The organism is Thalassotalea sp. G20_0, assembly GCF_017744175.1.
In the GTDB taxonomy this organism is placed as follows: domain Bacteria; phylum Pseudomonadota; class Gammaproteobacteria; order Pseudomonadales; family Endozoicomonadaceae; genus Endozoicomonas.
The window spans coordinates 57,672-105,174 of record NZ_JAGHQV010000021.1; the positions used below are offsets into that span (position 1 = coordinate 57,672).

Annotated in this window: 30 protein-coding genes, 1 tRNA gene and 2 pseudogenes; 20 read left to right on the forward strand and 13 right to left on the reverse strand. The window is 48.9% G+C overall.

All coding sequences use genetic code 11. The features are described from left to right. Positions 1 to 168: 168 nt before the first annotated feature. From gspF to gspC, 4 genes are all read right to left on the reverse strand, one after another. Positions 169 to 1,422, reverse strand: coding sequence for a type II secretion system inner membrane protein GspF (gspF, locus tag J7438_RS13840; protein ID WP_209277015.1), 1,254 nt, complete (start codon positions 1,420 to 1,422; stop codon positions 169 to 171). A gap of 6 nt (positions 1,423 to 1,428) precedes the next feature. Continuing rightward, complete coding sequence (gene gspE / locus J7438_RS13845) at positions 1,429 to 2,934, reverse strand: type II secretion system ATPase GspE (protein ID WP_209277041.1); 1,506 nt, start codon at positions 2,932 to 2,934, stop codon at positions 1,429 to 1,431. 122 nt (positions 2,935 to 3,056) lie between these two features. Then, the gene (gene gspD / locus J7438_RS13850) at positions 3,057 to 5,282 is read right to left on the reverse strand and encodes a type II secretion system secretin GspD (protein WP_209277016.1); all 2,226 of its coding nucleotides are present in this window, start codon (positions 5,280 to 5,282) and stop codon (positions 3,057 to 3,059) included. Between the two features lie 26 nt (positions 5,283 to 5,308). Further along, positions 5,309 to 6,202: a type II secretion system protein GspC gene (gene gspC / locus J7438_RS13855; protein ID WP_209277017.1), complete on the reverse strand. Its 894-nt coding sequence runs from the start codon at positions 6,200 to 6,202 to the stop codon at positions 5,309 to 5,311. Positions 6,203 to 6,511: 309 nt separating this feature from the next. On the opposite strand from gspC, the gene J7438_RS13860 reads away from it, so the two are divergent. Next, positions 6,512 to 7,885: a hypothetical protein gene (locus tag J7438_RS13860; protein ID WP_209277018.1), complete on the forward strand. Its 1,374-nt coding sequence runs from the start codon at positions 6,512 to 6,514 to the stop codon at positions 7,883 to 7,885. Between the two features lie 129 nt (positions 7,886 to 8,014). Here J7438_RS13860 and J7438_RS13865 read toward each other — a convergent pair whose 3' ends face one another. Continuing rightward, positions 8,015 to 11,872 (reverse strand): ankyrin repeat domain-containing protein, encoded by a 3,858-nt coding sequence (locus tag J7438_RS13865; RefSeq protein WP_209277019.1) that lies wholly within the window; start codon positions 11,870 to 11,872, stop codon positions 8,015 to 8,017. 953 nt (positions 11,873 to 12,825) lie between these two features. Here J7438_RS13865 and J7438_RS28655 point away from each other — a divergent pair. Both J7438_RS28655 and J7438_RS13875 read left to right on the forward strand, forming a co-directional pair. Beyond that, entirely contained in the window at positions 12,826 to 13,524 is a 699-nt protein-coding gene (locus tag J7438_RS28655) for an RING finger domain-containing protein (RefSeq protein ID WP_209277020.1), read from the forward strand. A gap of 64 nt (positions 13,525 to 13,588) precedes the next feature. Then, positions 13,589 to 14,047, forward strand: a complete 459-nt coding sequence (locus J7438_RS13875) for a hypothetical protein (protein ID WP_209277021.1) — start codon at positions 13,589 to 13,591, stop codon at positions 14,045 to 14,047. Positions 14,048 to 14,324: 277 nt separating this feature from the next. Here the strand turns inward: J7438_RS13875 and J7438_RS27740 are convergent. The 5 genes and pseudogenes from J7438_RS27740 to J7438_RS13895 form a co-directional block, all read right to left on the reverse strand. Then, positions 14,325 to 14,769 (reverse strand): annotated as a pseudogene (locus J7438_RS27740) (ISNCY family transposase); the annotation flags it as partial. Positions 14,770 to 14,897: 128 nt separating this feature from the next. After that, a pseudogene (locus J7438_RS27745) lies at positions 14,898 to 15,176 on the reverse strand (ISNCY family transposase); the annotation flags it as partial. Between the two features lie 404 nt (positions 15,177 to 15,580). Continuing rightward, on the reverse strand, positions 15,581 to 16,165 hold the full coding sequence (locus J7438_RS13885; protein WP_209202882.1) for a hypothetical protein: 585 nt from the start codon (positions 16,163 to 16,165) through the stop codon (positions 15,581 to 15,583). 711 nt (positions 16,166 to 16,876) lie between these two features. Continuing rightward, positions 16,877 to 17,857, reverse strand: a complete 981-nt coding sequence (locus J7438_RS13890; RefSeq protein ID WP_209277022.1) for a transposase — start codon at positions 17,855 to 17,857, stop codon at positions 16,877 to 16,879. A 367-nt stretch (positions 17,858 to 18,224) separates the two neighbouring features. After that, a tRNA-Ile gene (locus J7438_RS13895) sits at positions 18,225 to 18,301 on the reverse strand. A gap of 135 nt (positions 18,302 to 18,436) precedes the next feature. Between J7438_RS13895 and J7438_RS13900 the strand changes: the two genes are divergently transcribed. The 5 genes from J7438_RS13900 (at position 18,437) to J7438_RS13920 (ending at position 30,287) form a co-directional block, all read left to right on the forward strand. Then, entirely contained in the window at positions 18,437 to 19,108 is a 672-nt protein-coding gene (locus J7438_RS13900) for a transglutaminase-like cysteine peptidase (RefSeq protein ID WP_209202884.1), read from the forward strand. 48 nt (positions 19,109 to 19,156) lie between these two features. Next, positions 19,157 to 21,103 carry a bifunctional diguanylate cyclase/phosphodiesterase gene (locus J7438_RS13905; protein WP_209277023.1) on the forward strand — a complete coding sequence of 649 codons (1,947 nt, stop codon included), beginning with the start codon at positions 19,157 to 19,159 and terminating at the stop codon, positions 21,101 to 21,103. 70 nt (positions 21,104 to 21,173) lie between these two features. Continuing rightward, positions 21,174 to 25,193 (forward strand): hypothetical protein, encoded by a 4,020-nt coding sequence (locus tag J7438_RS13910; protein WP_209277024.1) that lies wholly within the window; start codon positions 21,174 to 21,176, stop codon positions 25,191 to 25,193. A gap of 382 nt (positions 25,194 to 25,575) precedes the next feature. After that, positions 25,576 to 29,061 (forward strand): hypothetical protein, encoded by a 3,486-nt coding sequence (locus tag J7438_RS13915; RefSeq protein ID WP_209277025.1) that lies wholly within the window; start codon positions 25,576 to 25,578, stop codon positions 29,059 to 29,061. Positions 29,062 to 29,303: 242 nt separating this feature from the next. Continuing rightward, positions 29,304 to 30,287, forward strand: coding sequence for a DUF2333 family protein (locus tag J7438_RS13920; RefSeq protein ID WP_209277042.1), 984 nt, complete (start codon positions 29,304 to 29,306; stop codon positions 30,285 to 30,287). A 33-nt stretch (positions 30,288 to 30,320) separates the two neighbouring features. Here the strand turns inward: J7438_RS13920 and J7438_RS13925 are convergent, their stop codons facing one another. Continuing rightward, entirely contained in the window at positions 30,321 to 31,019 is a 699-nt protein-coding gene (locus J7438_RS13925; protein ID WP_209277026.1) for a hypothetical protein, read from the reverse strand. Between the two features lie 172 nt (positions 31,020 to 31,191). Between J7438_RS13925 and J7438_RS13930 the strand changes: the two genes are divergently transcribed. The 8 genes from J7438_RS13930 (at position 31,192) to J7438_RS13965 (ending at position 38,973) form a co-directional block, all read left to right on the forward strand. Further along, positions 31,192 to 31,797, forward strand: coding sequence for an HD domain-containing protein (locus J7438_RS13930; protein ID WP_209277027.1), 606 nt, complete (start codon positions 31,192 to 31,194; stop codon positions 31,795 to 31,797). Positions 31,798 to 31,876: 79 nt separating this feature from the next. Then, positions 31,877 to 32,500: a 1-acyl-sn-glycerol-3-phosphate acyltransferase gene (locus tag J7438_RS13935; RefSeq protein ID WP_209277028.1), complete on the forward strand. Its 624-nt coding sequence runs from the start codon at positions 31,877 to 31,879 to the stop codon at positions 32,498 to 32,500. 110 nt (positions 32,501 to 32,610) lie between these two features. Beyond that, positions 32,611 to 32,931 (forward strand): 2Fe-2S iron-sulfur cluster-binding protein, encoded by a 321-nt coding sequence (locus J7438_RS13940; RefSeq protein WP_209277029.1) that lies wholly within the window; start codon positions 32,611 to 32,613, stop codon positions 32,929 to 32,931. A gap of 203 nt (positions 32,932 to 33,134) precedes the next feature. Then, positions 33,135 to 35,096: a hypothetical protein gene (locus tag J7438_RS13945; RefSeq protein WP_209277030.1), complete on the forward strand. Its 1,962-nt coding sequence runs from the start codon at positions 33,135 to 33,137 to the stop codon at positions 35,094 to 35,096. Between the two features lie 318 nt (positions 35,097 to 35,414). After that, on the forward strand, positions 35,415 to 35,930 hold the full coding sequence (gene ftnA / locus J7438_RS13950) for a non-heme ferritin (protein ID WP_209277031.1): 516 nt from the start codon (positions 35,415 to 35,417) through the stop codon (positions 35,928 to 35,930). Positions 35,931 to 36,118: 188 nt separating this feature from the next. Further along, entirely contained in the window at positions 36,119 to 37,270 is a 1,152-nt protein-coding gene (gene mltA / locus J7438_RS13955; protein WP_209277032.1) for a murein transglycosylase A, read from the forward strand. 316 nt (positions 37,271 to 37,586) lie between these two features. After that, positions 37,587 to 38,204: a hypothetical protein gene (locus tag J7438_RS13960; protein ID WP_209277033.1), complete on the forward strand. Its 618-nt coding sequence runs from the start codon at positions 37,587 to 37,589 to the stop codon at positions 38,202 to 38,204. Between the two features lie 70 nt (positions 38,205 to 38,274). Further along, complete coding sequence (locus tag J7438_RS13965; protein ID WP_209277034.1) at positions 38,275 to 38,973, forward strand: hypothetical protein; 699 nt, start codon at positions 38,275 to 38,277, stop codon at positions 38,971 to 38,973. Positions 38,974 to 39,040: 67 nt separating this feature from the next. Here the strand turns inward: J7438_RS13965 and elbB are convergent, their stop codons facing one another. Together elbB and J7438_RS13975 are read right to left on the reverse strand one after the other, a co-directional pair. After that, entirely contained in the window at positions 39,041 to 39,709 is a 669-nt protein-coding gene (elbB, locus tag J7438_RS13970; RefSeq protein ID WP_209277035.1) for an isoprenoid biosynthesis glyoxalase ElbB, read from the reverse strand. Between the two features lie 643 nt (positions 39,710 to 40,352). After that, positions 40,353 to 42,665 (reverse strand): hypothetical protein, encoded by a 2,313-nt coding sequence (locus tag J7438_RS13975; protein WP_209277036.1) that lies wholly within the window; start codon positions 42,663 to 42,665, stop codon positions 40,353 to 40,355. A gap of 486 nt (positions 42,666 to 43,151) precedes the next feature. Here J7438_RS13975 and pcnB point away from each other — a divergent pair, with 486 nt between their 5' ends. The 4 genes from pcnB (at position 43,152) to panC (ending at position 46,895) form a co-directional block, all read left to right on the forward strand. Continuing rightward, a complete protein-coding gene (gene pcnB / locus J7438_RS13980; RefSeq protein WP_286196580.1) occupies positions 43,152 to 44,606 on the forward strand; it encodes a polynucleotide adenylyltransferase PcnB in 1,455 nt (484 codons plus the stop codon). Beyond that, positions 44,606 to 45,106: a 2-amino-4-hydroxy-6-hydroxymethyldihydropteridine diphosphokinase gene (folK, locus tag J7438_RS13985; protein ID WP_209202901.1), complete on the forward strand. Its 501-nt coding sequence runs from the start codon at positions 44,606 to 44,608 to the stop codon at positions 45,104 to 45,106. The genes pcnB and folK overlap by 1 nt, the downstream gene beginning before the upstream one ends. A 126-nt stretch (positions 45,107 to 45,232) precedes the next feature. Then, entirely contained in the window at positions 45,233 to 46,027 is a 795-nt protein-coding gene (panB, locus tag J7438_RS13990) for a 3-methyl-2-oxobutanoate hydroxymethyltransferase (RefSeq protein WP_209202902.1), read from the forward strand. Between the two features lie 16 nt (positions 46,028 to 46,043). Next, the gene (panC, locus tag J7438_RS13995) at positions 46,044 to 46,895 is read left to right on the forward strand and encodes a pantoate--beta-alanine ligase (RefSeq protein WP_209277037.1); all 852 of its coding nucleotides are present in this window, start codon (positions 46,044 to 46,046) and stop codon (positions 46,893 to 46,895) included. Positions 46,896 to 47,503 lie beyond the last annotated feature (608 nt).

A 47,503-nucleotide genomic window follows, 5' to 3' on the forward strand; every position in this document is an offset into this window, starting at 1 on the left:
TATGAAAGATTTGCCACGGAGGCACGGAGACACAGAGGTAAAACTTTATCTTGTCTCCGTGCCTCTGTGTCTCCGTGGCAATTTTTCTTTCACGGCAAAGTTTACTCTGAAGTCTGGCAACAGAATGTAAGTACGATATGCATTCCCACGGGACCATGGACACAGACATCAACCGCCCACCAGTGAGTTCAGGTCCAGCATTGGCGTCAAAATGGCCATAACAATAAAAAGTACGACACCGGCCATGGTAACAATCAGCAATGGGCCAAAAATGCCCAGTGCGATATTTACCTGGGATTCAAATTGCTGATCCTGATTATCTGCCGCCCTGGCCAGCATGCCGGTCAGTTCACCGGACTTTTCACCGCTGGCAATGATGTAAAGCATCATGGGGGAGAACAGTTCGGTCTGCTCCAGCGACTGCCAGAGGGAAGAACCCTCCCTGACCCGTTCAGCGGCGTTAAGCAATGACGCCTGCATGTGTTGATTCACCAGCACCTTTGCCGCAATTCCCATACCTTCCAGTAATGGCACGGTACTGCTGGTCAGTATGCTCAGGGTTCTGGCAAAACGGGCACCATCGACCCCGCTGAGAACACTGCCAATCAGCGGCAATTTTAGTAGCCAGCGGTCATGCACCAGTCGGCAGGTTCGGCTTCGCTGCAGGATCTGTTGGCGTATTACCAGGGTGACAAGCAGCGCCATCGCAATGCCCGGTCCATAGGCACGAACAAAGTCACTGATGCTAATCAGAGTGAGCGTCATGGCGGGCAGCTGTTGCCCCATATGGGCAAACTGTTCAACCACCGTGGGGACCACGGTCACCAACAACGCCGCCACAACACCAATGGCAACCAGTGTCAGGATGGCCGGGTAGATCATGGCCTGAATCAGTTGCCCTTTGATTTTCTGGCGGTGCTCGGTAAAGTCGGCCAGCCTTTCCAGCACGCCATCCAGGTGGCCTGATTTTTCCCCTGCCGCCACCATGGAACGGTAAAGCCGGTCAAAGGTTTTCGGGTAGCAGGCCAGGCTGTCTGCCAGCGATTGCCCTTCAAGAATTTTTGAACGAACCGTGGTGACGATGGATTTCAGGTGTGGTTTGCGCAGCTGTCTTACCAGTGCCTGTAGACACTCTTCCAGGGGAATGCCTGCTGCAACCAGCGTCGCCAGTTGCCGTGTCAGTAGTGCGACTTCCGCATCGGTTGCCTGTCTTTGTAAAAGGGAGCGAAACAGACTCCCCGATGATGAACGTTTATTTAGGGTCGTATCCGACGTTACCTGGCCAGTGGCTGCACTGACGGCGATGGCATTGAGTCCGGAAACCCGCAGCTTTTGCCGCACCTGACGAGGTGAGTCGGCTTCTATGACGCCTTTACTCTTTTTCCCCTTGGCATCCAGGGCTTCGTAAGCAAATACGCTCATAGGCTGTTATTCCCTGGTGACACGCATCACCTCTTCCAGAGTGGTGATGCCGCTGAGAATTTTTCTGAAACCATCCGTTTGAATACTATTCGACGAATGACGTATTTCCTGTTCAATGACTTGTTCACCGGCACCATCATGAATCAGCTGGCGCACCCGGTCATTGACCAGAAACAGTTCATGGATGCCGGTTCGGCCACGGTAACCCGTGTTATGACACACCTCACAACCGGTGGATTGCCACAGCAAATGGTTTGCCGAAAGCCCCATCAGGCTGATTTCAAGGTCGGTAGCAGGGCGCTGTTGTCGGCAGTCCGGGCAGAGTGTTCTGACCAGGCGCTGGGCCAGTACTCCCAGCAGGCTTGAGGCCAGCAGGAAGGGCTCTACCCCCATATCCCTGAGGCGGGTGACGGCACCGACGGCGGTATTGGTGTGCAGTGTGCTGAGTACCAGGTGTCCGGTTAACGACGCCTGTACGGCAATTTCGGCGGTTTCCAGGTCACGGATCTCACCGATCATGACCACATCCGGGTCCTGTCGTAGAATTGCCCGCAGCCCCCGGGCAAAGGTCATATCCACCTTCGGATTAACCTGGGTCTGGCCAATCCCCTCCAGTTCGTACTCCACCGGGTCTTCAACCGTGAGAATGTTGCGCTCACTGTTGTTAATAACACTCAGCCCCGCATAGAGCGTGGTACTCTTGCCGGAACCGGTAGGGCCGGTAACCAGAAGGATGCCATGGGGTTTATGCAACTGCTCCCGAAACTGTTGGCAAAGTATGCCTTCCATACCAAGACTGGCCAGATCCAGCCGGACACTGTTGCGATCCAGCAGACGCATAACGATACGTTCACCGTGGCGAGAAGGCAGGGTTGAGACACGAACATCGACGGCACGGCCACCAAGACGAAGGGATATACGACCATCCTGGGGGATACGCTTTTCCGCGATGTCCAGTCTGGCCATGACTTTTACCCGGGACACCAGCACGGCTGCCAGCTTGCGCTGGGGTCGGAGGATCTCCCGTAAAACACCATCAACACGGAAACGAACGGTCAGGTTTCGCTCAAAGGTTTCAATATGGATATCAGAGGCACCTTCCTTGATGGCCTCGCTGAGCATGGCATTGATCAGGCGGATAATCGGTGCACCGTCGTCGGCTTCCAGCAGGTCTTCATCTTCTGGCAGTTCTTCTGCCAGGGCCTGAAGACCTTCATCATTACCGATATCGTTCATGAGTTGTCGTGCAACGGAGGAGTCCTGTTGATAATGGTTGGCCAGTTTCTGCTCAAACTCATCGTCGTCCAGGGCTATCAGGGTCAGTGATACGCCAGCGAAACGTCTGACCTCCTGCAGTGCAGCAGTAGACGGCAGCCCTTTGTACCAGACCTGAGCCTTGCCCTGGTCATTGTATGCGAGCAGCAAGTTAAAGCGACGGGCGAAAGAGAACGGTAAGTTGCGTTTTCTTTCCGGGCTGACAGACTCTGGCCCGGCGATCACCGAATCCCTCATCCGTTTCTCAATGGTCAGGGCCAGCGCTTCACTCAGGGCTTGCTCTTCCCGTTGGGATGTTCCATGGCTCACAGCTGTATCAGGGCTCAGGGCTGTATCAGGGCTCAGGGCTGCTTCGGTCATTACCTTTCCCCGCCGGTACGACGAACTGGTTTTATGGATGCCTGGGTTGAGGCTTTTTCCAGTTCCACAGCCTTTTCGGCTTCTGCAGACTCTTCATCCATCTGTCGTCTGAGTTCATCAAGGAAATCCCGGGCCGTTGGCTGTTCCGGGAGCACCGGGGTGTCGAAACCAGGCATCAGCGAAATACCCCGGGCCTGCCTGTCCAGCTGGTAAGCACGGATAAGGTGGTACTTCTGGCCGCTGATGGCGTTCATGGTCAGATCATCCCGAATGATGGTCGGACGAAGGAAGACCATCAGGTTCTTCTTCACCTTTTTACTGGAGGTCGAACGGAACAGATGACCAAGGACGGGTATATCACCCAGCAGCGGTACTTTGGAAACACTTTCCTGGACGTTTTCATCCAGCAGTCCGCCTATAACAACGGTATCTCCGGTTTTCACCATCACCGATGTTTTTACCTTGCGGGTAGCAAAGGTTACATCAACGGGAGTGCGGCCATTAACGCTGGAGACTTCCTGCTCAATGGTCAGTTTAACGGCATCTCCGGCATTGATCTGTGGCGTGACCGTCAGTTTGACACCCACTTCTTTACGTTCAATGGTCTGATAAGGGTTATCGTTACCGGAGCTGGGCGTGGAGCCAGTGAGTGTGGGCACTTCATCACCGACAATAAAGGAGGCTTCTTCATTATCCAGGGTCAGCAGGCTTGGCGTCGCCAGCACATTGGACTGGCTGGATGTGGTGACGGCCTGAAGCAGTGCAGTCCAGTCACCGGAGGTGATACTGAAGGCTGCGCCGGAGACTTTTGCCAGTGCTGCGGCAAGGGCGGTGTAATCTCCATCTTTATCCGGGTTTGTGGTAGTGATTAATTGGCCTGTATTGGGATCAGTCGTGACCACGGTTGATCCTTTCTCACCTTCAGCCTCTTTCATCCCCATCAGAATTTCCCCGATAGGAACGCTTGAACCATCCTGGAACTGCATCAGGCTGGTGCCATCTGCATTGGCCAGCTGGAATGACAGGTTAATGCCATCCCCATCCGCCACTTCAACAATAATGGCTTCCACCATCACCTGGGCGCGGCGGATATCCAGCTGCTCAATCACAGATTCCATGGCCTGCATCACATCAGGGCGTGCGGTGACCACCAGTGCGTTGGTCTGCTCATGGACTTCAATGCTGTAATCACCGGATGCACTTTTACTGCGATTACCAGAGGCAATCAGCATTTTACCAACGCCGTCCAGTACCTTTTTCAGGTCTTCTGCTTTGGCATAGTGGAGATAGAAGACACGGATATTGCCAGTAGACTTACGCTCGGCATCCATCTGCAGCAACAGGCTTTTCATGCGTTGCAGGGTCTGGGTATCGGCAGAGAGAATGATCTGGTTGCTGGCCTCGTTGCTGACAATGACGGGGGGCATACCGTTGGCTTTCTGACCCTGTCCGGCGTAGATCGACATAAGAATCCGCTCCATCTCACTGGCGGAGGCATGGAACAGCTGGACAATCTGAATATTGCGCATCCCTGCCTGATCAACACGACGAACCACCTCGGCAACACGCTCAAGGTTATTGGCCCGGCCACTGAGAATCAGAATATTCGACGGGTCGTAATGTACGACACTGCCGGAATTATCAACCAGTTGTCGGAGAATAGGTGACAACTCACGGACAGGTACGTGGTTTACCGGCAGTACCCAGGTGACCATCTCATCACCACCATGGGCGACCTGTTCGCCCAGCTTTTTACCGGCCACCACCGGGATGGAAGAGGTGCGGGCATTTTTGTCCGGTATGATTTTGACCAGACCATTTTCATCTTCAACCGCCGCGAACCCATGAACGGACAGTACTGACAGAAACATCTGATAGTACTGCTGCCGGTTCAGTTGCTCATAAGCCCGGATAGTCACCTCACCCCGAACGGCGGGATCAATGATGATGGTACGGTTGAGGTTGGCACTGACCGTGCGGATAAACTCTTTGATATCCGCCTTATCGAAACTGGCGGAATACAGGGAATGGGCGGATGCATAACTGCCCGTCATAGAGTTATAGTTCGGTGCAGAAGAACTGCTGGCCAGTACAGCGGGTGATAAAGGCAACGCCAGCGCAAACGGTATGGCTGTTAATAGCGCCTGCGGCCAGCGCAGGGATAAAAAACGTGTCCTGGATATCAGTGCACGGATTTCCCCTGCGCACACCGACGATGAAAACATAGCGGTACCTTTGGTTATCTTAATAATCAGGAAGACAGGTCAATCTCAAAACGCTGGCCATCCCTCTCAATGGTTAATGAGAGCTGAGTCATTGAAGACAGTTGTCCAATGACTTTCATGGCTTCGCTGGTGTCTGTCAGGTCATAACCGTTGATGGCCACAGCCATATCGTTGGCTTTAAGGCCAAGCTGAGAAAAATAGTCCGGATATTTGGCCGGATTGACCCGGTATCCCTGCAATTTCCCGTCTCTGCGCACGGGTGAAATAGTCACGATCTCTGCCCAGGACTCCGGTTTGTCCTGAAGCTTTCGGCGAATATCGGCAACAGCACGGCTTTTGGGGCGGGTTTCTGAGGTTGTTTGAATAGCAGGGCTTTTTCTGGCTTCATCCGGGTACATCAGCAGTGATTCATACCGCTCGCCATTACGAATGATGACCCGGTCAGCGTAAATCGTGTCCACTTTTGCCTGTGTCCCTTTCAGCGTGTCGCCGGGCCGATAGGTGGTATCAGAAGACCCGGAACGAATAATGACCAGGGATTCATCCGGGTTACTGCTGGCAACCAGGCCAGTGATGCGCACCGCCAGGCGTGAAACGGGGACATCCTCCGGAACAGGAGTTTGCTGTGGGGCGGGTGGTTTACCAAACAGCAGCAGGTTCTCCAGCGAAGAAAGCGGATTGTTGCTGGCCGTAGTTTGGGCTGCCGGGATCTGTGCCTTGATACTTTGGACTGTTGAGTGCCCGGTCGGGTTATCTGGCAGAAGCTGCCATGTGATCATGGCGAGCTGTCTGGCAAGCAGGATAATCAGAATAGCCTGGCAGAGTGTTCTGAGGTGGTGAAGCCTGAAAAATCCGGAGGACGTCAGTTGGCGGGCAATAACGCTTCCATGGCTAATTATTGTGTTATTCAGTGACGTCACAGCTTGCTCTCGTTTACATCAACTCAGTCAGAGTCGTTTACCAGGTTGTGCTGGTCTTTGGCTTGTTTAATGGTTTGACAATATAACAAAAAAGATTGTCAGCGTCTTTTAGGTATAAAACCTAAGTTTTCTGTTTATCTCTCAGCCGTTGATTTTTTTAGTCTGCAACTGGATTTGGATATTTTATAACCTGAACGATTAGCTTTGTCAGCAGTGAAAAAAATTGAACTTATGCACGAACATCCAGTCAAAAAAGTTGTAACTCTGTATGCCAATCAAATAACGTGAATGACAGGAGCGCCGACAACGATGAATCCTTTAGCACCTGATACTCTTGTGTTGGCTCAGCCAACACCCTGGAAACATGCACAAACGCCAGGACAGGCGAAAAACAATGGGAAACTGGAGTTTTACTATGATGCATCCTGGCTTGGCTTTGAAGAAGAAATGTGCCTGGAGGAGTTGCAGGCAAAAGTTGTTACTACTCAATTACATGCCGCAATTATCAACTATGAATTATTTCAGAATGTTCTTTTGAACAAATACGACCTGTCAGATTGTGCTGTTGATGACAGGTCAAAAAAATTCATCATTAACCTGATGATCGCCGATTTGATCAATGTCCGTATGGCAAATGGGCGAACAGGCATAAAAGCGTCCTACGACCGCATTCAAAGTGTGGGAGATTGTATCAAAAGCCTGGAAAAGCTGGTTACAGAGGGTTGGGACGACGAGTCAGCAAAAAACCTGGCCAGTAATCTCGCATTTGAGCGTCGGGATCTGGCGATTACCATGCCAGAAGGATATGATCACCACCGGGGGATAACGATCAAGGTGGGCACTAAACAACTCTCGTCGTTCAGATGCAGGGCGCGCGACACCTACATTCGGGAAAACTCAGCATTATTTGCCCACGATGGAGCAGCAGAGAAAATAATCAATGCCCTGACGAAGTTTGGCCAGCAAATAGCTAATGCATACGCTCCGGGATTGTTTCCCCTGCAACCACAAAAATTCAACCTCGCTAATCAGAAGACCATTATTGAGATTGAGGCTAACAGAATGCTGCCCGGTGATGAGTACGCACTGTGTGCAGAGCGAGACAGACTGCAACAAAGTATGTCCTGGGCCCTGAAGCAGATGACCTCCCCAAACTCCGGGCTGGTTAACATGATATTGACGTCCCCATGGGCTGCCGGTTTTCTGGCTGAGCCTCAAAAAGAGATTCTCAGAAAAAGCTTGACCAGAGAGGATAAAAACCTGCCAATCCCCTGTTATCAGGCCTGTCTTTTGTACTACCTGATCAAAAGAGACTCCCATTTCCGGCGGGGGATGATGCAAGCAGGGATTGACCCCAAGGCATTAGATTCAACAGCAAAGGGATGCATGAATATCCATAATCTGGCAAAAGCCCGGCAGGGTATTGATGGTGCCACAGGACAGTTGCCCACAGAAATAGAGATCAGCAGTGATGCGTTATATGAGGCTCACATGCAAAGCCTGAGTGATGTGAACTGGCTGGCCGCTTTTGTATACTCCTCGGAAGCTGAAGATATACGACACTTTCTCCAGAATAAGTTTATTTTTTTACCCTGGAGCGATTTCCTCTGCATACTCAACCTGCCGGATTACCTTGAAGCGCTTGGTATCAAACCGGAATATGTTAATCCGCACAAGCGCTGAAGTATAAAAGTACTCAATGGATATATCGGGGGGATATGCAGTAGGGCAGTCTATTCTCGGTCAGCCTCCTGGGAGGCCTATTGTTCATAGCGTAAAAAAAGTTTCCGGAAAATCCTGGATATATAAATTCTAGACTACCAGTCGCTTATAATTTGCCCATTGCTTTTTATTTAAAGTCAGTTTGGCAGCTTTCAGATTAATGTTGACCTTAGGGTGTGCAAGTAAAAGCTTGAAACAAATCTCATGCTTTCCAATTGCCGCCAGCATCAAAGCCGTATAGCCTGCATGCTGTTTTGCATTGATCGGCGGATCATTCTGGGCAAGCAACTCCTGAACGCAGTCGTCATGACCGTTTCTTGCTGACGCCATTAATGGCGTCCAGCCACGTTTGTTAGTCAGGTTTGCATTGCCTTGTCGTTTCAGAAGCGCCTTCAGACACGCCGTTTTCCCATTATTTGCTGCGTACATTAATGCGGTAAAACCTGCATTGTTCTGCGCATTCAGTTCGATATCTTTCCTTTGCAGAAGCTTTTCCAGGCACTTCGTTTTCCCATTTTTTGCAGCCAGCATGAGTGCGGTATTGCCAGCAGTATCCCGTTTATTCACATTGATTTCATTGTGTGCGAGAAGTTCTTTCAGGACCTCCGTTTGCTCATTTTTTGCAGCCAGCATGAGTGCGGTATTGCCATTAGTGTCCCGTTTGTTCACATTAATTTCATTGTGTGCCAGAAGTTCTTTCACGACCTCCGTTTGCCCATTTTCTGCAGCCAGCATGAGTGGCGTAGTTCCGTTATTGTTACTCTCGTTCACGTTAATAACTTTTTCCGCCAGAATTGCTTTCAGGCAATCAATATGGCCACTTTTTGCGGCCAACATTGCCAGCGTTAACCCTTGTTTATCGCGAACATGGATCAATGCTTTGGCAGAATTTAGCAGTTCAGTCAGTAATGCCGCATTACCACTGTCTGCTGCATCCCAGATTTGTTGTAATTGTTTCAATGAGTACTGCTCTGATGCACTACCGGACGTCGCATAGAGCCACGCAGTTTTACCGGATTTATCGGCTTTATTAATGTCAATATTGGGTTGTTGGAGTAATAACGTGGCACAACATTCATTCCCTCCAATTGCCGCCAGCATTAAAGCCGTACGGCCCATCTTGTCTTGTGCATTGATCACTTCATGGTCATGCTCAAGTAACGCCTGAACACAGTTTTCATGACCGTGTTTTGCTGCCAGCATTAATGGTGTACAGCCACTGTAGTCAGGCCGGTTTGCTTTAATTCCTTGCCGTTTCAGAAGCGCTTGCAGACACTCCGTTTTCCCATATCTTGCTGCGTACATTAATGCGGTCCAACCGAGACCGTCCCGCTCATTCAGTCCGATTTCTTCCTGTCCCAGAAGCTCTTCCAGGCACTCTGTTTGCCCATTTTTTGCAGCCTGCATCAGTGCAGTAACGCCATATATGCCACACTTATTCGCATTAATTTCTTTGTGTGCCAGAAGTTCTTTCAGACACTCCGTTTGCCCATATGCTGCAGCCAGCATGAGTACAGTATTGCCAAAAATGTCCAGCCTTTTCTTCAGATTGATTTCTTTTTGTTTCAGAAGCACCTTCAGACATTCCGTTTGCCCATTCATTGCAGCCAGCATGAGTGCAGTTTTACCGTTATTATTTGTTTTATGGATGTCAATATCATTTTGTTGGAGTAATAACGATAGACAACCTGCATCCCCTCCAATGGCCGCCAGCATCAACGCCGTATTGCCGTATTTACTTCTTGCACTGATCAGCGGCACGTCATGCTCAAGCAACACCTTAACGCAGTCCTCATGACCGTTTCTTGCTGCCCCCATTAATGGTGTCCAGCCATACTTGTTACGTAGATTTACTTTAATTTCTTTTTGTTTCAGAAGCGCGTTCAGAGACTCCGTTTGTCCGTTTATTGCAGCCAGCATGAGTGCGGTATTGTCAATTTTGTTCTGGTTATTTATACGAATTTTTTTGTGTTTCAGAAGTTCTTTAAGATGCTCGGTTCGCCCAATTTTTGCAGCCAGCATGAGAGCAGTATTGCCATTATTGTCCCGCTTATTTACATCAATTTCCTGGTGTGCCAGAAGTTCTTTCAGGAACTCCGTTTGCCCATATTTTACTGCTGCAATTAACAGCGTTTCACCTTGTTTATTCTTTGAGTTGATGTCAATAAGAGAGTATTTGTAGAGTGTTTTAAATTTTTCTAAGTCAGAACGTAACGCTGAAAACAAAGCTCTTTGATATTCAACTTTGCTCACTTTAGTTAAATCTTTGCGCAGGCCATATTTAAATAAACAGTCAATTACACCAGTCTGTTTCAGTTTAAATGCCTGACATATTAAGTCGTTGAAGAACTGACTGGCATACTCTTTAAGATGTCTCACCGATAGACTGTTTAAGCGTTTGGTTAACTCCCGGACAACGGTTTCACCATCGTTACCATCGTTCATAGCATGAAAAAGTTTTTCTAACATGGTTTCCTTTAATCGAGGGTCGGATTCAACCATTTTAAACCATTCTTTGGATATGGTTTTATTAAAGAAAAAGTCGAAAAAGTCACCTGGTTTGGAGTTGTTCAAGGCATGATAAAGAAGATTGAAACGTATTTCTTTTGGTAAGCTATAAAAATCGACTGTTATTAAATGACGCAGAGTCAGTGCTTGATGGTTAACCCAGTCCAGTTTGCAGTTTGCACCTTGCATAAGAGGAATCTCTGATTCAAAGACCCAAAAATAAAGATTATCCTTCGAGCCAATGTGGAAAAATGGTGCTTTATCTTCATGTTTATCTGTCTTCGAAAGATCTCGCAAAGAGGATGTGTTATTTTCCTTGCCAATAATGGTGAGTACGTTCGCGGTAGGGGCATTATTCAAAAAATTATCGATTAACCATACCTGGAGCCGCTCCCGACTCTCTGAAAATTCATAGCCTCCATGATCGCACTGTTTGATGATTGTCTGTAGATCAAGCTGGCTTGCATTATCGGTTTTGAACCGAAGATTTATTGGAGTTATAAACTCATCTTTAATTCCATCAATGATTTCACTCTTTAATTCTTCGATGGAAACCGGATGGGTTAGCCAGCCTTCTTTATTTCGCTTTTTTAAAGCGAATACTAAATCTTGATAAAACAACTCGGTCAGTTTATTGAGTATTTCGAATTCTGGCATCAGGGATGGCAGGATGTGTTCAAGTCGGCCAATAATTTTTGTATTGTTACCCAGTGTTGCTCCCGGATCAATAAGGGGCTCCAAACCAAACCGATCACAGGCGATATTGTAAAGCGCATTGTACCAGTGCACTTCATCTCCAAAACCATATGTAGCCCTGCCACTGGCACGCTCTTTTGCCAGAAATGATTTAACGCCATATTCCAGTAACCCGTGTCTGATTTTTAACAGCTCCCTTTGTGGGTTACGGGAGTTCTCGAGACTGATAAATGCACCTTGAATACGGCTGTTACTGCCATTAAGGCAATTTTCTATCCCTGAAAGAAAGTCAACAAAATAAGCACAAAAACCGTCTCTATTGAAAGCAAATTTATCAGTCTGATCAGGGTTTTGCGCTTCCAGCTCAAGAAACCTCTCGGTTCGATTAACGATGTTATGGAGATAATAACGAGTATTCTGGAATGCTATCAGGCTGGAAATTTGTTTATCATAGCCTTTCAGATCATTTATTACCTTTTTTCGAAAAAGATCAATGTCTTTATCACATTCAGCACTAACGATTAAACGTTGCGACAATAATTTCAGCCTGTCAATATCAACCATAAATTGATCTTTCATGCGGATGTACTCGACAGGCACACACGATTTAACAGCTTCAAGCGTTTTAAAATTCCCCTTAGGAAAAGGAACATAATCCTTGTTATAATCCTCTGATTTTTCAGCAAGCTCTGCCTCTGCGGAAGATGGCTTCTGGAATAAAATAGGGTGATTTATTGGTATCATTTATTAATTTCTCTTGATTATTTAATGTGGTTATTCAGTACCAGAAAGAGTATTTTTTTTATAACGCTTTACAATAAGAAATCCTGTAAATGAAGTTCTATATTTGTCATAAAGCTGAGCCAAGTGTTCCTGCTGCTGTGTTATAAAGGCAGATATGTCTTCGATAGAAAGGCTATCTGACAATTTATTTATGCGTCTGAAAGTTTGACATTAGAGAAGGGTATTTACCTTAAAATATTCGTTTTTAAGTGAATATTTTCCCAGATTTGCTATCAGCTAATTGTAATTAACAGTTTTGACTACTTTTTTAGTCAAATAGTTCCCTATTATTCTTTAAATTAGTTTCAGTGAATTCTGTAAAAGTTGATATAACCCCCACCACGGGAAAAACATGATCAAAAATTGATCAGACCAGGAACCTTCATCATAAGTATTCAGCAAATACGATTTCATTTGGTTAACTACTTATAGTCTTCGTCCCATCCACAGTTTTTCCGCTTGTTCTTGATGCCTGCCTTCGGGACTATCCGGGAAATCCTTAACCACCCATCAGGTGTGAACTGCTGGCCATTCAATGGCAGGCCCCTCAGACAACACAGATCCTCCCTTATCCATTTTGCCGTGCGTGAGATTCGGGGCAGTTTATGAAATACCCGGGCCAGGAGGGTGACTGAGAATAGCGCCCGTCCAGGCGACCCCGTAGCGAGGATGGCAGCAAACTGGTCTAAGCAGAGGTAGTACAGAATTTACCATTAACAACCGTTGATGCGGCTTCATCCAACGGCTTCAGGCTGGATAATGGTAAGTGAAGCAGCATTGCAGAAAGCCGGTTACTGCTATGAACTCCTTAATGTCTGCTGTAAGAAGTATCCACAGGGAACCAAAGCCAAATAAAAATGTCTTCTTACTAGCTTGGAGCTGAACAAAAAATAATTAGGCAGGTCGGTTTTGATATGGTCGGTTTTGATAAAGGAAGCGCTAACGGCGCTAATGGTTTTCAATGTGTAATATGTCGTGGCTCAATATGTTATGACTCAGCAGAAGATAAAACCATTAATTTGAAATGCGGACATGCTTTTGGTAGATCATGCATGCGGAAATGGGTGGAAAGTTCTAAACAAAAAAAATGCCTTCTCTGTACACATCAATTAACTGTTAATGAGCTAAAAAAGATCAAAGATATTCCATTGCAAGAGCGTTTGGTAATTACTTTGGAAAAAACTTATACACTTTTTGGCCGAACTATTTTGAACTGTGCTACCGGGACTGCCACCACGCAAGCTGTCTTGGCTGCCGGCGTTGTTGCCGCGGTTGTTGCTGCCGCGGCTACCGGTTTTTTCGGAAACGTCGGGCCTGCTACCGGGGCTGCTCGCGGGGTTACCGGGGCTGCTGTAGGCGCTGCTGTCATGTTTTCCTCTATTGTTGCCGCGGTTGCTGCCGGGGCTGCCGGGGCTGCCAGCGAGGTTGACAGGAGTGCTGCCAGAACTATCGGGGCTGCTGTCGGGGCTGCTGTCGGGTCTATTGCAGAGGATTCTGCCGGGGATTTCGGGTTGACTGTCACGGCTATCGGGTTTGCTGCCGGTGCGCTTGCCGGAGCCATCGTAGCGGATGCCGCATATGACGAACAGGAAATGAATCCAGTAGTTCTGTGAAAAAAACTGCTGCTTACGGTTAAAAAAGGCCGTTACCGGCTTCACCCCACACAGACCAGCCTGATTGAAGATAAAAAGCTTGACCAAAGAGGATAAAAACCTGCCAATCCCCTGTTATCAGGCATGTCTTTTGTACTACTTGATCAAAAGAGACTCCCATTTCCGGCGGGGGATGATTGAAGCAGGGATTGACCCCAAGGCATTAGAGTCAACAGCAAAGGGATGCATGGATATCCATAATCTGGCAAAAGCCCGGCAGGGCATTGATGGTGCCACAGGACAGTTGCCCACAGAAATAGAGATCAGCAGTGATGCGTTATATGAGGCTCATATGCAAAGCCTGAGTGATGTGAACAGGCTGGCAGCTTTTCTATACTCCACGGAAGCTCGCGATATACGACACCTTCTCCAGAATAAGTTTACTTTTTTACCCTGGACCGATTTCCTCTGCATACTCAACCTGCCAGATTACCTTGAAACACTTGGCATCAAACCGGAATATGCTAAACCACTCAAGCGCTGATGGGCGTTGGCAGTGCTCTTAAGAGTCTGGCAAGGGGTATAGCATAGCCGTGTATAAATAGTGCCTGTCAGAAAACCCATCTAATTTAACTATCAGCTTCGCCACATTACTTCCGGTGGCTAAATTTCATACAGCTGGTCAAGCATGTTGACTGTGTTTTTGATTATATGTTCATAAAATAGTCAAATTTCTCATCTGATATATATGCAAAAGCCTCATGGCCTGCATGATCGTAAAAACCAATACAGCGTTCTATCCAGGCTTGGGCTATTGCCTGTCACGTTAGCAATATCTTTCCAAGGCGCTTCAGGTTACTGGCAACAACAGCCAAAGCAACATAGCGCTTGAAGGCATCCAACCCTCTATCCGGACACTTGTCCAGTCCATTTGACTCCAGAACCCTTTGTCATAACTGACCTGACTCAGGGCAGGAAAGCGTTTCTTCGCCCCTTCCGCTAGAGGAACTGTAACCTGGTCGTCTGTTTGCTTTTGCATGACAAGGTGATGGAGGGTAAACCGAACTGACCCTGTAGTACACAAACCCGTAACCCCAGCTCCACCGGAACTCCGGCTTTTCCTTTGCTGATCCATTCTGTGTGGGGGTCAAGGATCGAAAACACTTTTTCAACGTGGGGAATAACTTCCTGTTTGATAACCCTGCGATATATCAGTTGGATCTGGAGATTACCGTGAGCAATGTGATATTTGAGATTCTCAAGCCTGGGCTCAGCCGGTTGAAGCCTGATCAATTCAAGCAGAGTGTCTTCAGCTTTATGGATAATCCTGAGATGTACAACAAGATGTGCCATCTCAATATCATGTTGACGCTGGCTCTTCCGGATCTCACAGTCAGTTCCTGAAGGCGGTCATAATCACAGTTCGTCACCAGTCGAAGCGTGCCAAAGACCAGCATGTTCCATAGGCTCATGCCGGGACGACCATCGTTCCGGGATGCAGTAATCATTGTCTCAAGGACGTCAAAGACCTGCTGCCGGAGTTCCGGATGAGTATAGATGTGCTGGAAAGCCCGTAAAAGACGAGGGATGTCGTCTCTGGATTTTAGGTTGAAAGTGACAGCCGAGATATCAACCTCACCCAACTGCATTTGCGGATTGATGCATTGGCGCATAAATTTGAAAACTGCCTGTTTTTGAGAAATCTTTAGAGACTATGTTGGGCCGCAGGCATTGATTTTCAGGGGCTTAGGGTTTTCGGACAGGCACTATCTATCCATAGACTTAAGCTGACCTTATGCTATCTACTGCCCATAAATCCAAGGTTGAGAGTGGAGTCTTGCAAAACTGGAAGATGATTTTGGGGATGCCGGATAGAAACGTTACTCAGAAAAGGAATCGAGTCTTTTGTATGTGGCAGTAGCCAGAGCTATGGCAAATTTGGTTATATCAGGTTGTGAAGCACAGTAAATATTTGAATTTTTTTGCCAAAATCAAATAGAAATTGCCGGTGGAGATCGAACTACCGGCAATCATTAACTTTATATATTCTTGTTGAGGCAACAAAAAAATTTCTTTATCATATCGTAGAAACAGTCGCTATCAAAACATCTGAGTAAGAACCATTTGCTGCTCTTTGCAGTGCCTCCCCTGTTATAGAAACCTTAATATAAGCCGTTTCTTGGCCGCTGCAATCATATGATGTAGTGTTCGCTCCTCTACTAGGTATATCTCGGTTTGGTGGCACATTTACCAGCTCAACCGTAGATTCTCCAGGTATGATTTGATTGTAATTTAAACTATATGGGATCGAGTCTCCGCCCGCACTGGACGACATTGCAAAAGCCCCGTCAATAAGATTGTTTGAAGAAAAAGTAATAGAGTATTGTCCGGTGTTTTGAGCATCGCTGCTGTTACTATACACGCAGAATCTTTCTTCCTTTTCTAAACCACCCAGGCTACCTGCAACATCGCTCTCTGTAAAATTAACTGCATCCAGCGCACTTATCTTAACTAGCTGTGGCATCTGGAGGATTACGGGTATCTCTCCAACCGATGATGAGCCTAACTTTCCATCAGACGCAAGATTATTGGCTGAACTATTAAACGTAAAGCTTATTCCCAAGACCAAAAAAAGAATCGTCAGGGGGGGATTTATTGTCATTATTCAATACTCAAAAAAACTAAATAAGAGCAAACACACCTTCGTTCTTATCTATCATGAAGGCGCTCCAACAATGCTTTTAGCTTACTGAGGGAAGCAGAAGAGCGGTAGGTATTTTTACTTAAATCAATCAAATATTGATATATGTCAATGACGGCTATTTTCACAGTTTTGCTAAAGCTTGAATCCGCGAATTCCCAACTAAGAAATCAGCCTGAAAATCGCACACCCCAAGGCTTTTCATGTAAAATCCTCTGATCCTGAGTAACTCTTCGCTAAAACCATAATTCAAGCATCAAAAGTCATGTATTCAACTATCCTTGGTAGATGCTTGATATCTCCCCTGGACCTGAATGCACTTCGGGTCAACCCGGTACTCCCTTCAGTCTTGTTCAAGTCAGCTTGACCAAGCAGGAATGAAAGGAATGAAAAAGGAGGAATGAAAAAGGAAAAAATGAAAAAGGACACCCATTTTTAAATGAAAAAGGACACCCATTTTTTAGTGAAAAAGGACACCCATTTTTTAGTGAAAAAGGACACCCATTTTTTAAAATGATAGTATTGATCATTTTAAAGAAATTCTCATTCATACCAAGCAGGAAGAGTATAAAAAGTACTCAGCAACAGCTAGATAGAAGATAATATCGAGACAATATAAGAAAGAGCACTCAGAAAATTCTGGTCACATTAAAGTAAATGAAAATGCGTTGATCAGGTAGGATAGAGAACACCGCTCACAGACATCCCATGAACCCAGCATTTTCCGGTGCTTTCTGCATAAGCCTTCAGTGAAGCCAGCTTGCCGACTGCGCGGCGAAAACGATTCTTCCAGCGCATAGTCTCCAGCCATTCATTTGGGTCAATACCCAAATGCTCCAGGATAGTTGGTACACCGTCAGTTATACGACCACGTTTGCCTTTGCGGACAATTCGACCAGACCAGTCAACCAGTTCAAAGTAGCTACAGAGTGGGTATGGAATTGCCTGTTCAGGGTTTTGACCCTGAGCTTTTAACGGTTTCAAGTGCGCCTTTTGTTTTTTTCCGCTTGCGCTGTCGTATGACTCAATGCGCTCTTTAATAGAGGTATGCTCTGAGGTTTCCAGCGTTGCGGTAATTTTTGCCCGGATGGGGTTTAAGTCGACATAGGCCATGCAAGTCAGCAATGCAGCCTCATCTAACAGGGCCTGACTTTTGTAACGACCTTCCCAAAAGCGCCCTTTGCACTCATCCTCTTTATTGGCCAGCCGGGCTAAGTATTCGTTAAGGCAGCGCATGAACCAGCTGATATCCATTAAACGACCTCGATACTCTTGGGCATATTCTTCGACACGCAGCAGCTCTGCTTTGTCTGGCTGGTCCCCGGCAAGATAACGCTGAACCAGGTGCGGGCCAGAAAACAGCTGCGTCCAGCGTTGCAAGACTTCTTTGGTGTCCCATTTTTTTGCTTGCTGACTATTAATATGGAGCACCACATGATAATGATTCGACATCACCGCATAAGCACAGACTTCCAGAGCAAAAATACCAGAAAGCGCTTTCAACTGATTAACCACCCACTGCCTGCGATGCTCATAGTTTTTGCCTGAGAAATTGTCTTTGCCGCACAGGAAAGCCCTGCGAACGCAGCGCGCCATGCAGTGGTAGTAGGGCGTACTGGCTGGATCTATGAGGTTTTTTCGGGCGGTCGTCATGTCATTTTTTTTGGTTACTGGGTATATATCCTTAATGCCCTTAAGAGGCTCCAGAGGAAAAATAGACGGTGTGGCCGATTAGTCAAATTCTTGGGTGTCCTTTATTTTTGCTAAGAGCCTGATGCTATTTTCTCGGGTATTTTCGGGTATGCATTTTTAAGTATTTTTAATTTTCAATTTCGCTGGAATTGAGAATCGCAGAAAGAATGGAGTGAATAAGCAAAGGGATTTCTGTCTTGTTAGAAGAAAAGGTTTGTCCCTTACAGTTCTAATACATTCCGACAGAAAGCAGGCGCAATAGCAGGCGCAGATAAGAATTTATGGAGAGGTTGTGAGCAAGTACTTATCTTGAAAGTATCGGTGTATATGGTGGGCCCACCAGGACTTGAACCTGGGACCAACGGATTATGAGTCCGCTGCTCTAACCAACTGAGCTATAGGCCCTGAAGCGGTTGGATTATACGCATAGATTTACCCCGCCGCCAACCCTGTTATCGCCTTTTGACGGTTTTTCCTTACAGGCTCGGCTGATCACTGCCGACTCTATATAAGATCAGGAATCGGCTGGAAATATTCTGGATGCTATCCCACCTTCTTCCATTCAAATGGGGACATTGGTTCGTTGCCGTGGTGCTGGCTGGCGACCTGGTGGTGGGTAAAGCCCTGGTGGATAGTGCCCGGGAGCTCTACGGCATCGCTGCCGCTGAACGGCTTACCCATTGGCAGAATCTGATGACCTACAGCAGGAAGCTGCCAGAACCCCGGAAGCTGGTTGAAGTGAATGACTTCTTTAACCGAATGCGCTTTGTGCATGATATTGACCACTGGGGGGAAGAGGATTTCTGGGCAACCCCGGTGGAACTGCTGGCCAGCGGCGCGGGTGATTGTGAGGACTTCTCCATTGCCAAGTATTTTACCCTTCGTGAGCTTGGCGTGGCCGATGAGAAGCTGAGGATTACCTACGTAAAGGCGGTTGAGCTTGATCAGGCCCATATGGTGCTCAGTTACTTCGCCGGTCCGGGGGAAGAGCCGTTGATTCTGGACAACCTGGTCAGTGAGATTCGTCCCGCCAGTCATCGCACAGATCTGGTTCCCGTTTATAACTTTAACGGTGACGGACTCTGGCTTTCCCGTCAGCGTGGTGAAGGGGTTCGCATCGGCGAGTCCAGCAAGATAAAGACCTGGACTGAGCTGCGCCGGCGGCTGCAGAAGTCGAACAGTCAGGGACGACTGAATGACGGGAGCAGCTGATGGCTTATCCTGCTTTCCCCGGAACTGAAAACGGACAGGGATGCCACCATGACACTACTTCGTGAACTGGCACTATCTTTAACTTTGCTGTTGATTCTGTTGTTTGCTGGCAGCTTCGTGCTGTCAGTCAATGATGCCCGTCATTACCTTCAGGAACAGTTGAACTCTCACTCCCAGGATACGGCCACCTCCCTTGGTGTTGCTATTGCTTCCGCCGGGGCTGGCAATATTGCCGCTATGGATTCGATAATTGATGCGGTTTTTGATCGTGGTTACTACCGGCAGATTCGTTTTACCGATATGTCGGGCAACGTTCTGGTCAACAGTGAGCACCCAGGAACGCTGGAGGGTGTACCGGACTGGTTTGTGAAACTGATTGACCTGAAAACTCCGGCAGTCACCAGCGAGATTAACAGTGGCTGGGTGCCCATGGGGCAGCTTCTGGTGGCCAGTCATCCGGGTTATGCCTACCGCAGTCTCTGGTCCAAGGTGAGCAAAGATGCGCTGCTATTTGGTGTCAGTTTGATCGTTGCCATGGTCGGATTGAATATGCTGCTGGGAGTGGTTCTCCGGCCTTTAACAAGGATGGAGCAGCAGGCGAACCGAATCTGTGACCGTCATTTTGAGATACAACCCGAGTTACCAAAAACCAGAGACTTGCGCAGAGTGGTTCAGGCCATGAACCGGATGGCAGAGAAGCTGGAAAAGGCGTTCTCTGAGCAGGTGGCTCTGACAGAAGAGCTGCGTCGCAAGTCGGTCAAGGATCCATTGACCGGATTACTCAATCGACGGGCCTTTAACCGTCGGATGAAGACCGTGTTAAGTGAAGACATCGGTGAGGCGGGTGCCAGTCTGATCATGATTCAGGTGCGAGGGCTGGAGGCATTGAACCGGTGTCATGGACAAAAGTTTGTTGATGACCTGCTGGTGACAGTTAGCTATTGGCTGGGCAAAACCCTGTTGGCCTGGCCTGAAGCTTTTTCTGGCCGCTGGAATGGATCCGGTTTTAGCGTGTGTGTGCCCGCCTGCAATGTCGATGAAATCCGTAAGATTACGGAACGGTTATTCAAGGTTCTGGTGGCCATGGAGTTTTTCTCGTCACCGGAAGGTAGCAATAGCCTGCATATTGCCGCAGTGACTCACCAGGGGCGCTGTTCCCCGGAGCTGCTGCTGGAGCATGGTGATCAGCAGCTGCTTGAACAGGAGGCCCGGGTTAAAAATTGCTGGGATGTGATGGATATCAGTGGTGAGTCTGGTTATCCATACATGGGATGGAGTGACACTCAATGGGTCGAAGCGCTGGAAGAGGTGATGGCAAAAGGCCTTATCGAACTGTATGGCCAGCCCATTAAGGGAGTGGATGGTGAAGTAGCGTTTACGGAGGTACTGGCACGGATAAAGCTGAACGGTGAAGTGGTGTCTGCCGATGCCTTTATGCCTGTGGTTGAGCGCTATGATCTGTATGGTGCCTTTGATCGTGCGGTATTTTTTGCCCTGGCGGATTATATGGATGACCGGGATGACTATCGAACCTACAGCCTGAATATCTCACCTTACTCGCTGATGGATGATGATTTTTATCACTGGTTGCTGGATGCCCTCAGACTGCGTCAGGATCTGGCCAGGCGTCTGATTCTGGAAACGGCTGAGCGCTCCCTTATGCTGGTGGGAGAAAGGGTTGCAGAACGGGTGGATACACTGGTGGCAACCGGTTGTCAGTTTTCTATTGATCATTTTGGTGTGTCCAGCCAGGCGCTGACATTCCTGCAGATGATTAATGCCCATTACCTGAAAGTGGACGGCAGTTTTGCAAGACAGTTGACGTCCAGTTATGAGAATCAATTGTACATAAGAACCCTGTCCATGATGGCTGAGTCCCGGGATATGAGTGTTCTCGCCCAGGGCGTTGAACAGGAAGAGGCGTGGGAGGCATTAAAACAGCTGGGTGTTGCTGGTGGTCAGGGATATTATCTGGGACATCCCGAGTTACTCTGAATGGTTCAGCGGCAATGGAGGGAACCTGATCATCATTTTGAGGTCAAACGGCGGAATTTATAGTTAACGTGTGCAGGGGGGGATTCTGAAAGCAACCACATCAACCTGCTCCCACCCAAAGCCTGCCGGGGGGCAACAAGCCGGTTCAAGCAGAATTCCTGGCGGCTCCAGAAGTAAATTTAACGGCAAAAAGGTTTCAAACCACCAGTCCCGCACAGGCACAGCCATCACGCTGGATGATGGCAGGCGCATTGAGGATGCCTTTTGGAAGAAAAAACCATTACAAGGGCGTCAAATCAACACGGCTGATGTGCTTACCGCCTATGGAAAGGATAAAACATCTTTTAGAAGCGGCTTTTTCTTGCAGCAACTTTGCTTGCAGAACATTCGACATGGCAATAGCAAAGTGACCCCGGATCAGGTCATTCGGGAACTCAACCGAAAGCCAGGGCGAAATGACAAGTGCCAAATAGCGATAGCACGCTTCAAAGAGGAATGTTGCCTGACGGGGCTGAGGTTGAATGGCCGACTGGTCACACCGGAGACGGTGATTAAGGATTTCCCGGAGAGTCGGGAAGGCAAGTTAGGGATGGCGCGCTTTAAGGAACACTGTTGCCTTAAGGGCCTGCCCTTGAGGGGCCAGAAGATTTCACCGGATACGGTGGCTAAGGATTTTCAGGCAATCAACGCCACGATGGAGCTGGCGCGTTTCAAAGCGGAATGTTGTCTGAGGGGGTTGCGGCTGAATGGTCAGCCGGTCACACCGGATGAGGTGATCAGGGATTTCCCGGACAACCTGATGGGCAAACTGGGATTAGCGCGCTTTAAGGAACAATGTTGCCAGAAGGGCCTGGCATTGAATGGCCAGCAGATCACACCGGATGAAGTGGTTAAGGATTTCCCGGACAGTCTGAAGGGCCAACTGGGGCTGGCACGCTTTAAAGCGGATTGTTGCCTGAAAGGCAAGATGATGAATGGCCAGCCGGTGACACCGGATGAGGTGGTTAAGGCTTTCCCGGCCAGTCAGGAAGGCAAGCTGGGGCTGGCGATCTTCAAAGAGAAATGTTGCCTGACAGAGCTGCCGCTGAATGGCCATCAGGTCAGACCGGAGGCAGTGGCTCAGGGGTATCAGGCAGTCAACGCAAAGCTGAAACTTTCATACTTCAAAAAGGAATGTTGCCTGAGAGGTCTGACGCTGAATGGCCAGCAGGTTACGCCGGATGAGGTGGTCAGGGAGTATCAGGCAGCCAAAGCAACGATGTTGCTGGCGCACTTCAAAATGGAATGTTGCCTGAGAGGCCTGGTGTTGCACGGTCAGCAGGTCTTACCGGAGGTGGTGGTTAAGGATTATCGGGCAGCCAACGCACTACTGGGGCTGGCACGCTTTAAGGAAAAATGTTGTCTGAGAGGCCTGGCGTTAAATGGCCAGCAGATCACGCCGGATGAAGTGGTTAAGGATTATCAGGTCGCCAAAGCAGACGCGGAGCAGGCGCGCTGCAACACAGAGGCTCGCCAGGGGGGGGCGATGAATGATCAGCAGGTCGAATATCAGGCAACCAAAGCCCCACTGGAGCTGGTGCGTTTCAAAGCGGAATGTTGCCTGAGAGGGTGGTCTTTGAATGGCCAGCAGGTCATACCGGCTGCAGTGGTTAAGGGTTTTCAGGCCATCAAGGCACCTCTGGAGCTGGCGCGCTTCAAAGAGAATTGTTGCCTGAAAGCTCTGGCAGTGAATGGTCGGCCGGTCACAACAGAGGAGGTGGTTAAGGGTTATAAGGAAGCTAAAGCACCACTGGAGCTGGCACGCTTTAAAGCGGAATGTTGCCTGAAAGGTCTGGCATTGAATGGTCAGCAGGTCACAACGGATGAGGTGGTTAAGGAGTTTAAGACCGCTAAAGCACCACTGGAGCTGGCGCGCTTCAAAGCAGACTGTTGTCTGCTGGGCCTGCTGTTGCATGGCGAGCCGGTCACACCGGATGAGGTGGTCAGGGATTTCCCGGATAGTCGGGAAGGCAGGCTGGGGCTGGGGCGCTTCAAAGCAGACTGTTGCCTGAAAGGCCTGGTTTTGCGTGGCAGGAAGGTCACACCGGATGAGGTGGTTAAGAGCTTCCCGGATAGCCCGGAGGGCAGCCTGGCGATAGCACGCTTCAAGGAAATGTGTTGCCTGATGGAGCTGCCATTGAATGGCCAGCAGATCACGCCAGATGCGGTGGTTAAGAGTTTCCCCAGTAGTTCAGATGGCAGAATGGGGTTAGCACGCTTTAAGGAACAGTGTTGCTTGAGAGGCCTGATGTTGCAGGGGCAGCAGGTCGTACCGGATGAGGTGGCCAATGATTTTCCGGATAGTCGGGAGGGAAAACTGGCGATGGTGCGCTTTCAAGGGGAGTGTTGCCTGAAAGGCCTGGCGTTGAATCGTCGGCAGGTCACACCGGGTGCCGTAGTTAAGGATTTTGAAAGCGGTGGCTGGTTGCTCGAAAGCGCTATTTTTCAGACCCGGCTGGCATTGAATGCAAGAGAATTGAATGGCTCCTGTCTGGATAACCCGCAAGTATTAGCCGCGTTTAATGAAGCCCCCGGAGATCATTCTTCAAGGCAGGCTGAATACCTGATGCAAAGGTTGAAACAACGTCAGTGGTTCGATGAAACCAACGAGGCTCAGGCTATTATTCAACAGGCCTGGCAAATATTAAACAGCGCACCGGTAAAAAAAGATGAGCAACATCGGCTGCAATGTATCCTGAAATTCACGGCGATGCAGTATGAGTTGCTGATTGATCAGCAGCGGGTGTCAGCAGAAGAGGTACTGCAATCCATCACAACACTCAGGAACTCATTTAAGAATAAACGTACTCATTTCTTCTTCCTGGCATATTGCTATATAAATAGACAGTCTATTGATGGACAAACAATCCATAGGAGCCATGTTCTGGAGTGCCTTCAGGATTTTCCTGAAAGAAGCAAGTTGCGCCATGCTTTAGGCTACTGGTTTGAACGATTCAGCCCTGAAGCCAATATAATGAATGAATTCCTGTTCAAACAGGAACGGGCCGCTGCCCCAAGGCGCAATAGTCCCCACAGATACGCAGTCTCAGCCGTTCAAACTTGTCAGGCCGGTGAATATCGGAATGAAACAGAAAATACGTCTGCCACTCAGGCAGTTGCCAACAGTGCGGCTCAAGCGCCGAAGCAATGGTCCATTGAACCGGGTTTCCTGAACAGGCATCCGCAGTTAAATGCGCTAACACTACAAACACTGGAGCTTATTCAGGAAATCAATGGTTCTTATAGCCATCCCCCCATTTTGATTACCGGTTCCTACGCGCGCTTTTTACAGAACCGCTGCTCATCATTCAATGATATTGACATTATCTGTACGGCGGCAGAGCCTGCCAGAACACTGTTTGACCAGCTGCAGGCACTTAACACCAACAGGGCCGCGGAAATTCCCAAAAATATCGTTATCTGGTCCATCCCGGGATGTCAGGAGATTAAACTGCCAAAGGCCTACAACCTTCACCTGAAAGACGGTGATTTGGGTATGAAAGCAATGGGGATTCAGGTCAGTATTGACGTGAGAGTAACCGATGGCAATACCTCACGATGCGCCGTTCAGGTTCCTGGCGTTGAGCGGCTGGTATGGTGTCTGTCGTTTGCCGAAGAAACCCGATTACTGAACAACACCCTGGAATATCTCGCAAAAAATATTGATCCACTGACCAGGCAATTACAAAAAGGAGAGTTTTTTTACCTGCCACGAACCATTCTTTTTAACACTCCCCAAAACATCGGGGAACGTATTTATGGTTTGCTTATGCGATCGCTGCTTACTCTGCATAAAGCCAGGCAGTTTATCGATCTGCACTCTGAAGACAAACCCGGAACACCGATCCAGATTAACCTGCTGCAAGAACAACGACAACGGCTGTATATACTGACGGCGAATCTGCAAACAAAATTGTCTGGCCATGTTTGTCGTAGTGATTTTGAGCAAAGAGTGAACAACTGGCTATCAACCGCCCATCATGTTAATGAATACGAGTTCAAAAGAAGGGACTTTATTAAGGCACTGCTGGCGATGATGCAGCCAGAATAAGAATGGTGTGAACCTGATCATCATTTTGAGGTCAAACGGCGGTATTTATAGTCAAAGTGTGCAGGGCTCCATTCTGAAAGCAACCTCATCAACCTGCTCCTACCCAAAGCCTGCCGGGCGGGCTGGCCAACAAGCCCGTTCAAGCGGAATCCGTGACCGCGCAGGAAGTTCATTTACTGGTAAAAAAGTCATAAACCATCCGTCTCATAGAGATAGAGCTACCACCCTGGATAAAGGCAAATGTACTGAGGATGCCTTTTGGCAAAAAAAAACATTTCAAGGACGCCAAATCACCTCGGCTGCGGTGCTCTGCACCTATGGGAATGAAACAACATCTCTGAGAAGCGGCTTCTTCCTGCAAAAGCTCTGCCTGCAGAACATCTTGCATGGCACCAGAAAAGTGACCACAGACCAGGTTATTCAGGAATTCAACCGGCTGCCGGATCGGAATAATAAGTACAAATTAGCGATAGCGCGTTTCAAAGCAGAATGTTGCCTGAGAGGTCTGGTGCTCAAAGGCCAGAGGGTGGCACCGGATGCGGTGGTCAGGGATTTTGAGGCTATCAAAGTAACGCTGGAGCTGGCGCGCTTCAAAGCGGAATGTTGCCTGAGAAGTTTGCCGTTGAAAGGTCGGAAGGTCATACCGGATGGGGTGGTTGAGGAGTACCCGGATACTCCGGAAGGCAAACTGGGAATAGCGCGTTTCAAAGCGGAATGTTGCCTGAGGCGTCTGCCATTGAAGGGCCAACAGATCACACCGGATGAGGTGGTTAAGGAGTACCCGGATACTCCGGAAGGCAAACTGGGAATAGCGCGCTTCAAAGCGGCATGTTGCCTGAGGGGGCTGTTATTGAATGGCCGACCAATCAATGCAGATTTTCTGGTTAGGGATTATCAGGCAATCAAGGCAACACTGGAACTGGCACGTTTCAGAGCGGAATGTTGCCTGAAGGGGGTGCCGTTGAATGGCCAGCCGGTTATACCGGATGCGGTGGTCAAGGGCTATCAGGCAGTCGGGGCAACACTGGAACTGGCACACTTCAAAGTGGAATGTTGCCTGAGAAGCATGCCATTGAATGGCCGGCAGGTGACACCGGAGGAGGTGGTCAGGGATTTGCAGTCCACCAAAACAACCCTTGAGCTGGCGCGCTTTAAAGAACAATGTTGCCTGAGGGGGATGTTGCTGCATGGTCGACAGGTGACACCGGATTCTGTGTTCAGGGAGTTTCCGGATACTCCGGAAGGCAGGCTGGGGATAGCGCGCTTTAAACAGGAATGCTGCCTGAAAGGGCTGGTGTTGCACGGCCAGCCGGTCACACCGGAGGCGGTGTTGAATAGCTTCCCGGACAGTTCAGAAGGCAAGCTGGGGATAGCGCGCTTTAAACAGGAATGTTGCTTCAGGGGGATGCGGTTACATGGCCAGCCGGTCACACCCGAAGAGGTGGTTAAAATTTTCCCGGGTAATCCAGAAGGCATACTGGCGATAGTGCGCTTCAAAGTGAAATGCTGCCTGAGGGGCCTGTCATTGTACGGCCAGCAGATCACACCGGATGCAGTGCTAATGAATTTTCCGGATAGTCCGGAAGGCAAACTGGGGATAGCGCGCTTTAAGGAGCAATGTTGCCTGAAGGGGCTGCTGTCCAATGGCAAGCAGTTCACCCCGGATGCGGTGGTCAGGGATTTTCGGGCCGCCAAAGCACCACTGGAGCTGGCACACTTTAAAGAACAATGTTGCCTGAGGGGGCTGGCGTTAAATGGTCGGATGGTCACACCGGATGAAGTGTTAAGGGATTTCCCGGATAGTCCGGAAGGCAGACTGGGAGCTGTGCGCTTCAAGCAACAATGTTGTCTGAGGAGTTTGCTGTTGAATGGCCAGCAGGTCACACCGGATGAAGTCGTTAAGGGCTTCCCGAATAGCCCGGAAGGCAAAGTGGCGATAGCGCGCTTCAAGGCGGAGTGTTGCCTGATGGGCCTGATGTTGAATGGTCGGCAGGTCACACCGGATGAGCTGGTTAACGATTTTCAGGCAGCCAGGGCAACACTGGCGCTGGCTCGCTTTAAAGCCGAATGTTGCCTGAGGGGGCTGCTGTTGAATGGTCAGCAGGTCACACCGGAAGAGGTGATTAAGGATTATGAACGCTGTGGCGGGTTACTCGAAGTCGCTATTTTTTATTCTCAGCTGGCATTGAATGCCAGGAAATTGAATGGCAACTATCTGGACAACAAGGATGTATTGGCAGCATTTAATCAAGTTCCCGGGGATCATTCCTCAAGGCAAACCAGGTATCTGATGCAAAGGCTGCAGCAAACTCAGCAGTGCGATGATATCAACGAAGCTCAGGGTACACTGCAAGAGGCCTTGCAAATATTAAACAACGTACCGGTTAAAGATGAGCAACACCGACTGCAATGTCTCTTGAAATTTATGGCTATGCAGCAAGAATTGACCATTGATCATCAGGGCGTTTCGGCAGAACAGGTACTGCAATCCATCAATGCACTGAGGAGTTCATTTCAGAACTCACGCCTGCATTTTTTCTTTCTGGCACACTGCTACATCACCAGGCAGCCTATTGATGGACAGGAAATCCATCAATACCAGGTACTGGAATGCCTTCAGAGTTTTCCTGAAGGAAGTAAGCTGCACCATGCTTTAGGCCGCTGGTTTGAAGAGTGCAGCTCCGAGGCTTGGGTAATGGATGGTTTACTGTTACGGGAAAATGCCGTGGACTCATGGTGGAACAGTGACAGCTTTAATGGATACGAACCCTCAGCCAGTCAACATAAGGCTTCTGTTGTCGTCAGTTGCGAGTACCCCGTATCGAAACAACAGGGTACATACAAACCCCGGTCTGGCAGTTTACCCCGGGATGCAGCAGAAAATACGTTCACTACCGGGGCAATGACCGCCAGCGTGGCGCAAACTCTCAGGCAATGGTCAGGCAGACCGGTTTTCCCGCAAAAGCCGGTTATGCGGTTAAATGCGCTAACGCTGAAAACACTGGAGATTATTCAGGAAATCAATGTTTCCTGTACGCATCCCCCCATTCTGATTACCGGTTCTTACGCCCGTTTTTTACAGAACATCTGCCAGGTATTTAATGACATTGACATTATCTGTACGACAGAAAAAACGGCCAGACTGCTTTTTGATAAGCTGCAGACGCTGAACACCGACAGGGGCTCTGAAATTCTCAAAAGTATCATCATCTCGCCAATCCGGGGATGTCAGGAGATTAAACTGCCAAGCGCCTACAATATTCATCTTAAAGACGGGGATTTTGGGATAAAAGTGATGGGACTTCAGGTCAGTATTGATGACAGGGTAGTCTATGGAAATGCCGCACAATTAGCCGTTCACGTCCCCGGCGTTGAGAGGCCGGTATGGTGTTTGTCGTTTGCTGAGGAAACCAGGTTACTGAACGATACGCTGGAATACCTCGCTGAGAACCTGGACCCGCTGACTGAGCAATTGCAAAACGGGCCGGTATTTGACGTACCTCGAACCCTTCTGTTTAACAGCCCCCAAAATACCGGGGAGCGTATTTATGGCTTGCTGTTTCGCTGCCTGCTTACCCTGAATAAAGCCAACAAGTTTATCGCTCTGTATTCTGAAGACAATCCCGGCAAACCTGACCGATGGAGTCATCCGCTGCAAAAAGAGCAACAACGCCTTTATGCACTGACTGAAAACCTGCACATGAAATTGGGCAGACATATTTGTTTTCATGATTTTGAACACTGGGTTAACGACTGGCTGGCAACCACTCATTATGTGAGTGATCACCAGATCAAGAAGAAGGAGTTTGTTAAAACACTGTTTGCCATGATGCGCCCTGAAGAAGATCGGGTGAACTCAACTCAGTGAATTCTTAAGTAGTTGGCCAAATATGATTTCATTTGGTTAACTGCTTATCACTGCGCTCGCAACAAAACCTCAACAGGCTCTAACAGAAACTCGCACAACCACAATTATTAGAGGATAATGGCCGCCTGGAAGCGCATCCATATTGGAACGCCATATTCAGGATAAATGTCTGAGCGGTGACGAACGGGGAAACTATGGCGCTGGAAAAGATTAAATCGGCTTTTCAGTCGGGTATGCAGAAAATGTCGGGTCTTATCTATGGTAAAGCCCTGGCCGTCGGCACTGGCGTACTGATTCTGCTTCTATCACTTGTTGGCTGGTACTGGAGTCAGGAGCCAGACCTGTTCTCAGTAAAGGCCAATGCCGAAAAGCTGGCCACTAACAATGCTCAGAATGTCGTCGCTGGTTACACCACAACAGCAACACTCTATACCCTGGCGAGTACGCTGCTGAATAAGCCGGGTGGTTTCCTGCGCAATGACATCATGCCACCGGGCGTACTGATGGATAATATGCCCAATTGGGAAGTGGGTGTTCTGATTCAGGTGCGTGATATGGCCCGGGCTCTGCGCAAGGACTTCAGTCGTTCCCAGTCGCAGTCAAGGGAAGACCAGGACCTTGCGGTGGCCGAGCCGCAGTTTAATTTTGATGCCAGAAGCTGGATTCTGCCTTCCAGTGAGCGGGAATACCAGAGGGGCATTGATAAGCTGAACAGCTACATGGCCCGTTTGTCCGATCCCAATGACTCGGCGCAATTTTATGCCCGGGCCGATAATCTGACGCGCTGGCTGGGGGATGTAGAGACGCGCCTCGGCAGCCTTTCCCAACGTCTGAGTGCCAGTGTTGGTAAACCGCGTTTGAATACCGACCTTTCCGGCGTGGCGGCTCAATCCACGGACAATGCTGTATTGATTGATGTAAAAACACCCTGGTCACAGATTGATGATGTTTTCTATGAGGCCCGAGGCACTTCCTGGGCTCTGATACATCTTCTCAGGGCGGTGGAAGTGGACTTTGCTGACGTTCTGGACAAGAAAAATGCCACGGTCAGTGTCCGACAGATTATCCGCGAGCTGGAGGCCACCCAGGATGCGGTTTGGAGCCCGATGATACTGAATGGTTCCGGTTTTGGCTTGCTGGCTAACCACTCCCTGGTTATGGCTAATTATGTCTCCCGTGCGAATGCGGCGATTATTGATCTGCGGCGTTTACTGGAACAAGGTTAATGATGGGGGAATTAAATCCCCCCTGCTTTTGTTTCAATTCTGAATCCATCGTTTAGTGGTATCAAACAGCTTTACGGTCATATCAGTGACAGGCTTATAGGGTTTGGTCGCCTGGTAAGTTGCCTGGCAAATGTTTTCATAAACATGAATGGAGAGCTGTTTTCCCGGAATAGTCACCGTTTCCACAATAAAAAGCGCGACACTGGCTATCGCCGGAAATATTGAACCCTTAAACGTTTCTGGCAATGTCTCATAGGGCAGAGCCAGCCATTTAAAGACTTTTTGTGCATGACTGACGGTGTATTCTTTAAATGATTTTTCTGCCGGGCAGGGTCTGATACTTGCTTTTATTGCTGCTGCTACCCCCGTCATCGCCCCGGTTAGCGCTCCAATTCCGGTAATGGTCATTACTGTGACGTAATAACCGGCAAAAATGCCCGCATGTAATAAAGTAGTGCAGACTTTCAGTGGGGTGCACAGAGCCCCGGGCACTTTTGACAGCAAGCATTTACCATGACGTTTTACCCTGGAAATAAATGTTTCTGTTTCTTCGATAACCTCACACGTTCTAACGGCTAGCCCATCACTTTTTCCTGAAGGTGCGTTACTTTGAGAGCAAGCTTCAGTGGTGGTATTCGGGTACTCTTCAGATGGTTCATCGTTGTGATAGACATGCTCAGGAGGGAGGCTGTGAGCAAAGAGAGTGCTGTTTACCGCAATAGATGGGCTCATCGGGCATACCAGGTGGTTAATTCGACTATGTTTTGAGTGTTCTGCCGGTTCTGCTCAATGACCAGCTTCTTTTATAACTGATTGATTTTACAATCGATGGTTAGTTGCTGGCTTAGTGTTCTGTTAGGATTTATGTTCTTAGATGCAATATTGGCAATATGGTTCAAAATTTATGTCTGTTATTTCCTCAAGGCTTGGGCAGCAACTGGCTTTTATTAAGGAGCTGGATAAACTCAAGGCGGTTTATCGAAAAACCATGGTAAAGCCTGATAACAGCCGACAGGAGAACAGTGCCGAACATAGCTGGCATATTGCAGTGCAGGCGATGACCCTACAAGAGTATGCTGAAGAGCCGGTTGATATTGGCCGGGTGATTAAGATGCTACTGCTTCACGATATTGTGGAAATTGATGCCGGAGATACCTTTGCGTTTGCCGGGACTACCGAGCTGGCTGGTCAGGCAACTAAAGAAATGGCGGCGGCAGAGCGCCTGTTCGGGCTGCTGCCACAGGAGCAGGCCGATGAGTTCAGGGCGCTCTGGCTTGAATTTGAGCAGGTACACAGCCCGGATGCCCGCTTCGCCAAAGCCATGGACTGCCTGTTACCCGTGATCCAGAATATGGACAGTGAGGGTGGTACCTGGGCAAAGTATCAGGTTACCCGCAGTCAGGTGTTGAGACGGAACCAGTATCTGGAGCACCTGGCTCCCAAACTGTGGCGTTACGTTCTTGAACAGATTGATCACTCTGTCCGTAATGGCTGGCTTCAGGATTGTTGATCTAGCAAGGTATTTACCGACTGACGCAGTGCAACAAAAGTGACATACTGCCGCGCTTTCCTGCTTTAGCAAGTTAACTATGCAATCGTCTTTCACCAGCAACTACCTTCCCAAAAACCGGTTCAAGACAGGCCTGGGACACTTTGTCCTGTGGTTACTTGGCGGATGGAAAATTGAGGGAAACCTGCCGGAACACCTCAATAAATACGTGATCATCGTCGCTCATCACACATCAAACTGGGATTTTGTTATCGGCGTTGCGGTTAAGCTGGTAACCCGTATACGTGTCCGGTTTTTTGCCAAGCACTCACTGTTTTTCTGGCCCCTGAGTGTGTTGATGCGTCGGCTTGGCGGTATACCCATTGAGCGTGATAAATCCATCAACCGGGTTGATCAGGCCATCGCAGAGGTCAACAGCAGCGACCACTTCGTGCTGGCTATTGCACCTGAGGGCACCCGGTCAAAGGTGCAAAAGTGGAAAACCGGTTTTTATCATATAGCGAATGGTGCCAACGTTCCGGTTGTACCCATTGCCTTCGACTTTCAGCAGCGAAAGGTCATTATGGGCGCACCTATGTCTATGTCTGGAGATATTCCCTCTGACTTTGCCAGAATGCATGAGTTCTTTCTCTCTCATCCGGGTAAGCATCCTGAGCTTGGCTGTGATGGACCCTTTGAAACGCCCGATATATACAACAAATAATGACCGGGCTGTCTGTCCAACAGACAGTGTCTTACTTTTCTTTCCAAGGTGAGTCCGATAGAGTGAAACAGCAATAAAAAGACAATAAAGAAAGACAATAAAGGACTCCCATGCCTCTGATTCAGTTTGTTACTCATGACGGCAACCAGTATGAAGCCGACATCGACTCAGGTAGTACTTTGATGCAGGGTGCCGTTGATAACATGATCGATGGCATCCTCGCAGAGTGTGGTGGTGCCTGCTCCTGTGCCACCTGCCACTGTTATATTGATGAAGGCTGGGCTGAAATTGTCGGATCTGCTGAAGGCATGGAGCAGGAAATGCTGGATGTTGTCCGTGAGCCGAGAGAAACCAGCAGGCTGAGCTGCCAGATTGTCGTCACTGATGAGATGGACGGCATGGTGGTTCATTTGCCTGAATCTCAATATTAAATGCCTGTATTCTTAGGGCCTGTTGACATAAGGATGCTGACTCAGCGCAAAACCAGGTCTGGTCGAAAAAGTATTCTTGCCAGCCCTCCTTCAGGAAAGACGACAGTAAATTATTACTATTTTGTCGTATTGGATTTTATCAACTATGTTATTGCAGCAGAGCGTTGTTCCAGAAAGGTTTTAATTCCCCGGTGTCTTTCCCTATGTTTAAGAATCTGATCATCAGTTTTGTCCTGATCACCGTTGTGATTATACAAGAACCTCTGGTGGCCGACGATGTTGGCACCCATGCAGGCAACACTGCGCAGGAAAATCCCTATCTCAATTTTTTAAACATCTGGGGCGGGAATTCACTGAAAATTCTCTTTAATTTAAGCACCATGAAGATTGAGGCCACTGCAGAGTCCGGTAACTTTAGCAACGTTAACGATAATTTCTCCTTCAAGGTCATAGACCAGCATACCGGTAACGCCTTTTTACAGGCAAATGCAGACAGTCTTTACGTAAACCGATTTGTGCGAAAAATTAATGGCTCGGGCTTCAGCTATGGCGATGTAGTGGCCCTGAACATTGACCCCGGGTCTGGCTTGAAAAATCCAACTCTGTACGGCAATAGCAGTAGCGGGCCAGTAGACTGCATTGGTAAGTACCAGTACTTTGCCATCACCCCTGATGGTCTGACGCCTTATACTCCGGGTTTCCGGGTGCAGCCCATACAGATTCTTGGTGCCGGCACGGTAAACGACGCTGTAATATCAGGTACTGCGCCGGCAAACAGTAAAATTTCCGCCGTTGTTAACGGCAGGATGTTTTCTGGTAGCGTGGACAGTAGCGGGAATTTTTCCTTTCCGGTTACCGACCATGACGGATTTACCGCAGCAACGCCTATTGTCATTAACTGGGGGGCATTTTCAGAGACGATAAGCCCAACACTGTTGCCGAAAAATAACCTGCCCCAGGAAACGGTGACCGGGTATAACTACATGCTCAATGCCGGACTGGATTATCTGACGGCTCCTTTTCCTCATGAGATTGTATACTCCACCAAACTGTTTACCCCTGATGCAGTAAAAGCTTGGGATCTCGTCTACCGGCTATTGCTGGCTTACGACAACACAGGCAACAGATATCCGAGAGATGCTCAGGGCAATGTTGAACTCTATGTTGACTATGCTTCCCGCGGAATCACCATCACTGGCGAGGAAGCGGAAATGATTCAGAAATACCTGGTTCGTAACTGTCCCAGGCTGTTCCATTTGAAAGATTGGCCTGCATCGCCCAAATACAGTGGTTCAACCGTTGTCGGCCAGACGTTTTATATTGGCAATTCGGCACAGGATGGTAATGATTATGCTCAGCAGTTGCTGCAAACGGAACCGTCCGTGTCATACCTGCTGAGCCTGATTCAGCCGGATATGAGTATTTACCAGATCATTCAGGTGATTCAGGTCAACTACGAGCGCATGGTAACCTATAGGGCTGACGCTGATGGCAGCGACATCCGAGGGGCGTTTTTAACTCGTACCGCCATTTGTGGTGGTTATGCCAAAGGCTATGAGTATCTGATGCAACGCCTTGGCATCGAAACAATCTGGGTTGAAGGTCACGCCGGTGGTGGGCTGCATGCCTGGAATTTTGTCAATGTGTTCAGTCACTGGTATTTGAGCGATACCACCTGGGGGGGGAAAAACTGGTTTCTTGATGGTGCCGACAGCATCTTTACCGAGGGGCACGTGGTTGAGCAGGTGTATCGTCAAATGCCTGTGCTGGCCAACGACAGTGTACCTTGGGGGATTGGCGAGCCCGGACAGACCGTCGCCAATTTAACCGGCGTGGTTAATTACACTGATAATGACAATGGTTCGGTAACCATAACCTATGAGGATGTGGCAAACATCAACACTTCTGTGCAGATTAATCTCAGTTCCAACGGCTACGACCCGGTATCCATGATAAACAGTGGTGGGCTATGGAGTATTACCGTCCCCTGGAGTTCTGGTGAGCATGACCCCGCAGCTACCGATGTGTCTGCAACCACGTTGGATTTTTACTTCACGGTCAATAACCAGTTCTTTACCTCAGGGAATGTGAAACGTAACAATCTGCAAAGTGACGTTTTGCCAGATGGCATGAACAATGTGGTTTTGACAATGCCCGATAGTTAGCCAATCCCGCCTTTTTACCGCAGGGATACCAGGCAGCAACGGGTTGAGGTCTGTACCAAAAACCATGATCAGACATAAATCCAGAAAGACACCTCAGAGGCTGTATGATCCCTGATCAAAGTGCAGCAGGGTGGAGCCTGCAATGTTTTGAATGATGTAGTTAGAAAACCCAATTGGTATTATACTCCCCTTTCAAAACCCGACCTTTTATAAGGTTATTGATAACTATTCGTAATCGGCCCAGGCAGCGGGTTGCGTTCACAGGCAAATCCTCAACAGCCCAAATAATTCAAATACTAAAAAATGTCAGGAGACCTTATGCTCAGCCAGATCATGATCGACAAGTTGAATGAACAGATTAATCTGGAGTTTTACTCCTCAAATCTGTATCTGCAAATGGCCTCCTGGTGCGAAAGCCAGGGGCTGGACGGGTGCAACCACTTTCTTCGCCGCCATGCCCGGGAAGAAATGGAGCACATGCAGAAGCTCTTTGACTACGTCAACGAAACGGGTGCCATGGCCATTATTGGCGGTATTGATGCGCCGCCCCATACGTTCGCGTCTGTCCGGGATGTATTCCTTGCGACCTATGAGCATGAGTGTACTGTTACTCAGAAGATCAACGCCCTGGCTCATACTGCGTTCACCGAGCAGGACTACTCCACGTTCCATTTCCTGCAGTGGTACGTTGCGGAGCAGCACGAAGAAGAGAAGCTGTTCAAAACGATTCTCGATAAAATTGATATGATCGGTATGGAAAATAAAGGCCTCTATTACATTGATCAGGAAGTGGGCAAATTGATGAGTGGTATGCCAGAGCCTGTTGTTTCTTAACAGCCCGAAGTAGTATAAATAGTGTTTCGGGGGCGTTCTGGTCACATGGGAAATTGAGAACGCCCCGGCTATCCGGGCAGTCACTGTGCAAGCAGTTGCCTGCACAACAGGCCAAAAAATATGGTTTAATAGGCAAGCTGATTCAGCACCTTCCTCTATTTCACAGTTCTCAACCAGAAGCACTCAACGTGACCTTTGCATTCCAGCACTTCAAACACGCTATCTCCGGTTTTTCCAAGTCAGTCACCGGCAACGTTTTCAGGTTTATTCCCCTTCTGTGCTCTCTGTTATTCAGTGGTTGCGGGTTATTGACCAAAGCGTCGGAACGACAGCCGGTAACATTCAGTGAGCTGGAGGGCTGGAGCCAGCAACAGGCCATTGCCGTAAGACCGGCTTTGCTGAACAGTTGCCAGCACCTGAACCGTTCGGTACTGACCGACAACAGCCCCTGGGGTAACTACCAGCAATGGCAATTGCTGTGTAAGGAGCTGATGCAAACCCCCGACCGTCAACTGAAAACCTTTTTTGAGCAAAACTTTACGCCTGTCCAGCTCTCTCCCCAGAAACAAGGCCTGTTTACCGCTTATTACTCCCCGGTTATTCCCGGCAGCCTGAAGCCGTCGGAAGATTACCCAATCCCACTATTGAAACTGCCCCATGACCTGGTCAAGGTTCGCCTTGCTGATTTTGGACTCAGTGGCCCGGGATTGGTTGGCCGGGTTGAGAAAGGCTTCCTGAAACCCTATGGCAGTCGGGCAGAAATCAATCAACAGACAGCGAAAGCCAGGGATGTGCTCCTGTGGCTGAGCAGCCCTGTTGATAAGTTCTTCCTGCAGATTCAAGGGTCAGGGAGTGTGGAGCTGCCTGACGGTAACATTATTCATGTTGGCTACGCCGGTAATAATGGCCACAACTACGTGGCCATTGGGAGGATACTGAAACAGCAGGGGGAACTTGAAGAAGTATCCATGCAAACCATCCAGTCATGGCTGGAAAACAATCCGGACCAGCGGGAATGGCTACTGAACCAGAATCCTCGCTATATCTTCTTCAGTTTTTCTGAGGAAGGTGCCATCACCGCTCAGGGTGTGCCTGCTTCACCGAAAAGAACACTGGCTGTGGATCCATCTTATATCCCCCTTGGCCTGCCGGTATGGCTCGATACCCGTCTCACCGCCACCGGTGAGAAATTCCAGCAGCTGATGGTTGCCCAGGATACCGGCAGTGCCATAAAGGGTCCCGTCCGGGGAGATATCTATATGGGGATTGGCAAGGATGCAGCCTTTATTGCCGGGCCACAACAGGAGCCAGGCAAGCTATATGTGCTGATTCCTCGATAGCGTGCTTTTCCTTTAATTGGAGCTGGTTCTGCAGCCTGGCTCTGAAATGAACTTCATTGTTAACGAGTTATATGAAATCTGGCAGTGGGCGTGTGCCCGGCAGAAAATTTGAACCATATTACTAAAAAATTGTACAAACACCTGCGACAATAATTTCAATATGGAACATTTTTGCCGGTTAGTTGTCCAACAGAATAAATTCCTCTGAATGAGATATTAATGGTGATCTAACATGGAAAGCTCAGCTCCGGTGGGTGAATTCCCCCATTTTCCGCCCTCTCCTTATTGCGTAGGGGACACAAAGGATTCTGATAGCATGCAAGCTGTTGGTTTAGCTAAAAGTATGATCCGATATTGCTCAAACTCTAATGGCGAGCTCAGAAAAGACAAGTTAACCGATCTTCTGAGCATGACAGTCAAGTATATTGCTGAGAATGCCGGGGTGGAGTTGCCATCAATTGTCAGTGGTGGTGCTGCACAAAACTCAGCCAGCAATAACCTGAAAATTCCTGACCCTTCGGAATGGGATAATTGGGAGAGTAAGTTTTTCAGTACGGAAGGATTTGGCATAAATGTACTGATACATTACCGTAATCGCAACCTCGTTTTTGATATACTTAGTCGCTATATAGGGGCTGATGAAGGTAAAATTTTTACTCTTTTCCAGCACCCACTATTTGAAGAATCATTGCGGGCCGGGAATTTCAAAACAGATATAAACTCTTTCGACGTCGGGGACATTCTTCAAAAAAACCAAGGTGCTCCAACTTCAAAAATATTAATTAAACTATTTACTATCTGTGAAAGTGGGGCCGAAACATTTCGTCAGCTTAAGCCCACAGGGTTGATCAAATCAGCCATTGCATTGGGCTATCTGCCGGAAGAAGGCATTGAAGAGATTCTTAACTTGACAGCCGAAGACATAAATATATGAAAAGCGGTCCGCTGAGAATATTCACAGCCTGAGCATATTCGTCTGAATCAAATACCCAGGGACTTCTGATATGAATTCTTCAGCTGGAAAAGCACCCCTTTTGCCATCCTCAGTTGATCGTGCAGAAAGTACACATAATCCTGATAGCCGTGCAGTCGTTGTTGCAAAGGGTACAAATCCTGACAGTCGTGCAGCTGTTGTATTCGGACAAAGTATTATCCGGTATTGCAGTGACGGCAAGCTCAATCTCAATGGCGAGTTCAATCTTAATAAAGAACAATTATCCAGCCTTCTGGACAGGGTGATCAATTATATTCAGGATCAAACCGGAGTGTTGCCATCGGTTGTCAGTGGCACTGCGGCAAATAAACCAGCCAGCAATAACCCGACAGATCCTGACCGTTGGGAGTTGGATCGGTGGGAGAGTGGTCTTGGCATTAAAGATATGCCTCACAGACATCGCGGAGTTATTTGTTCAATACTGGGTGCCAATATAGGCCGTGATGAAGGTAAAATTCTTGCTCTTTTCCGGCACCCAATATTTGAGAATTCATTGCGGAAAGCAAAGGTCCCCACAAATACATTAGAATCTCTTCATGTCAGGAGCTTTATTCGATTAAAGGAATGCTCCTCAATATTTGCTAAACTGCTCGATTTTTACGGGGAGCAAGGCGATATTAAGCCCGCAGGGATCATCAAATCAGCCATTGCATTGGGTTATCTGTCGGAAACGGACATTAAACGGCTTGTTCAAGTTAGTCGCAAATAAAAATATGAAGAGCGAACGCCAGAGAATATTCACATCTTGAGCATATTCCCGGGCTTGAAGCTCATCATCAACTGGTCATTGAAATCACTTTAGTGACCAGCTTGCCAATACCAGCGGCGGCCTCACTGATATTTTGTGCCAACATATAAGCTGGAGTGGTCACCAGTTTATGGGTCTCATCAATGACAATTTCATCAACTGCACAGGGCTGGTGAGCAACTCCGGTCTGTTCCATTGCTTCAGCAGTTGCTGCATCATTACCAATGGTTGCCCTAACGCCTTCTGCAAAAATACGACCAGCCATTGCCGGAGCAATGCAGATCAAACCTATGGGCTTACCGGCTTCCGAAAACGCCTTGACGGCAACCATCATATCAACCTGCACACGCAGGTCAGCGCCTTTAAACGCAAAATCCGACAGGTTTTTTGCTGCCCCAAAGCCACCCGGAACAATCAGTGCATCAAAGTCAGCGACTTTCAACGCCGCCAGGGGTTCGATATCCCCCCGCGCTATTCTGGCGGCCTCCACCAGAACATTACGCTGTTCCTGGCTTTCTTCCCCGGTCAAATGGTTAATGACGTGGTGTTGATTAATATCAGGAGCAAAGCATTTATAGGCTGCTCCCTGCTGTTCGATACTCAGTAGCGTTAATACTGATTCATGAATTTCAGCACCATCGTAGACACCACACCCGGAGAGAATGACGGCGACTTTCTTCTGATGATTTGAACTCATTAGCGTATTCTCCTATCAATACATTCATTTGGTTAACTATTTACACATTGCAAAGAAGATTTCCTGAGAAAAAGGGGATCTCTTTATCAGAGCCTCCTTACAAGTCTCGACTGTTCTATAAAGTAGCTCTTATCTCAGCTCAACAATAAATCATTTTGGAGTCAATAGATGGGGGTGTCCCAGGAGCAATGGCACTGACTTAAGCTTAAAAGCCCCGCAAACATGGGGATTGATACAGGTTTAGAGATTTGAACTGGAACCACAAAGCACACAAAGAGCACTAAGAAGAGCTTTTCTTTTCCTTTGTGCTCTTTGTGTGCTTTGTGGTTCCAATCGCCGGGTGCCTTAAAGCCCACGCATGACAAGGCTTTCACCCTTAAGTCAGTGCCATTGGTCCCAGGAGGCTGATCGAGAATAGACTGCCCTGTGCGGTAACTGCTCCTGCATTCACATGGTCGTGCAGAGAATTAAACAAAAAAATCCGTTTTGTGCGACAAATAGAACCTATATTCACCTCACAAAACGAAATCTTTACCCTCAATTTTTTGCCACCCCTTCCTCAGGTGACACCCGGATGGATTATTTTACCGGGCAACCTTTTGGAAGAGGGTCTTCAGGATGGGCACTATTTTTTCAGTCGCTCTCATCCATCGACTTCCATTGCCTCTTCACCCGTCCGGTTGGCAGGACTCAGTGCCTTTTCCATCAACATGATTGACCAGCCCTGGCCAGTGGCTCCTCCACCATAAACGATTGTCTTCTTCTCCTCCTCGGATTCCCCGGATTCATACGTGTTATACCATTCACTTAATCCCTGGCGTCTTTCACCTGCCTCGTGCAACTCCGACAACAGTTCTTTAATCTCTGGAGTACTCTCCATGTGATTGGTCAGAGCATAAATTATCCGGTATTCGATCTGCGGCCATACCAGGAAACCTTTGCTTTTAATCAGCATGGCTTTTTCGTCATTGTTAGCCATATTGATGGGAGAGAACACCTTCAGGCCAGCTTTCGTCAGTTGTGATCTGATCAGTTTTACCACCGCCGGGTGATCTTCCGGTTGAATCAGCCCGTTTTCAATGGCCAGTGCCAGCCCCTGCAGGTTGACTTCCTTACCCTCCAGAAAATCCTTGTTGGCATTAACCAGTGGGGAGATATATTCCATGGGTTTGTTCATGGACTCGCGGCCTGTGGGATTATCCGAATGGACAAAGTCCCTCGGGTCAAATTTGCCGTCCTGGTTATAGAGGAAGGTTTCTTTAATCAACTGTTTAAACTTCGCCAGTTCATCGCTGACGGCCTGCGGATTATCATCAAGTAAGGCGGAAATAAAGCCGGAAACGGGCGTTGTCCCGGGTGGGAAATGTTTACTCAGTTCGATCTTGAGCTGGGGGCCGATCTCTTCCAGATGATGGGCCAGTCCGGTGAAGCCCTGATAGAGAAAACAGGCATTACTGCACAGCAGTTTCTGATACATCCAGGTGTCGAGCATATCACGGTTATCGCCACCCTGAGGCAAGCCATTGGCCGGGTCCAGTACTTTTTTGTCAAGGTAAGCCATGGCATGGGCAAGGTTGGGAACCAGTTTCCGGACGTCGTCCTGTTGCTCCTGAGTGCCGGCAAGTTCCAGCAGTTTGGTCATGGAGCGAATAAAGTGAATTTCACTGTCGGTGGTGCCCGGCGTTAATGTGCCGAGGGTATCGGTCAGTAAGCCCCTCAAGGTATGGCTCGGATTGGGTACATCCGGGTCACCCGTATTTTTAGCCACTAGATAGTTAGCATAAAGCTGGTTGAGTATGGTCTTCAGTTCTTCCGGTGCGATGGTTTTCAGGGACTCCGAATCCAGAGTGGGCATGCTGATCTCGGGGTATTTTTCTTTCATATAGTCACGCAGATGGTGGTACCAGCCAGGCCCGGTGTCCCCCCCCAGCACCCGGTGATAGACAAATTCGCTCAAAAATGGGTCTGGAATCACTACCTGAGGAATCAGTCCACTGTCAAACTGCTTGCTGGCAATGGTTGCCAGAGAGTCCGTCAGCTGTTTGAAGGCCTCAGGGCGGGCGACGTCTTGTTTGCTCAGGGTATCGATCATAATACCATAATCACGCATCCATACTGTTTGCCTATAGCGATCCCCAAGGGATGCAGGCAGCCCGTGGATGATCAGGGATTGCTTCAGGGTCTGGACGAGCCGAAGTTTATCTTCACCGCTCTGAGCATTTATGAAATTGTCTAAAGCCTTATTAATCGCCTGATTCAGACCTTTTCTTCGGGTCAGGATACCACCGGAATATGTCTCCCAGAAGTCCTTGACGCCTTCATCCAGCAGAGGTTTAATCAATCTCTGACGCAGGCCTTGAACTTGTGGCTCCGGCACATTATCTTTTTCGTCACAACCCTGACGATGACCAAATACCATAAGGTTAAAGGCTTCTTTCTGTTTCGTGCTGAGGGTTTTGTAGCAGGAATTGAAGTCGTAGATGTCTGCGTCCGGACCTAATTCATCCCGGATTTCCTGCGTCATCATGTTAACCTGCTCGTTATTGACCCGAACAGGGACCTTATCGGATTCGCCAAAATAGCGAATGCCGTTGACCTCCACGCAAGCACAGGCAACGTCGGAGAGACCCCCTTCAGGGTCGACCAGCAAACCATTTTCCAAGCTGATGTAAATAGTAGGATTTACAGCCTCTGCCGGGCAAACCGGAGTCTTACCTTCCTTTATAAGCTCCTTGACCACATCAATTCGGCTGGCGGCTCCATATTGAATGTCTTTGCCAACCGGTTGAGTAGGCGTCATCAATCGATGTATCGGAGGTTTGATGAGGGCACATGTACGCTCGTTTTGGCCGAATAGACGACCAACGGCATCTATCGCAGCCGACTCTTTCTCTTTGTTTGTGGTGGTGATCACCAAAGTGTAGTTAGGGAACATGCCGGGAGCTTCGATACTCATAATTACTATCCTCTCGTTACGTTGTGAAAAGTTTTATGGACGTACCGACAACTCTGACAAGTAGAAAAATGATTTGTTCCCATTACCAGTGAAGAAATAGAAGTACGTAAATACCAGTTGTAATTAATTATTGGTACATCGTCTGGTAAAATTTTTGGCCGGAAATGTTCTGGTCAGCACTCCGGTGGCAACTGGTACTGAATTTTCAGATCAGGATTTTTTCGGGGTGCCGGTTGTGAAATTTCTGAATCACAGCAACTTTTTTATTGCTAAAAACCGACAACAGTTGTCACTGATGTCAAGACAAATGGAGTGAAAACAGCGGCGGTGCTATGATAAGCGCTGATCCTTACGGACCTACCCTTCAGGTCAAGTTGATCAGGCAGGTCAAAGCCACAAACAACCACGGTAAGCCACTTTATCCATGCAACTTTTTTTTACACAACTTAAACAAATCCTGCAAAACCTATGATGCCAGGCACCGGAATGTATAGTTTTATAACAGCAATGGCTGTCCTGGTGCTTGGAGGCACACTTATTTTCTGGCTCATGCGTAACAGAAATCGGTCAAAACGCCATCGGCCCACATTTGATGTAACGGGCGACCCGCAGAAAACCGTTATCCCCCGGGATAAACATCCGGTTTCCCGTCGCTGCATCAACGACAATGCGCTCAAAGTGATTAACCGGTTAACCAGTCAGGGCTATGAAGCTTATCTGGTGGGGGGGTGTATCCGCGATCTGTATCTTGATCTTCACCCCAAGGACTTTGATGTCGCGACCAATGCCAGTCCTGAAGACGTGCGCAGGCTGTTTCGTAATTCCAGACTGATTGGCCGACGTTTCAAACTGGTTCATGTGCTCTTCGGTCGTGAAATGATTGAGGTAGCCACCTTCCGTGCCAGACATGAGCAGCACCATGGTAAGGAAAAGTCCCGCCACTCGGAATCCGGAAGAATTCTCCGGGATAATGTTTACGGCACCATGGAAGACGATGCCATGCGCCGGGATTTTACCGTTAATGCCCTTTACTACGATGGGCGTGACTTCAGTGTTGTGGATTTCTGCAACGGGGTTGATGACATTCGCACCGGTACCCTGCGACTGATTGGCGACCCGGTTACCCGTTACCATGAAGACCCGGTTCGTATGCTCAGGGCCATACGGTTTGCGGCCAAACTCAACTTCACGATGGCACCGGAAACCGAGCAACCCATTCGGGATCTTGGGCAGTTGTTGCATGATATTCCAGCTGCACGATTGTTTGATGAGGTTCTGAAGCTGCTGCAGTCTGGTCAGGGTGTACGTACGTTTGAACTACTGCAGGAATACCAGTTGTTTGCTCCACTGTTTCCAGCAACAGCGCATTGCTTGCAAGAACAGGACAGACACGCCGGTCACCTGATTATTGAAGCATTGGAAAGTACCGACAAACGAGTCAGACAGAATCGTCCTGTGACACCAGCGTTCCTTTTTGCCGCGCTTTTATGGGCACCCATGAGGCGAATGGCCAGAGAGCTTATGGACCAGGGCATGCCGCCTGTTCCGGCATTCCAGCAGGCTTCCATGACGGTGATCACGAACCAGTGTCATCACACCGCGATTCCCCGCCGGTTTTCCATGGTGGTTCGTGATATCTGGGATCTGCAGATTCGACTGGAACGCAGACAACCCAAACTGATTGAAACCTTGCTGGAACACCCCAAATTTCGTGCGGCCTATGACTTCCTGGTACTTCGGGAGCAAGCCGGTGAAAACCTGTCGGCGGTCGGTAAATGGTGGACAGAAATACAGGAACTGGATGAGCATGGCCGTCATGCCATGATCCGGTCGCTTACCAGCCATGGCGGCCAGAAAGCGCAGGGCAATAAACGCAGACGGCGCAGGCGTAAGCCTCGCAGTGGTGATGCCTCGTCTGCGCATCAATCCGGAGAGTCCTGATGGCAGAAACCGCCTATGTGGCGCTGGGTAGTAACCTTGAGCAACCAGACCTTCAGTTGCAGCGTGCCGTGGATGACATTGACAGTATGCCTCAAATAACGGTTGCTGCCTGTTCCAGGCTCTACCGAAGTGACCCGGTTGGCCCCCCCGGCCAGCCCGATTACTGCAATGCGGTGGTGGCTGTGAATACCACATTGGCACCGCTCAGGCTGCTGGATGCCCTGCAGTCGATAGAAAACGCCCATGGTCGTGTGCGCTCGGTACGCTGGGGGCCGAGGACTCTGGATCTGGATATCATTCTGTTTGGCAACCGGTGCATTGAGTCAGAACGACTGACCGTTCCTCACTATCAGATGCAGGTTCGCAATTTTGTGCTGTGCCCTTTGCTGGATGTTGCACCGGATCTTGAACTTCCGGATGGTACTCTGTTGCAGGCAATGGTGGATGAACTAGGGTACCAGGGACTGAAGGTTATTGCCGACCGTTATCCATGGATGTGAACAGTCAGGCTTTGGAAACCCGCACTCTGGCAACAGGGCGGCCTGACTATTGCGCCAAGCCCTTAACTGACAAGCCTTCACACTTCTCGTATAATCCGCGACAGCAACTAATCAAGGTCTTTACCCATGGCTAAAGTCACCCTAAGTATCCTGTCCGAGATGAAAAAAACGGGTGAGAAATTCACCTGCCTGACGGCCTACGATTCCACCCAGGCTCACCTGGCCAGCAGTCAGGGTGTGGAAGTGATACTGGTTGGTGACTCCCTTGGCAATGTCTGTCAGGGACAAACCAGTACGGTTCCCGTGACTGTGGACGACATGTGTTATCACACTCGCTGTGTCAGTACCAAAGCGGGTGACTCCCTGTTAATGGCCGACCTGCCGTTCGCTTCCTACACCAATGAGCAACAGGCGCTGACCAACGCAACCCGTCTTATGCAGGCCGGTGCTGAAATGGTCAAGCTGGAAGGTGAGGCCTGGCTGGCACCCATTGTTACCCGCCTGCGTGAGCAGGGGATCCCGTCCTGCGTCCACCTTGGTCTGACACCACAGTCAGTGCATGTTCTGGGTGGCTACAAAGTTCAGGGACGGGATGAAGCCCGCGCCAATGCCATGATTGAAGCCGCCATCGGGTTGGAAAAGGCCGGTGCCGCCATTCTGGTGCTGGAGTGTGTACCTTCGGTGCTGGCCCGGGAAATCACCCGTGCCGTTCAGATTCCGGTGATCGGGATTGGTGCCGGTGCTGACACGGACGGCCAGGTGCTGGTGATATACGACATGCTGAATATGACCGCCGGGCGCAAACCCAAATTCGTGAAAAACTTTATGGCTGAAGGTGGTTCTGCCCAGGATGCTGTCGCTACCTACGTTAAAGACGTCAAGAACGGCACATTCCCGGGTCCGGAACACGGATTCGACTAAACGGAAAGTATCCATCATGCAAACTGTACACTCTATTGCTGAAGTTCAGGATATCGTTGGCACCCGTAAATCGGCCGGGCTGCGCATTGGCTTCGTACCGACCATGGGTAACCTGCACGGCGGGCACCTGACCCTGGTGGAAAAAGCCAAAGAAAGCTGCGACTTTGTGGTGGTGAGTATCTATGTAAACCCCTTGCAGTTTGGCCCCAACGAGGACTATGACTCCTATCCACGAACCATGGAGCAGGACCAGCAGCTGCTGATGGATCACGGTGTTGATTTGCTCTATGCCGCCAGCACCCATGAAATCTATCCGGAAGGCAGCGAAAACCATACCCATGTGAGTGTCGAAGTGCTGGACGGTATGCACTGCGGAAATACCCGGCCCGGTTTCTTCCGGGGCATCGCCACGGTGGTCACCAAGCTGTTCAACATTGTGCGCCCGGATATCGCGGTATTTGGCGAGAAAGATTTCCAGCAGCTGACCATCATTCGCAAAATGGTGCAAGATATGGTGATGCCGGTTGAAATCCTCGGTGCCTCAATCGCCCGTGAGCCAACCGGTCTGGCCATGAGTTCTCGCAATGGCTATCTGACCCCACAAGAGCGCGGAGAGATAGCGCCAGCTCTTTATCGCTGCCTGACGGAAGCCAGAGACGCGATTCAGGCGGGCGAAACCGACTTTGACCTGCTGCGCAGAAATGCGTTTGCCCACATGGCCCAGGCCGGGTTCAAGCCGGATTACTTTAATATCTGCAATCCACAAACCCTGCTGCCCGCAACGCATAATGAGCAGTCACTGGTCATTCTTGCTGCTGGCTATTTAGGCAAAGCCCGATTGATTGATAATATTTATTTCAATCGATAATCTTAACCCGGATATTAAACCCCACTTCTGTCTTTTGTCATTCCAGTAGACGACCAAACGCTATGGCCAGGCTTTGAACCGCTCTACCGTCTCCAATCACAGAGACGATGGCCACAGTACCAGGCATGACCTTTATCTGGCCCGGGTTCTGTCACATTTGCCGCACCAACAGCGCTAAGGAGTTGTCTGGAAATAACCTCACTATTTTCATTGCCTGACTCCGTTCGGACTGAGCTTGTCGAAGTTTGGTGGCACGCCCCTTCGATACTTCGACAAGCTCAGCACTCAGGGTGAACGGAAATCGGGAACTTATTAAAAGACAATTCCTAAGCGGCTGTCCGGGAATTGCATTTTCATAGCAAAAAAAGCCCCATGTAATTCAAACTATTCTTACCACTGCCATAAAACTGGCTACCGTTATCAAACCCCTGTTAACGCTTTTACCGATGTAGAAAAAAGAAATACTCAAACATCACTGACCTGTTTGCTTCTTTGTGTTTGCCCTATAAGACAATGGATTAATATCTCCGTAAACAATTTTATTATGAGGTAATGATTTTGATACGGCAATCAGGCGTAAACCCGGCAGGCATGGCCATCGACCCGCA

What these genes read in the sequence shown, in the direction of transcription:
- J7438_RS13860 (WP_209277018.1), top strand. Translation starts at nt 6,512, where the DNA reads ATGAATCCTTTAGCACCTGATACTCTTGTGTTGGCTCAGCCAACACCC.
- J7438_RS13865 (WP_209277019.1), bottom strand. Translation starts at nt 11,872, where the DNA reads ATGATACCAATAAATCACCCTATTTTATTCCAGAAGCCATCTTCCGCA.
- J7438_RS13945 (WP_209277030.1), top strand. Translation starts at nt 33,135, where the DNA reads ATGTTTAAGAATCTGATCATCAGTTTTGTCCTGATCACCGTTGTGATT.
- J7438_RS13905 (WP_209277023.1), top strand. Translation starts at nt 19,157, where the DNA reads ATGACACTACTTCGTGAACTGGCACTATCTTTAACTTTGCTGTTGATT.
- ftnA (WP_209277031.1), top strand. Translation starts at nt 35,415, where the DNA reads ATGCTCAGCCAGATCATGATCGACAAGTTGAATGAACAGATTAATCTG.
- J7438_RS13965 (WP_209277034.1), top strand. Translation starts at nt 38,275, where the DNA reads ATGAATTCTTCAGCTGGAAAAGCACCCCTTTTGCCATCCTCAGTTGAT.
- J7438_RS13920 (WP_209277042.1), top strand. Translation starts at nt 29,304, where the DNA reads ATGTCGGGTCTTATCTATGGTAAAGCCCTGGCCGTCGGCACTGGCGTA.
- J7438_RS13885 (WP_209202882.1), bottom strand. Translation starts at nt 16,165, where the DNA reads ATGACAATAAATCCCCCCCTGACGATTCTTTTTTTGGTCTTGGGAATA.
- gspD (WP_209277016.1), bottom strand. Translation starts at nt 5,282, where the DNA reads ATGTTTTCATCGTCGGTGTGCGCAGGGGAAATCCGTGCACTGATATCC.
- J7438_RS13930 (WP_209277027.1), top strand. Translation starts at nt 31,192, where the DNA reads ATGTCTGTTATTTCCTCAAGGCTTGGGCAGCAACTGGCTTTTATTAAG.
- pcnB (WP_286196580.1), top strand. Translation starts at nt 43,152, where the DNA reads ATGTATAGTTTTATAACAGCAATGGCTGTCCTGGTGCTTGGAGGCACA.
- J7438_RS13925 (WP_209277026.1), bottom strand. Translation starts at nt 31,019, where the DNA reads ATGAGCCCATCTATTGCGGTAAACAGCACTCTCTTTGCTCACAGCCTC.
- J7438_RS13890 (WP_209277022.1), bottom strand. Translation starts at nt 17,857, where the DNA reads ATGACGACCGCCCGAAAAAACCTCATAGATCCAGCCAGTACGCCCTAC.
- J7438_RS28655 (WP_209277020.1), top strand. Translation starts at nt 12,826, where the DNA reads ATGGTCGGTTTTGATAAAGGAAGCGCTAACGGCGCTAATGGTTTTCAA.
- panB (WP_209202902.1), top strand. Translation starts at nt 45,233, where the DNA reads ATGGCTAAAGTCACCCTAAGTATCCTGTCCGAGATGAAAAAAACGGGT.
- elbB (WP_209277035.1), bottom strand. Translation starts at nt 39,709, where the DNA reads ATGAGTTCAAATCATCAGAAGAAAGTCGCCGTCATTCTCTCCGGGTGT.
- gspF (WP_209277015.1), bottom strand. Translation starts at nt 1,422, where the DNA reads ATGAGCGTATTTGCTTACGAAGCCCTGGATGCCAAGGGGAAAAAGAGT.
- J7438_RS13975 (WP_209277036.1), bottom strand. Translation starts at nt 42,665, where the DNA reads ATGAGTATCGAAGCTCCCGGCATGTTCCCTAACTACACTTTGGTGATC.
- panC (WP_209277037.1), top strand. Translation starts at nt 46,044, where the DNA reads ATGCAAACTGTACACTCTATTGCTGAAGTTCAGGATATCGTTGGCACC.
- J7438_RS13960 (WP_209277033.1), top strand. Translation starts at nt 37,587, where the DNA reads ATGCAAGCTGTTGGTTTAGCTAAAAGTATGATCCGATATTGCTCAAAC.
- J7438_RS13900 (WP_209202884.1), top strand. Translation starts at nt 18,437, where the DNA reads ATGCTATCCCACCTTCTTCCATTCAAATGGGGACATTGGTTCGTTGCC.
- folK (WP_209202901.1), top strand. Translation starts at nt 44,606, where the DNA reads ATGGCAGAAACCGCCTATGTGGCGCTGGGTAGTAACCTTGAGCAACCA.
- J7438_RS13935 (WP_209277028.1), top strand. Translation starts at nt 31,877, where the DNA reads ATGCAATCGTCTTTCACCAGCAACTACCTTCCCAAAAACCGGTTCAAG.
- J7438_RS13940 (WP_209277029.1), top strand. Translation starts at nt 32,611, where the DNA reads ATGCCTCTGATTCAGTTTGTTACTCATGACGGCAACCAGTATGAAGCC.
- gspE (WP_209277041.1), bottom strand. Translation starts at nt 2,934, where the DNA reads ATGAGGGATTCGGTGATCGCCGGGCCAGAGTCTGTCAGCCCGGAAAGA.